Below are 56271 nucleotides of genomic sequence, written 5' to 3'. Positions count from 1 at the left end.
CCGTTTGCTTAGCAGGTGCAACCAATCTAATGGTTTCAATTCGACTCAGTGGCGACGCAAAATAGGCACTGATTAGACTTCCCAGCAATAACGCAATCCAAGCCGGTAGGACAAATAAGCGGTTTTTACGGTGCCGTTCTTTTTGTAGCTGTCTGATTTGACGCCCTGGACGCCGTCGACTGTATCGGTGCTTTTTTTGTTTCTCATATTTTTCCCAATGATTGCCCCCATCAGTAGCAGGAGGTAACCCCCGTTTTTCCTTCATGTCGCTCACCTAGTTATTATGAACCTGATGATTTGCGATTGCTGCATCGCAAACCGCTAGCAATCGGTCAGCTGCGTCAACTACTCCTAGTCCCCTAGCATTTTGGGCCATCGCAGCTCGTCGAGGTTCATCATCCATCAATAAATCAATCTTAGTCACCAACGACTTCCCCGATAAATCTGTTTCCGTTTCCAGAATAGCAGCCCGATTTTTCACTAAACTCATGGCATTTTTCGTTTGGTGATCAGCCGTAACGTAGGGGCTCGGAACCAAAATTGACGGAATCCCGAGCGCTGTAATTTCAGCTAAACTAGTTGCTCCTGCTCGGCCTACGATCAAAGCAACTTTTGGCAACACTTCTGGCATGTTATTAATGTAAGGTAAGATTTTAACATTTTTACCAATTGCACTAGCATCAACCTGCTGCATCACATCATCATATCTTCCCTTCCCCGTTACAAAAACCACTTGGTAGGCTTTTGTTTTAAAGGCTGGAAGTGCTGCAACACTTGCCTGATTCAACTTTAAAGCTCCCTGACTCCCTCCAAAAATTAATACCGTAGGTTGCTGATCATGCAACCCAAGCTGGGACCATTTAAAATCACTACGTACATTTGCCACCTGCTGAGCGCGCGGGTTACCAGTAAAAACCACCTTGTTAGCAGGAAATTGTGACCGCGCCTCGTCAAAGGCAATCGCAATTTTATCAACATAGCGACTCAAAAATTTATTGGTCCAACCCACTACACTGTTTTGTTCATGAATAACCGTTGGAATTCCTAGTTTAGCAGCTGCATACAGAACGGCTCCAGAGACATAACCACCGGTGCCAACGACAACATCCGGTTGAAAACTGCGTAAGATTTGTTTAGACTGTCGAACACTCTTTAAAAAAAGATGTACAGTTTCAAAGTTATATAAAGAAAAAAGTTTACGTCGGAAGCCTTGGATCTTTAATGCTTCAAATTTTAAGCCCTTTTTTGTAACAATCCCCTTTTCAAGCCCCCGTTGCGAACCAACATATAAGATTTCAGCTTGTGGGTCGCGTGATTGCAATGCTTCAACCAATGCTAAGGCGGGGTAAATATGCCCACCGGTCCCGCCGCCGGAAACAACCATTTTCATCTGTCTACTCCTCCTTTTTCCCTGTTAACTTGGAAACATCCGCAACAAATCGATTCCCACGCTCTTCAAAATTAGTAAACTGATCCCAACTGGCACTCGCCGGTGATAATAAAATAATCTCTCCCGGCTTGCTTAGTTCATAGGCCTTTACAACTGCTTCATCAAGATTAGCAACGTGCTTAATATGACCTACTTGGGCATGTTGCCCTGCCGTGGCCAACAGTTCCGCGGTTTCGCCAAAAACAACCATGGCTACCACGTGCTGGCGCAAAGCTGGTTCTAACTTTTCAAACGTATAGCCTCGATCCAAGCCACCAGCGATCAACACCACGGGCTTTTTAAAGCTCGACAGTGCCATCTCCGTTGCTTCAATATCGGTTGCCTTAGAATCGTTGTAAAACATCCGCTGCTGAGCCGTTAAAACATATTGATTTCGATGACGAACCCCGCCAAAAGTACGGAGCACCTTTACAATCGCAGCATTTTCTACTCCGGCTAATTTTGCTGCTGCAATCGCAGCTAGAGCGTTTTCTAAATTGTATTGACCAGGAAGGCGAACCTCATCGGCATCTAACAGATACTCATCTCGAAAATACAAGCCACCCTGTTTTTGATAAGCACCGTCCTCATACCGACCTGAAACGGAAACCGGAACAACCTGTGCTTGACTTTGTTGACTCAACTGGCTCCATTCTTTTTTCTCAAAGTTAATCACTAAATAGTCGGATTGCGTTTGATTCTTAGTAATTTGCAACTTAGCATTGACGTAATTTTCGCGGGTTTTATGATAATCAAGATGATTAGAAAAGATGTTTGTAATTACCGCAATGTGCGGATGTAGTTTAGTAATGCCTAACAGCATAAAGCTCGACAATTCCATCACAAGCTGATCCTCTGCGGTAACTTTTTCGGCAATTTTAGTCGCCGGCACACCAATATTACCGGCCACATAAGCATGTCCGTGGTGCTTATCAGCATTTAACATCTCAGCAATTAAAGTGGTCGTAGTCGTTTTCCCATTACTCCCAGTGACCCCAATCACAGGAGCAGCAGAAATTTCATAGGCTAACTCCACTTCACAAATAATGGGAATTTGTTGTTCTTGTGCAGCTTGAACCAAGGGTACGTCGTAAGGAATTCCAGGGTTTTTCACCATTAAGTCAAGGTTGGCAACCAGGCTCACTGGGGATGAACCAGCAACAATTTTAACCCCTAGTTGTTGGAGTGCTACTACTTCAGGGATTTCATTTGCAGGCTTTTGATCAGTTAAAGTTACCTGGGCGCCTAGTTTCACTAGTAACTTAGCCGCATTTACCCCGCTCATTCCGGCCCCAAACACCAAAACCCTTTTATTTTGATAAGCATTAATCTGTTTCATCACACTGAACTCCACTCTTTTAAATTATGATTAACACACCTGTTAGCGCCGTAAACAAGCCAACCAGCCAGAAAACAAAATCAATTTTCCATTCACCCCAGCCCATCATTTCAAACGTATGGTGAATGGGGGTCATTTTAAAAATTCGTTTGCCAGTTAGGCGAAACGATGCTACTTGCAAGATCACGCTAAGTGTTTCTACCACAAAGATTAGTCCAATCCACAACAAAGACAATTCTTGGTGCAATAAGATTGATACTGCTGCAAGGGAGCCTCCCAGCGCCAAAGAACCCATATCACCCATAAAAATTTTAGCCGGCTTGTGGTTATACAGGAGAAAGGCTAGTAAAGCGCCTACCACTGAAACACAAAATAACATGACCGCATACTGCTGTTGTGCGTTAGCAATCACTGCGTAAGCTCCAAAGGCAATCGCAGCCAAACCGCTAACCAAGCCGTCCAACCCATCCGTCAGATTAACTGCATTGGAAAAACCGGTCAGCCAAATGACAATGAAGATGATGTATAAGGGACCAAGTGGTAGTTCACCCAATCCGAAAAACCGAAGTGACATCGGAAAGCCATTGAAGTAATAAACCGCCGCAAAGACCAATGAACCTAGTACTTGTAGTGCAAATTTTTGCCATGCCTTAAAGCCTTCATTTTGACGTTTAAACAGTTTAATACTGTCATCCCACATGCCAATCAGACCATAAAACACCATTACGAACAGAAGAATTAGGAGCGTGGAGTCAAATAGTTGCATCGCAAAGCCAGTAATCAGGTCAACAATCAGAATGGCAATGATGAACATCAGCCCTCCCATAGTCGGCGTTCCACTCTTACTTTCATGCCAACTAGGACCTTCCTCTCGGATCATTTGTCCCTCATGTTTTGCGCGGAAATAGGTAATTAACAGCGGGGTACATCCAGCTGTGATCAAAAATGTTGCTAAAAAAGGGATCATCCAACTCATCATTTCGCTTCCTTTCACTATTAGGAGTCCAGCTGCTATTTCAAACTAACATCTAGAGTACTTTTCTCATCAAATTGCTGACCTGGCTTAATACTTTGGTCACTCACGTGCCCATCACCAGTAAAATTGATTTTGATATTTACTAATCGAGCAAGATCATTGAGATCATCACGACTCCAGCCGTTTAAATCAGGCATGGTCATAGGGCCGTCTGTCATTAAAATAATTCGGCTCGCAAGATCCTTTGGCGCTGCTGCTGCCGGACTCTGTTTCGTGATTGCATGACCGGTTCCAATCACAACGCTTGCCATTTGTTTTTGATTCAATAGTTGCTGGGCATCCATCGGACTTTTTCCGACTAAATTGGGAATCCGAACCTGTTCGGGGCGTCCTTTAGAAACTGAAAGTGCTTGTTGCATTACCGGGTTGAAAATCTCTGCCAACACCTTCGTGGCCGGCTGAGTTGCCAGCTGAGGCTGCTTCATTGTGACATACATGACATAACGCGGATGCTTTGCTGGAGCCATTCCTGCAACAGAGTACAGATAACTGTCAGCACCATTTTCATATTGACCGCTGCCATCAGAAATTTGAGCGGTTCCAGTTTTTGCAGCCACTCGATACCCAGGGATCTGGAAATCCTGCCCAATCCCATATGGCTTATAAACGACGTCTTCCATGTGCTTTCGCACGGCAGCAGCCGTTTTTGCACTAATCGGATGACCGACAACTGTTTTTCCATAATTTTTAACCGTATGTTGATTATCTGCCGTGGTTACCCGATTAATCATCTGGGGCTTCAACATCTCTCCATCGTTGGCAATCGCACTAAAGCCTTGCAACATTTGGAGGGCAGTAACGGAAATTCCTTGTCCAAAGGCTGTATTAGCCTGCTCAATCGGTTGTTGAAATTGCATGCTTCCAGTCGGTTGTTGATCAAAATTTGAGGCATTGTTCTTCAGGAGTTGAAACCGTTGGATGTAATTATTCCAGGTTTTTGGTCCCATATTTTCTTCTAAATGAGCCATCGCCACGTTACTTGAAAGTGCAAAACCCTTGTCATAAGAAATATCACCCCAGCCATTGCGATTCCAATCTGGCACAATTTGATTACCAATCTTATAAATTCCCGACTGGTATAAATCAGATCCCCGGTAGTTTCCACTATCGATCGAGGCCGCCATTGTAAAGATTTTCATGGTCGAACCTGGTTCATAAAGATCTTGTGTCAAAGTGTCCCGCCACACATTGTCCAATCCCGTTCCAGTAGTTGGATTAAATGATGGCCGTTGCGCTGCTGCCACAATTTTGCCAGTCTTGGCATCCATCAACATGGCGTTCAAAACTTTCGGATGTACCTCCGCATCAACCTTGTTCATCTGATTCTCCAACAGCAACTCTAAGCTGGAGTTAATATTAGTATGAACATTGTCACCATTTCGGGCTTGTAACTCTGTTCCTTTTTCGGAAGGAATTTGATAACCATAGTTATCATGTTGGCTTTTTTTCAGCCCATTTCTACCGGTCAATTCCGCATTGAAGGTTTTTTCAATCCCCATTTGACCAACCAACATCGGTTGCTTCGTTTTTGGATCGGTTGTTGAGGAAGCCAGCCCAACAACGTGGGAAGCAAAAACTCCATTTGGATAGAGACGCGCTTGCTGTGGAATAAACATTAACCCCGGTAGCCGATGACTCTCGATCTTTTGTTTAACCGCCAACGGAATGTTATTACCTGCGTTTCCAAATTCAACTTGAAAGGCGCGCGGATGTTCCGTTAGAACCTGATAGGCTCGCTGTTCTGAAATTGGGAGATTTTGAGACAGTACTTGGGCTGTTTTGCGTTTATCTTGAACATACGCTGGACGTTTACGATCCGTAACCTGACTTCGGTCAAGAACAGCGTACATCGAATAGGTGTTAGTGTCCTCCGCCAATGGTTGCTGCTTGTCGTCGTAAATGCTACCACGACGAGCCTTAATGATACTAGTTTTGTTATATAAATGCTGAGTTTGGCGAGAAAGGTTAACATGATTCGCTGTTTTAAAAATTGCCTTTTGTGCAAATGATACAATTATCAACCCAAACACAATAACGACAAAAAGCAACAGAATCCGTCCAAAATTTCGACGTGATTTTGCTGCTTTATCTGATTGCTGAATCTTTTGACGTTCATTCATCGCGTAACATCCCTTACTTGCCCATTGTTAATGGAAAGTTGGTCTTGCTTAACCATATTCGCAATGGCATCGTTTTCGTTACTGTCCAGCTCCTGTTTCAAATTTTGATTATGCGTTTTCAATTCAGTGGTTTGTGAAGTAGTGTCTTGCAACTTTCGTTGGGAGCGACCAATTTCAAATTTAGTATTCACGATTGAAACCATGAGCGCAACAATGAGAACAACCCCAGTAACCATCAGTGTTTTCTCAAAACCTGATAAACGTAATCGTGAGTTAACCACCGGCTGCCGTGTTGGCGTTGGTGTCAACTGTGGTGTCGGCGTCGTTACTTCATAATTTCTTTTTCGTACTAATTCATCTTGCATCATGATCGCATCCCCCTACCATCATTTGATTCTTTCAATGACCCGCAACCGTGCACTATGAGCGCGGTGATTATTATCCAGTTCAACTTGACTCGGCAAAATTGGTTTTTTCTGCGGCAACTTAAAATTTGGCATCAATTCCGGCGGAATCACCGGTAGATTAGCTGGTAAATCTGGTATGGTGGTCTTTTCTCGAAAGATCCCCTTTACCAATCGGTCTTCTAGTGACTGAAACGTGATTACACTCAAGCGTCCATGCAACTTTAATAATTGCAACGCCTGTTCTAAGGAACTTTCTAAAGCCCCTAACTCATCATTAACTGCAATCCGAACCGCTTGAAACACCCGCTTCGCTGGATTACCGCCATGACGGCGAGCTGCGGCTGGAATCCCGCTTTTAACAATGTCTGCAAGCTCCGTCGTCGTATCAATCGGATGCTCAGTTCGAATTTGTTCGATTCTGCGGGCAATCGGCTTTGCAAACTTTTCTTCCCCATAACGATAAAAGATTCGCACTAGTTGCTGGTATGAATAATGATTAATGACTTCCCAAGCATCCAAATGTTGACGGCGGTCCATTCGCATATCTAAGCGCGCAGCCTGCTGATAGCTAAACCCGCGCGCCCCCTCGTCTAATTGTGGAGAAGAAACCCCCAAATCATAGACAATCCCATCAACCTCACTAATTCCCTGCTCCTGCAGTGCTTTCGTTAGATTTCGAAAATTTTCATGTAAAAAGGTAATCTTTTGCTTTTGATCAGCTAACTCGCTTTGGTTGTAAGTGATTGCCGCTTCATCCTGATCAAACGCAAATAAGTGACCTGTTTCTAAGCGCTCAGCAATGCGGCGACTATGACCGCCACCTCCGAGAGTACAATCTACATAAATACCGGCCGGATTGATTGACAACTCATCAACCGCCTCGGTTAATAGAACCGTTTGGTGTTTAAACTCCGTCATCAATCTCACCTACCTTTCCGTTAAAAATCCAGCAAATCTTCCGCAATATCATTAAATTCTGTTTGAGCTTGTTCGTTATATTTCTGCCAGCGAGCGGCGTCCCAAATTTCAAAACGGCTGGAAACACCAGTAAGCACACATTGCTTAGTGAGGGATGCATATGCTCGTAGCGGCTCAGGCAAGTTAACCCGTCCTTGTTTATCGAGTTCACACTCAGTCGCAGCTGAGAAAAACAGCCGGGAAAACTTGCGCGCTGCGCTTTTATTAAAGGGCAACTGATCAACCTCGGTTTGGACTTGCTCCCACTGACTTGCTGTATATCCAAACAAGCATCCATCTAGTCCCCGAGTAATCATAAAATGTTGTTTGAGCTGATTTCTAAATTTAGCAGGGATAATAAGCCGGCCTTTTGTATCAATATTGTGACGATATTCACCAAAAAACACTGCAAATCACCCCGCTTTCTGATCGGTTAATTTTAGTCTACCACAAAGCACCACTTTCAACCACTTAATTCCATTTTTACTCCACAAAAATAAAGCTTCCTTAAAAAAAACTTTAAGAAAGCTTTATTTAATGCGGATTAGCAACGCTCCACCTAAACAAATAAAATACCAAAATAACCAGTATAAATCTCCAAATCTCCAAAACAAAAACCAAAATCGCGTCATCACGACTTCTCCATCAACGAACCAAAGCCAACTTAACCAAGCTAAACCTATCACAAACCATCCACAAAACAGGATCGGCAGCAACGAGGCTCCGGTTGCTTGTAACGTCGTGACGTGCACCAACCAACTAGCTGGAAAAATCCAGAAATCAAGGACGCGGAGTCGTTTTAGCTGTGGTGAAAATGGTAGCCGTCGCCAAATGCTCAGCAGTACTCCACCTCCAGCAAACAATACTAACGGCCACAATTGCTGCTGCAATAAGGCGATGATCGTCGTTGGAATTTTAACGGTTCCCATTGAAAGTACCCCTCCATCATTTAAACAAAATTTGCAAAGTCAGAATGTCACGGTTACACTGAAATAAATACCATGTAAAGCAGAAAGCGGTGTAGTTTAGAATGAAATGGAAAGATCGATCTACCTTCCAAAAAATCCTGTTCATCTTTGTATGGGTCATGATTATCGTTACTCTAGCAGGGGTCGTCTTTGGTGCGGTAGTTCCATTATTAGGCGGTATGTAATCAAAAGAAAGGTTGCCTCGCAAACCTTTCTTTTTTTGTAGCTATGATTGATCATCAGGCTGTTTATAAACCGTTCGCGGAGTACTACCGTGTTGCGCTCCGATATAGCCCCGCTGCTCCAACTCATCAATAATTCGAGCTGCCCGATTATACCCAATCCGAAAACGACGTTGCAACATCGAGGTACTTGCTTTGCGCTCTGAAACCACGAATGCAAGCGCTTCTGCAAATAATGGATCTTGGTCGGCAGCTTCATCCTCAGCTTCTAGTTCAGCATCACTAACAACCATCTCTTCATCATAATCTGGGTCAGCCTGCTCACGAACAAACTTAACTACGGCTTCAACATCCTGATCACTGATGAAGGATCCTTGAATTCGAACTGGTTTATTCTGATCAATTGGTTGATAAAGCATATCTCCACGTCCCAACAGTTTCTCAGCACCATTGGCATCCAAAATGGTCCGCGAGTCCGTTCCGCTAGAAACCGCAAATGCAATTCTGGAAGGAACGTTGGCTTTAATGAGACCAGTAATGACATCAACCGACGGACGTTGGGTGGCCAAAATCATATGCACGCCTGCCGCTCGTCCCATCTGTGCCAATCTAATAATCGCTGTTTCAACCTCATTGGAAACGGTCATCATTAAATCAGCTAATTCATCAACTACCACTACAATGTAAGGAAGTTGAGGAACTGTAGTTTGCTCTTTTTCATTTTTTTCTCTAATAAATTGATTGTAAGTACTGATTTTTCGCTGACCGGTTTTCGCAAACAGTTCGTATCGTTTTTCCATTTCCGCAACAACCTTGTTCAAAGCACGTGCTGCCTTTTTTGGATCCGAAACCACTGGACTTAAAAGATGAGGAATTCCATTATAAACTCCTAGTTCCACCTTTTTAGGATCAATCAGCATTAGTTTTACCTGCGAAGGAGCGGCTTTCAGTAAAATACTAGTCAAAAAGCCGTTGATTGCGACCGATTTCCCACTCCCAGTTGAACCTGCGATTAATAGATGTGGCATTTTAGTTAAATCACAGGTTTGCACATTTCCATTAACATCCTTACCAAGTGGAACACTCAAAAGTTGCTCCCAGGCTGCTTGTCCCTGATGTTCAAACACATCACGGAATGATACCGTCGCAATCTCTTTATTGGGAACTTCAATTCCAATCAATGATTTACCTGGAATTGGTGCTTCAATTCGAATATCCTTTGCGGCCAGCGCAAGTGCCAAATCATCACTGAGGTTTACAATTTTACTAACCTTAACCCCAATTGCTGGATGGATTTCGTACTCTGTCACCGATGGACCTAAGCTCACATTTTTAACCTGAGCATCAACACCGAAGCTTTGGAGCGTCTGTTTTAAAATCTCAGTATTTTTATCAATATCATGGTCTTCTTGACTTTGGTCAGTTGGAGCCAACTTAGTTAGTAAATCCGTTGTCGGCAGCTGATAATCACCCTGCACTTGCGGATGCTGGACAAAGTCTGGTTCATCAACATCATCAGTTGGCGAAGCTCGGTGGATGACTGGCTGCGGCTCTGCGGACTGCGCTTGCTCAGTAGGCTTTGGAGTGTATGACTGTTTAGTACGTGGGGGTTGCTCAACAACCTCTGCTTTTCGCATGCGAATATTACGCTGGTGCTGGTGCCAATCATTATTTAAACGATGCCACGTTTGACTCACTAATTGAACCAAAAAACGGCTACAAGCAAGTAAGGGGACATCGAAGAAAATAAGAATCCCACTCCCAACCAAAAAAATTCCCAAAAATAAGCAACCAATGCTGGAAATGAGCGGTACTAAGCCGGCTGCCAGTGTGGCTCCAAGTATCCCACCACCCATATCAGCGGTGATCTGTCCACTTTGAAATTGCTGTTGCCAAGTTTCCCACACAATTCGCAAAAATTGGGGGCGTTGCTCCACCTCGTTAAACATCAAAACTGCAGCAAAGAGCAACCAGCCCAAGACACTTAGCGATAACCCAATCCAGTAATGAATTGCAATTTTAATCGCAGGATGTCCTACAATTAGCCAGCCACCTATCAATAACAATCCCAATAGACCAGCTAGATAGATATTTCCAAGCAGAAGCCGCATCAAATTTGCCGTACCAACCCCTACAATTCCAAGTTTAAAAATTCCCAGTAGCGAACTTCCACCCAATAAAAATCCTATGCAAACCTGCCAATGTTTTCGCCACCAATGATCCCAATGTACCCGAGACGGCTTGCTGGCTGGCTTTTTTCGTGGACGCCGAGTAGCTGCTGGTTTTCGCTTCGTTCCTTGTTTTCGAGCCACAAAATCACCCCATTTTTGCTTTGTAAGCTGCTAATTTGTCATGCTCATAGTGGTGAACCTGGTCCAATGATCCAAACTGCTGTTGGCGGAGAACCTCATAAATTACAATTGCACAGGTATTCGAAACATTCAACGCCCGAATATGATCATCATTTTGCGGAATGCGAATTGTCTGATCGGCATGTTGTTGCTCAAACCCAGCAGGCAACCCCGTGGTTTCCTTACCAAATAAAAAGTAATATTCATGATCTGAATTCGTATAATCACGATTACTATAAACCGTTGTTCCAAATTTGGAAACAAGAAATAGTTCATGTTCGGGATCAGCAATCGTCTGATAAAAGGACGGTAAGTTTTCATGAACATGTACCTGAACTTGATCCCAATAATCCAACCCAGCTCGTTTTAAATGTTTATCGTCAATTTTAAATCCCAACGGTTTAATGAGATCTAAGACCGTGTCTGTCCCAGCACAAGTTCGAGCAATATTACCTGTATTGGCTGGCATTAGTGGTTCAAAAAGTACAATGTGATTCGTCATAAGCTTCTCCATTTCTAATCATAGCACTTAAATTTTAATCTGGAATTAGGGTCTGAAAATAAGCTGGCAGTGGTACCGTAACCGTTAATTGGCGCCGATCCAACGGGCTCCAAAAGGACATCTGATAACAATGCAATGCCTGATGTGAAAAATCCGTGGGATGGTCGTTGTATAACCAGTCCCCCAATAGCGGATAACCCAGTGCTGCAAAATGAACCCGAATTTGATGCGTCCGCCCCGTGTGTAACTGGACTTTAACTAAGGAACGTGTCGTAGTAAATCGTTCCCGCCAAAATTCCGTCCGCGATGGTTTGCCATCTCCGCGAACCGTTCTTTTTAAGAACGACCCTTCCATTCTGCCCAGCGGTAAGTTGATCTCAGCATGACGCCATGGAATCCGCCCTTGTAGCCCAGCCACGTAAAATTTATGAATCTCGTGCGTTTGAAATTTTTGGTCCAAAATTGCATGTGCTAAGGCATTTTTGGCAAAAATAACGGGACCACTCGTTTCTCGATCTAACCGATTGACTACATGAATAACTTGACTGGCAGCTTTTGAGCGCACAAAATAACCCAAAACTCGGTTAGCTAAGGTATCTCGTGGATGAAGTCGTGATGGCACCGTTGCCAGTGGGACTGGTTTATTCACCACTAAATAATTTTCGGTTTCAAGTAGAATTTCAATTGGTAAATCGGAGACCTGTAACACTGGATTTTGCGGCTCGGGTGGCAAAATAATTTGCACTAAAGCGCCCGGTTGCACTGAGAAATCACTATGAACCGCAATTTGATTAACCAACAGGGAGCCACCGTGATATTTAATCCGTTTTAATAATGTCCGCGTTACTCCCTGCTGGAACAAAAAGGTTCGCAGTAACAGCGGCTGCGAACCTTGATGGTACCATTGATAGCTAATCATCTAGATCATCTCCAATGAAGGAGTTTCCAACGCGCTCCCAAAAATGAGTATGCCGATATTTTGCAAAATAGATGCGGCGCTGCGAGATTCGGTAAGTAATTGCTTTGATCGGGCGATCAACAATCAGCAACTGATCACACGTTAGAACATTATGCAAGGAAACCATAGGAACAATTGTCACCGATTCCGTTGGTGGTACGATAATTGGGGAACCAATCGTGCGAAATACCCGATTGTTAATCGATGCCATCTCAGCCACCTGCACGGCATTAAAGTTCGGAGAAATAATAGCACCACCGACGGACTTGTTATAAGCAGTTGAGCCTGTCGGTGTTGAAATGCAAAGCCCATCTCCTCGAAAATTCTCAAATAACTGATCCTTAATATATACTTTAGCGACCATTGTCCCAAATAATTTTTTGACCGTTGATTCATTCAGAGCCACCATGTAATCACTGCTACCTCGATCAGAATACGACACTTCAATATCTAAGAGCGGATAACTAACACTTTGCCCGTTATCATGTTCTAAACTACTAACCAATTGTTCAACTTCATTATCACGCCAATCCGTATAAAATCCTAAGTGACCAGTGTGAATTCCCACAAAACGAACTTTTTCTGTCAAATCATTGTAGTGGTGAAAAGCAGACAGTAACGTCCCGTCCCCACCAACCGAAATTACCACTTCCGGATTTAATTCGTCTAAAACGAGTTCGTCTGAGCTTTGGATTAATTGTGATAATTTAGTAGCAACTTCACTAGAAGTTTTTCGATCATTTCCATAGATTGCAATCCGCATTATTAATGTTCCTCTTGTTCTGCCGGCGTGGCAGGATTACTCTTTTCTAGTTCATGTCTGATTTGAGACATCTCTTCATCAAGCTGAAAAGCTTTTTCTGAGGCTTTTTGCAGCCGCGTATGAATTTCTGTTGGGAAAGTATCACCGTGTTTATAATTAAGTGAGTGCTCCAATGTTGCCCAAAAATTCATTGCCAGGGTACGAATTTGAATTTCAACTAAAATCTGACGTGTCCCATCGACTAATTGTAGCGAATATGAAAATACAATGTGGTAAGATCGATAGCCACTTTCTTTTTCATTATTCACGTAGTCTCTTTCTGAGATAATACTGATATCATTTCGTTTGCGCAAAATTTCAACTACGGTATAAATATCGTCTAAAAATGGGCACATAATTCGCAAGCCACAAATATCTTCCATGTCTTCTGATAAACGATCGGAAGTAATCTGACGCCGTTTCATTTTTTCTTGGATGCTATCAATTGCCTTAATTCTGCTAGTCACAAATTCAATTGGTGACTGCTGATTACGACTTTGATATTCGTTACGAATGCCACGTAATTTATCTTTCCATTCTTTAGCAGCTTGTTCGTAGGGAAAAAGGAATAAATCCCAGTCTTCAATCACGGAACCACCCCAATTCTACTAATGTCTTTGCTAATCATATCACATTTATTTTTATGCTTCACAAACAAATTAATTGAAAATCAGGAAAAATTTGTTATTCTTGAAAGTACATTAATCTATAAGAAAAGCTTAAGTTCACGAAAGGGTTTAATTATGCTTGAAATGTATCTCTTCGTTAATCCCACTTGTACGAAGTGTATTTCCGCTGAAAAAGACGTTACAAAAGTAGCCACTGCCCTCCAACAAAAAGTCCGGATTAAATTTATTCCCGTGTTTGAGCTTAGTACCGTTAGTGAGGGATTAACTGGTAACCTAGATGCTTACCATCTTACGTTAGATTATAAAGCTGCGCTTTTTCAAGGCTGTAAGAAGGGGCGTTCGTTTTTAACTGAACTACAAGAAGCTCTGCTTATCAAAAAACAAACTTATTCCGAAGAGCTAGTTTGGCAGATTGCGCAGAATAACCAGCTTGATTTACAAATGTTCAAAACTGATCGAAATTCAGAACTCTGTGAAAAAGCTTTACAGTCTGATCAACAGCTGTCCCGCGAAATGGGCGTGAGCAATCATGATTGTTTGGTGCTGTTTGACTGCGCTACTGCTGACAAGGGGATCCGCATCCAAGATATCGAGTATTCCAAGCTATTTGAATTGTGTAGCCGGCTGGAGACAAATAAAAAACCACAAGCACCGGCGAACTCTCATCTTCATATTCTTTAAAAACCGCCTAAGCGGTTTTTAAATTAATTTTTCTAATGCAGCTAGTCGCTTTTCAAACTGGGTAAAGGCCTTAGTTAGGTAAGCTGATTGATCCATTGCGACCCCTGCCATTTTCATAATATCTAGTGGCGCTTTTGAATTGCCGGCCTGCAAGTAGCTAAAGTACTGGCGCCGAGCAGTTTGTCCCCCTGTTTCCAAGTTTCCTGCCAAATTAATGGCCGCAGCATAACCAGTAGCATACTGATATACATAAAAATCATAGTAAAAATGAGGAATACGAGCCCACTCCAGTTGAATTTCAGGATCGGCTTGTAAATCGGGACCGTAGTATTGCGAATTAAGTTGCAGATACCACTGGTTTAATTGACTAGCAGTTAGTGGAGTCCCCCGCTGAGCCTCGTGATGAATTAATTTTTCAAATTCTGCGAACTGCGTCTGGCGGAAAATTGTGCCTTTAAACCCTTCGAGATAGAGACTCAGAATGTATTTTTTGAGATTGTCATCCGTAGTATGCTCTAAAAGATAGTCAGTCAATAAATTTTCGTTAGTTGTGGACGCAATTTCAGCCACAAAAATAGAATAATCACCGGTTTGATAAGGTTGATGCTTTCTAGTCATGGCACTATGGATGCTGTGTCCCATTTCATGTACTAGAGTATATACATTATTTAGATTATCTTGCCAGTTTAACAAAATAAACGGATTTGTATCGTATGATCCGCTAGAGTATGCTCCCGTTCGCTTATTTTCATTTTCAACCACATCGATCCAACGTTGCTTAAAAGCGGTCTCCATCAGTTGCTGGTAAGTTGGTCCAAGGACCTGCAAGGCTTGTCGTGCCAGCTGTTTTGCTTCAGCAAACGTATATTTGGTTTGAGGCGAAGTCGCTAAGGGAACATACATATCATACATGTGCAGTTGTTCCGTGTGCAAAAAACGCTTACGTAAAGCCACGTAGCGCTGTAAAAGTGGCAGGTGACGGTGAACTTCTGTTATTAAAGTGTCAAGCACCGATTGGGGTACTTCATTTTCGAATAGCGCCTGTGCCTGTGCACTTTCAAAATGATGAACTCGGGCACTAAAGTTATTAGCATTTACTTGACTACCTAAAGTTGTGGCAAACGTATTTTGAAATTGCTGGTAAACTTCATAAGTCTTGTGAAAAGTCTCAGCCCGCACTGCTTGCTGAGTTGATTCTAATAGTAATCCGTAGCGACCATTTGAAAGCTGTACTCGGTTTCCCTGTTCATCAGTTACCGTTGGAAACGGTAAGTCACTACTATCCAGCTGATTAAAAATTTTTTCTGGCGCATTAAAAATTTGAGTTGCCTGCGCTAATAACTGTTCCTGATTTACTGGAAGCAAGTGTCCAGCAGCTCGCAAATTTAGTTCTAGGAAACGATGGTAAGTCTGTAATGACGGATAGCTCTTTAACCAAGTAGTAATCAAAGTAGCTCCAGTGGCTACCACCGCATTAGGATACCATGCCTGAGCTTCACTGACTAAATTATCAAGCTGTTCAGTTTGAACAAGGGCTGCTTGGGTACTTGGTACAGTAGTTTCCACATCATTTTGTAACTCTGCAAAGACGCGCACCTTTTCAAATCTTCGATTTAACTGCAAAACCTGTTCGGTCGCTGCTTGAAGCGTGTTTGCACTAATAAATTTAGGCACTGCTGTCTTTTTTAACTGTTGTGCCAACGTTTTTACAGCCGCTAACTCTGCTTGAAAATCTGCTTGGTTAGCAAAAATAGTGGTTAAATCCCACGTTAATTGAGGATCAACCTCACTTCTTTTAGGCAATGCTTTGGCAGTCATTATTTCCCCTCCTGTTTTGTAATTTCCTTTAGTTTAACAGAAGTGTCCGAAAACCACGGGATTTTTTTTAGCAGGATCACTCCTGTTGGAGTTCTTTGCACCAAACGCTGTCGAATTAGTGCCGTTAAGAAAACCTCAAACTGAGCAAAAATCAGATTGTTCACATCGTGCAAACACGGATACGTTGCTCGTCTCCGAATCAAGTTGCAAGATCTTTGATAATGGGTTGTTACTGCTATTTCACGCCTAGTTTGCAACAATAAGAGGCAACGAACTCGCCATCCCAGCCAATCTGGTTTCATTAGTGGGGACTGGAACCGTGGCCAATGTACAATCAACGGGCATCCCAATAGGTTATACCCGGCCTGATAACAACTTAACTGAAGTTCGAGATAGGGAGCCTGTCCGTGCTGCAATCGCCGTGCCACAGTTTTTGTTACATGGCTAAGTGACTCGGGTTTCTTGGTTTGCAAATGCTCCTTGCTCCAAAAATGCTGCACAGCTTGAAAACTAGTAAAACTCCGTTCTTGAAACTGCAGGCGGTGATCGTGTAATTGGATCTGATACCGCAAGCGATACTGATTTTGTGGTTCTAGTAAAAAAACCAGATAATATCCAATTGTCTTTCGAAAACGTAAAAAACGTTGCACTGAAGAAGCAGTACAACGTTGCTGATAATATCGATTCCCAAGAATCCAGAAAGAAACTAACTGAATTTGGGCGTATCCATAAATTCTTTCAGAAAGTCGCTGGGTTGATAACGGACTACACTGGTACTCAAAGACCACCTGATCGCACCTGATGTCGGCTCGTTGGCGGATCGCGTGCAGATAACTTTCCAAAGTAACTCGAGGAAAAATCGTCCTTAGATCAGTGGCTAAAAACCATTTCCCCTGCAGATGTTCCGGGCTTTCGCTCTCACTGGATCCACACAATTGGTGCTGTTGATGCGCAAAGTGTGCTAACTTTTGTTGACCACGTTTTAAAATCACTGGCTGGTGACATCCCGGGCAGACATAAGGTTGACCTGCTTTGGCTCCCTTAGCTGTAATTAACTGATGGTACTGATTCCATGCTGTTAACATTTGTAGACCCCAGTTAAATACGTAAATGATTATTTTCTAACCAAAATACTGATTTAATGTCGGCAACGCCTGCTTTCCCAGCAACTGACGGTCATTTTTCTCAATATAAACTGGTTCTTGGGGACTTAACTTTCCGTATTCGTAGCCCAGCGCAAGTTGGTTATCAATCTGAACTAATTTCTGATTAACCGCGGAAAAATCAGTAGTAGCGCCACTAGGTAGCAGTCGGTAAGTTAAAATTAATTCATACCCTTGTTGATTACGATAAAGTGCACTCTGCAGTTCAACTCCAGTAGGACGCGATGCCTTACTCAAGGCTTGACTGGCAGCAACTAGATCATCAAAATTAGTGAACTGGAGTGCAACCGTTCGCTGTAAGTGCTCTTCATCAAACTCATCGCCACCTGGCTTTTCTCCTGGTTCAGCGACACTAGAAGTCATCTTAGCGACCAATTTTTCATCCTTGCTAATGATTAATTCAAACCCACTTGCAACTGGCATAACTTGGAATGAAACTAACTCATTATTGGAAAATTCATGATTGACATCAACTTCTTCTAGAATTTGATAAAAAAAGTCCTCAATCTTATCCTGATCCTCAACCAGTTCCATTAAATTAATATGCCTCTTTTTTAAATCAGCCTTATCGACCCAGACTTTAATTGTATCTTCATTCGTTTTTTTAAATTTCACTGTGATCCCTCTTTAGTTCATTAAATTTCTAATGATTGCCCCTGAGATGGTAATAAAACGGTGACGTTTGTACCGGCCTCTGCCTGAGCCTCTTGACGTAATTGCTCAGGTGGAATGGTTTGGGGCAAATGACTAAGTAACAGTCGTGAAACGTGTGCTTGACGAGCCAAGCGTCCTGCTTCGACAGATGTCAAATGCCAGTGCTTTCGGTGATCGTTAGCAGCAAAGTTAGTGTCTGCAATAACCAGATCTGCCCGCTGCGCCAATTTTGTAAGTCCTGGAAAAAATGCTGAATCAGCAGTGTACATCAGGGCATGCCCGGTAGCACGCTCAACAATCCGTATGGCAAAGGCTGGTACTGGATGAACCGTCCGCAAAAATGAAAGCTCAAAGGGCCCGAGCTCATTAACTTGTGTAGGCAGGTAAGCTTGGCGCTGGGTTGCATGTGGCCAGGTTAATTCCTGAAAATGAGCTTGATCAAGCTGGTGTCCGTAAATTGGCAAAATGGAACGGCGCGGTCGTCGGTCATGAAGTTGCCAATAATACTGTAAAACGCCTAAATCAGCAATATGATCAGCATGGTAATGAGATAATAAAACTGCATCTAATTGTAAAGGGTCACAGTGCTTTTCTAATTCCAACAACGCTCCACTTCCACAATCTAACAAGAGTCTGTAGGTTCCTGTTTCAATCAAGTAACTACTAGTCCCAATGCCTGCAAATGGATACCCACCGTAAAATCCTAAAATAGTTACACGCATTTTACTAACCTCATCATTTTTAAATAATTTTACTTTTAACTTAAGGTACTTTATTCTACACTAAATGTAAACCAAATTGAATGGAGATAATACAATGATTGATAAAATTTCAGTAACTTTTGGCTCGCAAGCCGTTCTCAATCAAATTATAAAGCGCTACCCCAAGCGCCGGTTAGCTTTGTTTGCCGGGATTAGTGGAACTAGCGGTGTTCAACTAATCGATTATTCAGGTAAAAGCCCGATTTTCGTTACCCCGATTACTTATCGTGTCGTTGATCACAGCGGTACTGATGACTGGCATGATTATCTCAACATCATTCAAGTAACTCCTGACGAACAACATCGAAAAGTTTTAAATTCACGAGCCAGTGATTTCATTAGTAATCCACACCAACCTAACGGATTGCAAAGTGCTTACTATTTAAAGGCTGAAAATAATCAAGATCAAAAAATTTTGTTAACGACTTGGAAAAGTGAATTTGATTGTTTGGCTTGGAAAAAAACCGCAGCCGCCGCTTTTATTACCTACCAGAATTTCAAAAACGATTTTACTGTTGATTACCATGATTCTAGCTATCAAGCTCTCGAGCAAAAACAAAATATTTAATTAAAGGCAAAAAAAGAACCCTATCAATGATAGGGTTCTTTTTTACGGTCCGTACGAGACTCGAACTCGTGATCTCCTGCGTGACAGGCAGGCGTCTTAAACCGACTGGACCAACGGACCAATTGCGGGGGCTGGATTTGAACCAACGACCTCCGGGTTATGAGCCCGACGAGCTACCAGACTGCTCTACCCCGCGATAATAAAAATGAAAATGACCCGTACGGGATTCGAACCCATGTTACTGCCGTGAAAGGGCAGTGTCTTAAACCACTTGACCAACGGGTCAAAAAACGGAGAAGGAGAGATTCGAACTCTCGCGCCGTATAAACGACCTACACCCTTAGCAGGGGCGCCTCTTCAGCCACTTGAGTACTTCTCCATANCTCTCCATATACTCCGACAGGCGGGCTCGAACCGTCGACAACCTGATTAACAGTCAGGTGCTCTACCAACTGAGCTATGTCGGAATAATAAATGCTATCAATCACGACAACTACATAAATATAACACGGTAGAAAAGCTTTGTCAACAACTTTATTGGCTAGCAACTAGCTGTATGCCTGTTGCGGACTTATTTATATTAACAAAAAGCATTAGGTGGCGTCAATCTTTTTTTTATCTTAAAAAATAGAAAATTTTCACCATCAACCACCTTAATTTGCTAGAATTAAGAAGTAACTATTTTAAAAACGGAGAATAATATGAATACCTTGATTGATTTTGTTTTACATATTGATCAGCATTTGGTCAATATCGTTAATACTTTTGGAAACTGGACCTACCTAATTCTATTTTTAATCATCTTTGTTGAAACGGGAGCGGTGATCCTCCCCTTTCTTCCCGGTGATTCCCTCTTGTTTGCAGCGGCTGCGCTCTCTGCCAGTGCAAGTTATAACCTGAACATCTGGATTTTCCTAGTGCTCTTCTTTATCGCTTCACTCGGTGGTGACTCTTTGAATTTCTTCCTTGGTCGTAAAATGGGCATGGCCATTACCGAAAATCAATTTTTAAGTCGCTTTGTTAAGGAAAAAGATTTTGAACATGCTCGTCACTTTTTCGATAAGTACGGAGCAATTGCAACCTTTCTAGCACGTTTTATGCCCATCGTGAGAACTTTTGCCCCCTTCGTCGCTGCCAGCAGCGATTATAGCTACAGTAAATTCTTTAAATATAATCTTACTGCTTGTATTGCTTGGGTGGGGCTCTGTTGCGGAGGCGGATATTTCTTTGGAAACATTCCGTTTGTACAAGAGCATTTTTCCGTGGTGGTTCTTTCGATCATTGTCATTTCCTTAATTCCAGCCATCATCGGTATTCTTAAGGGACGAACAGCTAACAAAAAATCGATTGACTAAGGGATTGGCAAACATTTTAATTACGGTTCTTCAGGACTTACTCCCGTTTACTATTGGGGTAAGTCCTTTTTCGTTGAAACGTGATTATCGCTACCATGCTAATAACCAACAGAAATGATCCCATATTTCTTTTGTAGTTATCAAAAAATTTAGTCAAAAAAACCATAAAAATAACTTTTATGGAATACTTCAACCTCATTTAAATTTTTTTAATTGGCGTTCGCCAAGATACCATCCGGTAACTAGTCCTAAAATGACTATACCTAACCAGACTAGAAAACAACTAAAAAAGTATTGATCAGGGAGCACATTAATCACCGGATCCTGTCGGGGATCAAAAATCCAGTCACGATTTTGAAAGAGCAGTTCATGAAAAATAATAAAAACATCGTTAAAATCAAGCATTACTACTAATAACAACATTCCTAATCCTACCAAAAAATTTCTTAGTCCCCTCGTCATCTGCCACAGCTGGTGATAAACCTGTTTGAAATAGCCCCTTAATCCCACAATCCAGAGCAGCATCAGAAGCGTATTATTAATCAAGATTAACCGTCTTACATCAGCAAAATGCTGGACAGCCCTTTCCGAAAGCCGATAACCATCCAAATGTAAAGTCGTTTCCCATGGTAATTGCAAATATTTAATCATTTGATAAAAATTATTCATTAACACTGTATTGGAAGTTTCAAACCGGGTCGCTAAATGCGCCCAACTGAGATTAAGCCAATACAACCAACTGGCATTGACTACCACAAACGTCGCCATCGTAATGGTGAAGCTTACATAAAATAGCAATTTTACCATGCTGGAGTAACTAAATTGTCCAGTCATCGAAGCTTTTAATCTCATGGGTCGGTTGCTGCTCCTTCTGTTTGATATCAGCCGGTTTAGACACTCCCGAATACACTAGTAATGTATCAACTCCAGCGGCCATCCCTGCCCGAATGTCAGTTTCATAATTATCACCAACCATCAAGGCCTCTTTGGCGCTAATCCCTAACTTTGCAAGTGCATTTCTTACAATCAAACCATTGGGTTTACCCACAATGACCGGTTGTACCTGGGTCGCATACCGGATTAAATCGATTAATGAACCAGCACTTGGTAACAATCCTTGCTCACTGGGAATTAACGTATCTGCATTGGTACCCACAAAGTGGGCTCCCGCTTGAATTGCTAGCACGGCTCGGGTAGCTTTTTGATAGCTAAAGTCATAATCAAGCGCTACCACCACGTACGTTGGCTTCTCGGCATAAATGTCAAAGCCTCCTTGCACTAGCAGACTCTTTAAAGCTGGTTCTCCAATCACATATGCCGTCCTAGCCCGTTGATGCTGATCGGCATCAGCCTGAAGATAACTAACCGTTGCTTGCGCAGCGGTATAAATGTTTGCCGTAGTCACATGAATATCATGGTTTTGTGCCAAATTAGCCACGACCGCAGCTGGCTGGCGGGTTGTATTGTTAGTTAGAAATAAAAAGGGTTGCTGCGCTGCTTGTAGCCGCTCAACAAACCGTTTAGCAGCTGGAATCCGTCGCGTCCCCTGATAAATTGTTCCGTCAAGATCAATCATGTATCCGTGGTAATGTTTCATCACGCTTAATCCTCTTTCTTTTGGCGAATGGTAAATTGTCGCTTAGTTAACTGAGCCTTGGTTTTGTCATGACGTTGCTTTATATGCCGATTAGCACTGTTATGGTGTTTCCGACTCCGCTTAATCGTCGTTGGGTTTACACTCGTCTCGATTTTTTGTGCTGCATCGACATTATGCAACACAAAATAATTGTCACCTAAGTTCACTTCTTCTAAAAGGTAGTCATTAATTGCGCTCTTCCTTTCAAAAGAATCATTAGTCCGCCGGTCGTTAAAAAAACCTTTCAAGCGTAGTTGCCCATAGCCCCAGTCCCCAATGATGTAATCATACCGAGTCAAAATCGGGTTGAAACTATTGGTAAAAGCACCCAAGTCAAAAGCATTTCTGACATTGGCAACTAGTTCATACCGATGTCCATTTACAGTTAGGGTTGTTGCATCAATTTGTTTAATTTCAGCGTATGGAATTCGTTTTTCCCGTCGTTGTTCAATCAAAATCTCAATCTGACTGTGTTCCATGTGAGCCTCCTCCTAAAGGAAATTCCTGAGATAAATATTTTGCCAAAACGGTGCGGATATTTCCGTTAAAATCAATTTGGTTCTTCCCAACAATTCCAATTGTCGGGAAAAAGGGAATAAATTCATAGTGGTCTAAAAGCGCAATTGTGTACCGCTTCTCAGGTACAACTAACTCATGGTGCCAATACAATTGCTGCTTTTCTGTGTCATAACTAATCCCCGCATAGACCAATCTTCCGAAATACTTCCCCCGAAACCCCATTCCCTTTTGAGGAAAGCGGATTAGGAAATTTTTATTCTTTTCCATTTCTTGAAATAAACGCCATAAATCATACCCCCACAGTTCGGTTTTCATGACGTGAATATTATGCGGCAAGATTTGTTGGAGCTGGTCCATATTGACAATCCCCGCTGGCAAATCATGCAAGAAGAGTCCCGTATTTAGTACAGCTGCCTGCGCATTTGTACTAGCCATCATGGCTTGCAATCCCAATTGAACCAGTGGATTATCATCAGTTAAAGACGTCTGATAGCGTTGCGGAACCCTCGCAATTTTTTGCGCAGCAAGCAGGCGATGCCCGGTGGCCTCTGCAGCAGCTACTTCAGCTTGATCTCCTGCTTCTCGGGGCAGATCGGTGCTACGAAAAACTTGTGCTTGTTGCTGATATAAACCAGCTTGATCGACTTCAAAAGTAATTTGACCAACATAGTGTCCCCACTTCTCTGCGGCCGTCAGCAAGGTCTGCTGCACTACTTCACCATGAGCCAACAAATGATGCGTATGCCCGCCAATAATTACTTTTAATTCAGGATAGCGTTTAGCTAGCTCTCGATCATAGTTAATTCCCAAATGAGAGAGTAGGATTAGCTGATCGTACTGACCCGCCCATTCTTGTAGACACCGATCTAACGTTCCAAAGACCGATTCTGCGGTCCAACCCATAGCCTGAAACGTTGGATACGGAAATGTTAAGCCCAGCAAGCGCAACCTGGTTCCATTGTCTAAAACAAAATCACGATGAGTAGTCGCCCAATGGGGCAATTGACCGGTTTTGCTATCCAAAACATTATCTAAAATGACAGGAAAATTAGCATGATCATAAAGATGGTCAAGCTGCTTGTGAGAATTAGTTAATGCTTCGTTATTACCAATGGTAACCGCATCATAATGCATTTCATTTAACCACTGTACAATTCCTTGACCATTGGTCGCTTCAGTCAGGGGATCAAAGCGATCCATCGCATCGCCATCGTCAAATCGCAACACTCGATAACCTTGTTGGCTGAGTGCCGCTGTTTGCGTTTGAAAAAATCTTTTGATTGCTGGGAAGTTTTCTAAATGAGAGTGCAAATCATTAGTGTGTAAAATGGCAACCTTGCTTTTCATCGAATCACCTTTCATCATGTTACTTAACTATTTTAATTCTACCATCAGTAGGTCCATAAATCAGAAAAGCCGGTGCATTAGCACCGACTTTTCTATATCTGCTTCAGATTCCGATAATAATCAAATCCATAAAGACCTAACAGCCAAACAATCGAACCAACTAACGCTACCAAAGTCTGCACCTGGAAAAGAAGAATTATTGCCACAAAAATCATAAAGGCAATCGTAAAGACATTTGAAAATGGATACCAAGGCATTTTAAATGAAAGTGCTTGGGTTTGTTCCGTGGTTAACTGCCGGCGGTAACGCCAATGTGCTAATACAATCAAGGACCAAATGAAAAGAAAACAGGTTGTAGCGACACTGGAAACAAATTCAAAGACCCCATTAGGCACCAAAATATCAATAATGACAGAAATTCCAATTAATAAAGTCGATACCAAGATTGCTGTGGCAGGCAGTCCTCGCCGAGAAATTTGACTCAACCGCTTTCCCAGTGGATTTTTACTTCCCTTGGTTAGTGAATATAACATTCTTCCGGTCGTGAAAATTGCACTATTACACGATGAAGCAGCGGCGGTTAGCACCACAAAGTTAATAATTGCTGCTGCCGGTTTGATGCCAATTCCCTGGAAAACCTGGACAAAGGGACTAGATGTTGGCGAAACATCATACCAAGGATAGATACACATCAAAGCTACCAGGGAACCCACGTAAAATAAAATGATTCGAATTGGAACATCGTTAATCGATTTTGGAATAATGGTTTGTGGATCGGCGGTCTCAGAAGCTGTCATCCCAATCATTTCGATCCCCACAAAACTAAAGATTACCATTTGAAACGATAGCAGGAAGCCTTTGGCTCCATTTGGAAACAAATTTCCACCAAATAAATTTCCTAACGAGGCATAGCCCACCGGTGTTTTATAGTGGATCGCCACCAAAACAACTCCTGCAAGGATCAATAGTAGGATCGCGACCACTTTGATAATGGCGAACCAAAATTCAGTTTCTCCAAAGGCGGAAACGGTAATTGAATTCATAAAAAACAAGATAACTAGCAAAAACAACCCCGTGACCCAGGTTGGCAAACCAGGGAACCAAAATTGCATGTACAAACCAGCTGCCGTTACCTCCGCCATCGCAATGGTGATCCAACAGATTAAGTAGGTCCAACCAGCAACAAAGCCAGTTTTTGGTCCCAAATATTTATCAATGAAATCAATGAAAGAAACTGCTTCCGTATTGGATAGTAGGAGCTCACCGAGTGCTCTCATTAAAAAAAAGCACGCTAACCCAGCAATTAAATACGCAAAGATTAGAGATGGTCCAGCAAAGTGAATCGAACGACCGGCTCCCAAAAAGAGCCCCGTCCCGATGGTTCCCCCCAGGGCAATCAACTGAACATGTCGATTTTTTAAACTTCGTGACATCCCTGAACTTGATTTTTTTTCTTGAGCCATAAGCAAGCTCCCCTCAAATCATTAATTTTTTTATAACTGTAATTATACCCGTTTCTCAAAAAACTGTCTAAACAAAAAACGACCCCTCACCAAGGTCATCCTCGGCAAGCGGTCGATTAGTTATTCTATTTGGTTTGGCTTAATGCCTGAGCATCCCTAACAATCATTAACTCCTCATTTGTAGGAACTAACAAAGTTTTGATTTTTGCATCTGGAGTACTCAAATCACGAACTTCGCCACGGACATTATTTTTTTCCTGATCAATCTTAATCCCAAAGTACCCCAATTGGTCAGTAACTTCTTTCCGCACGGTAACACTATTCTCGCCGACCCCGGCGGTAAAGACGATGGCATCCGCTCCTTGAAGTTCGGCTAAGTAAGCTCCAATGTAACGCACAATCCGATTAATATAAATCTCACGAGCAAGCTGTGCTCGGTGATTTTCTGCTTGGGCTGCTTCAACTTCGCGCATATCAGCGGAAACTCCAGAGATTCCAAGTAACCCAGATTTTTTATTTAAGATCTCGATCATCTCGTTAATATCCGTGATGCCTTCCTTCTGCATCACAAGTGCTAACAAAGAAGGATCAACATCACCAGATCTAGTTGCCATCGTAATCCCAGTTAAAGGGGTAAATCCCATTGAAGTATCCAATGATTTCCCATGATTAACGGCACAAATCGAAGCTCCAGCCCCAATATGAAGAATAATTAATTTTAAATCTTCAACTGGCTTTTGCAAAACCTCTGCAGCCCGTTGCGAAACGAACCGATAGCTAATTCCATGAGCTCCATATTTTCTAGCTTGATATTTTTCATAATATTCATATGGAATGCTGTACAAGAAATTTTTCTCAGGCATCGACGCATGAAAGCCTGTATCGAAAACAGCTACACTGATAACATCTGGCAGGATTTTTTGAAAAGCTTTAATCCCTAAAACATTGGCTGGTTCATGCAACGGAGCCAGTTCAGCTAAACTCTCAATTTTTTGTAGTACTTCCGGAGTAATTACTACCGATTTATCGAAAAATTCGCCACCAGCAACCACGCGATGTCCGACACCATCAATTTCATTATAGTTATGAATAATTTTTAGTGCTAATAATTGATCCAAGAGAATCTGAATCGCTGCCTCGTGATCGGCGACGTCAGTGGTAATTTCATATTTTTGCCCGCTGCCATACTTAATCGCAACGTGCCCATTTGGCATGGCAATTCTCTCAATAACCCCTTCAGCTAAGACTTGTTCCGCCGGCATTTCAAATAATTTAAATTTTAAAGTCGAGCTACCAGCATTAACCGCAATCATCTTGCTCATAATCTACTCCTCACTATTTTGAATTCAATAAAGCTTGTTTTTCCCACACTACCAAGTCATCAATAAATTTTTGTAACGCCACCTTGTCATCAAATGACGGAAATTCTCCTAACATCACTCGATCAGCTTGTCGCGCATCTGCCCCTCGCTTTTGTACAATCAAGATCGCCTTTTGCGCCTGTTCATTTAGGAATAAATCCTGTGGCAGGTTTAAAATTCCCTGTAGGAAAACTTGATCCTGCATCCAACCTAAGAGTCCCTTGGCTTTGGGGCTCTGGAATAGCTGGCTTGGAACTAAGAAAAATGCAAAGCCCCCAGCCTGAAGTTGGTTAACGGCCTGTTCCATCAAAAGATGGTGCACGTACGAATGTCCCGTGTGGGAGTGGGTTTCATAATTTTGCACATTTTCATCAATCGGATAGTAGCCAACTGGCAAATCAGAAACCACAAGGTCAACTTGTGGAACGGCTAAGTCAGTTAAGCTATCCTGCTGAACAAGTTCTAAAGATAATCGTTGCATTTGAGCACTAATACTAGCAACTGAAATCATCGAAGCATCATTATCGCTACCGAATCCGCTAACAGTTTTCGTCACTCGATCCTGGAGTTGATTCATAACAGCTGTCAATAAATTAGCAGATCCAACTGCGGGATCAAGAATCCGAAGCTGCTCTCGACCTGCTACTAGCCCTGCTGCTAAATAGCCTAACAGATCAGCAATTGTATCCGGAGTTATTTGATGAACAGCTTGAATATGATCTACTTTAGTCGCCTTAATCATGACCATTTGAATCGCTCTGCGAATATCCTGAGCATCCATTTTTTGATAATCAACCTTCTGGTACAAAACTGTGAGTTCCTGAACCGTTTGCTTTGCAGGTAAACCGTTCTCGACTCGAACTGTCCGCTTGTCCAACAAGTTGTCAGCAGTTTCAATAAATGCATCTAGATAAGAAGTTTCTAGGCTCTGCATTAACACCGTGGCTGATTGATCAAAAACTTGAAATAAAGCGGTCGTGCTGTTCTCAGTCAAAAAATCAACTCCTTTTCGGTGAGTTCACCTATGCCTATCTTACTCAATCAGTTCTAGTATTTCAAGGTGTGCCCAAGTGCTTTTCTGCAAAATGAGTCCTTGCCAATTGATAATGTCTAATCCGAGAATTATTTTGCTGAACAATTAGATTAGCTTGCTGTAGCTGGACTAATACTACGCAAGCAACCGTCGCCCAAAAAACTGCTCCAATCATTGTCAAACTAGCATTTCTCCGCCAGCATAGTCGTTGCAACAAATCGTTCTCCTCCAATCGTGATCTTGGTCAGCAAACGTCCTGAGTTAACCTGCCACTGAACCTGATCAACATCCGTTATGAGCGGCATGTATCCGCCTGCTAATGTCCTCATTTTTAGTTCATGTTTGGCTAGTTGCAAGCAATATACCTGTTGTTCCTTTGCACTAAATAACTCTAGTTTACTAGCCGTGACCTGACGAACTCTAAATTGAAACTGTGGATCCTCTATCACATCCAAATAGCGGTAAAATTGCGTTGTCCGTTGTGTATGCTGACTAACAGCCCCGTTTAGCTTAAAAGCCAGTTGCATTAAATTAAACCCCATTGCAATTACAACAATTGTCACCAGTGTCTCAACTAATGAATATCCATTTCGTTGCTTATTCATGATTTATCTCGATTTCATAGCACTTACGAACATGTTCCAGCCGTTGTTCGGTCTGGTTAATCCGCTCTCGGCTCCAGCTCTGATTGATAGCATAAAAAATCGTTGCACTACTAATTAAAGCGATACCCAAAAGTGCATCAGCTAACAACATTCCAGAACGCTCAAAAAGACTTGATTTCATTATGATAACAGCCCCATCCTAGTTGAATCTTTTGCAGAATCCAACGACGACTCGCTTCAGACCGCCAGGTAATTGTCTGGGGACTGACCGTCCCGTTTTTTGAAATTTTAATTTCATGCCAACTTGTCACTGAAAGCCCCGTTGGAACCCTGACCTCATGTTTAATCAAGCGCTGGTGTAAATAGGTTTCAAAACAAACTGCCTGATGGGGAGCTAGGGTTACCCAGGCTGGTGTTTGTTGGATTTTAGCCGTCACTAACGTTTGATTCCAAGCAACCGCAAAACTTTGCCAAAAACGTGGTTCTGAATTAATTTGGCGATTAAAAACGCGGGTTCCCCAAAGTAACGTTAACAAAATCAAACTGGTAATCGAAATTACTACTAAACTTTCTAGGAGGGTAAAACCTTTTCGCTTATTCTTGAGAAGCGTGATTATTTTTAATGACAATCTGTTCCTCCCGAGCTTGCTTCACTTGTTTATCCGTGAGGTAATCATGTGAAACTAGTGTAGCTTTGAAATTTTATAGATTATTATTAATTGTCAAATCAGCGAAAAAAACAAATTATATTTTTGTATTTCCCATGTGTTTCTATGTATTTTAAAAATTAGTGGTAAGTTTTGCGGTAACAAAAAAGAACAGCATTAGCTGTTCTAGAGATTCTGTTTAAAATCTTTAAGTTGCACGATTAGATTTTGCATAGCAGTTTCTGCTCGTTCGTCGGTATCTTCTCCCTCACTGTAATATCGATTGAATGAGATGTTATTAAAGTGAGCGCCTTTTTCTCCTAATTCGATAATCAAATCTTCAACTTCCTTGACCGTGTCACGATCTAAATTAGAGTGTTTTTGAATGAATTCAACTATTGGATTACCGCAATGGCGATTAGTTCAGTTAGACACTTTGCTGGACTAATATACCAGTAGCTAAAGCTAAGGCTTTAATGTGACGAACGGCTAGCCTATCTAGGCTACTATCGCCAGCGTGCTGTAGCGACATTGGGCTAACTCCACTGATTTTTGATATCCTGTTCTGATTTGTATGATGCTGTTTTGCGAATAATTGCACGAAATTCATCTATTCTCACGTCCTCATAATTTATTGTTGAGTTGCTTAGTAGAAAATCTAACAATTCTGTTGCTTCTTCTTTGCTTAAAAACGATTTTTTATAGCAATTTAATTTCCAAGCAGATCTCGGATTGTCTGCTTTTGGCTTTGTTCCATCGATATACCAAATGATGTATTCAGGTGCTAGAAAATTAACAACTCCTCCTTGACCTTGAGCACCAGTTGCTTCTCTAGTAATGATAAAGTGTAAAATTAAATGCTCAACTAAATCACAGTAAACCAACCGATTAGCTTTTTGTAGGTCAAATTCATAATTAAGTAGTTGGATAAAAGTTTTGTTAGAAATATCAGGTGCGCTAATTTCATCGATATGATGCACATAGAGACCTTCGTCAGTCCTTTGAATTGGATTTTTAGCAGGGCTCTTAATTTCTCCTTTTAAAAATCTTTCATAAGACTTTTCTTTGAAGTAGTCATCTTTAGCTGACCCATACTTTTTAAGCAAAAAAGCTATGGCATCGTCATAGCTTAATTTTGAAAGCTTTTTATACTCTTCTAATTTTTGCGTCATGTGGTTTCTCCTAAATTTCTTTGAATTCATCATCAGCACTGTCATAATTGTAACCATAATCGCTGAATTTGACCACATCTTCAACGTTTGGCAAGTTGGCTGGATCACTAGCGTCGATTCCAAATCCAGCTAGCAAATCGAACTGAGCTTCCAAGGCGTTATTGCTCATCGTAGTACCTGAAACTTCTCTGTTGTAAACTGCTACATAGCTGTCAACTAATTCTTGTTTTGTCATGATATATCTCCTATTTTTAGCCATTTCAATCAATTCATTTAAGTCATCATCAGTTGTAAATTCATTTCTAATATATGCTCTGGCATTTGATTTTAAAACATAATATTTTCTTCTGGCTTTATTTTTAGCATCATTATTCCATTTATCACGCGATCGTTTTTGAGATTCAGTAGCCATTGTTCTCCTTACTTTCTTAGTAGATAAATTGCAATTATTATAGTTGGTATAATTAATAAATTTGAAATCTTTAAACTATAATTTCTGCAATTTTTATCAGCCGTTTTTGAGAATTTAATTAATTTCATTTTTATTTACGCAGTTTGCAAAATTTGATATGCTTAAACCAACGGCATTTCTGCCGTCAATCTAAGCATTGAGCTTATCGCTCAATTTCTAATGAGAAGCTTATCGAAGTTAAGGATATTTGGAAGGTTATCTTAACTTTTGAAAACTTCTTTTTATTTTGCTTTTCCAACTGCTTTCCTCCTTTCTTTAGTATATATTTATTATACGTTTAAACGTTTATAAAGTCAATGCTTTTTTTCAAAGTTTTTTAACTTTTTTATTAATTTGCAAAATTTTAAAATTGAGATTAAAATAAAAACCGTTATCAAGACTATTAGGAAAGGGATTTAAACTAATGGGAATACTAGAAAATAAAGACACTGTTTCAGATGATTATGTAAAAGAATTTATGAAACACAATACTCAACCACCAAAACATATGAAAGTTATTGCATTTCCAAATGTTAATTACGATTTATATGGGTATAAGAATGATAAAAGCGATATATTATACGAAGTAATAACAAGTGATAAAAAAACTGGTAAGATTATTGGAACTCCAAAGTATACAAAAGGAAAGCTATCAAAATTATTTGGATAAAAAATAGCAAATAAAAAAGCCCACACAATTATGTGTGAGCTTTTTCTTTATACTTATTTACCGCAACCGCCTTTGCCTTTCTTACCTTTAACCATGTTAACACCTCCTTTCTTTGCTATTGGTTATCTGTAGTACAAGATAGCCTGACCAGGATATATAGTTGCTTCAGAATTACCATGGAACACGTCAGGATTATTAGCGACAATGGTTGCTAGTCTATCTCCAATCTTATAAGAAATTCCGCTAGCAGTATCGCCAGGCTGTACGGTATAGACGTGCTGAGTGAGCCCGTTTGCGCCGTGGTCGTTGACAAGCAGTTTCTGCCCTGGATAGATCGTGGCATTTTTATTCCCGTGGAAAACATCAGAATTATTAGCAACAATGGTATCCATGCTATCTTTAGTCTTTGCACTGATAGCGCTGAGAGTGTCGCCTGATTGAATTACATATGTGATCGGTTTCCACTGTGACGTAGGCTGTGATGGTTGCTGTGGCTGTTCTTTTGGTGGTTGCCACGTGCCAGTGTTAGAGCCATCGACAAGCTTGCTAAAGAAATCGTAAGAACAGTCAACTCCGTAGTAGTTGTCAGTAAATTGCCATACTGAGCAGTTATCAACTCCAGGAGAACTAACACCGTAGTTAGCAACCCACAAACAGTTAGTATGCAAGGAGTTCTGATTAATTCTCCCTGAACTGAACCACGACTTCATGGAATAAACACCTAAGTTCTTAATTCCAGCGTTAGCACAAGCGTCAAGCCAAGTATTACAGTCGTCAGTCGCAGGATTAGGATTATTAGATCCATCTTCTTCATCTAAGAACGCAAAGTCAGTGTCAGGGTTAAGCCCTAAAGCATGATACTGCGTGATGAAGTTGTCGGCTTCTGTCAGCATATCATCGTGTCCATAGGCATAAGAGTAGTGATAAGCGTGAACTCGTAATCCAGCTGAACGGGCATTAGCTACCTGCGCTCCAGCTTTTGGGTTTTGAGAGTACGGATGACCTTTGCTACCAGCCGTAAGCTGGACGATTACAGCTTTAACTCCAGCACTTTTCATCTGCTGAAAAAAAGCCAGTGAACTATCTTGGAACTTCGCAACGTCAATTACTAAAGGAAAATCAGCCATTATTTAGCACCCCCATCTAATTCTTTGTTCTGTTCTGCTAGTTCTTGAGCTTTATCAGTACCAGCGGGCTCACTATCTTTAATAGCTTTGATGGTACTGTCGTCCATCTTTGGTAAGCTAGCGTCGCCCGTAAGCTTATCTTTAGGCTCATAGCTTGAGATGTTGATAGAATCGCTATTCTTGAGAATTTGATAAGCATACTCAGTAACATTTTCGATTGTCGTTTCTGAAACGCGGATTCCGTGATCGGTTGCAAAGTGAGCTAAGTCTTGCTCAGCTAAGCGACGGCGCTGGTCATCATCAAGTCCAGTCTGTTGTGCTGCGAAAGTAACCGCTGCTTTAGCTTGATTGTAAAGTGCTTGCTGACGATTAGTAAGATGGATAGACTTTAAAGTTGGTGCGATTAATTTGATGATAGCTGTGATAATTACTAAAGCGGTAGCTGGGTCGATAAGTTTAATTATTTCGTTCATTGTTAATCCTTTCTGTAGTCTGCTTATTGAGCAGGCGATTCAACTTGTTATTAAGTGATTGGTTAGTATCTTTTAAAGTTTTGATGATTGCTGACTGTTCTTCTACTCGGTCAGATAGCTTGCTGACTTGGTCACGTAAGTCATCACGTTGCTTTGTGATGATATCGATTTTGTCCAAGAGTTCGGGCATGTGATTAGCATAGGCAAGTTCTAAGTCAACCTTATTTTTCTGCTTGTCGCTAAGCTCCTTTTTCTTGTCTGAGTACCACGTGCCAGCAAAGGCTAGCGCACCTGTGATTACAGCAACAATGATTGCGTCACTCATAGTGATTGCCTCCAATCATCTCAACAAAAAGATTGATGATAAGAAAAATCATCAAGACTGATGATAGATGGAAAGGTATTCCAGGTGCGTTGGCATCGTGCCACATAAAAATGACAAGATAGGTCGTCCATACCCCTACCATTAGTGAGATAGCTAGTCTATGCATATGGTGCTTAGTGATACCCGATGAGCCGACAATAAAGCTGAAAACTCCGATTGCAATCAGGAAGTACACGATGATCGGGTCTTGGGCATGGACAAGAAAGTGAGCAAGAAAATCTGATTCGGACGCAAAAACATTTTTAATTACAAGCAAATAGAGTCCAAGTGCTGTGGTCTCAAGACCTGCAATCGCAATAAATCTATTTTGATTAGTATTTTTACGCATATGATCATCTCCTAATCAAGAGCTATACTAAAGTTTCCGATGAAATAGTCCGCAGAAACAGATTGCCAAGAACGCAAATATAAGTATCCATCCTGAGATAAGACTGCCTGTACACTGCTGTTACTACCGCCTAATCTAACTGACTGGAAGTTAAGCGCTTGAACAATCGTCTGATTAATTCTAGAGAACTCTTTAATTTTGTTGTCTGAAATTTGAATTTGATCGGCTTGGATATTTAAAGGCTCATTTAGCGTTATCCATCCTGATACAAATAAAATGTTTCCAACAATTTTTACTGAAATAGCGCTATTACTTTCAGATGGGTAGCTGATTAAATGTAACTGTTGCCATTGTCCTGATGTTAGAGAAACTATTTTTTGGTCAGTAAGTTTATTTGACTGGGTGACCGTTTGCTTCAAATTATTTAAATCATTCTGAATATCACTAGATGATTTTTTAACGTCATCTAACGTTGCATAGACGTCTTTATCAGCAGTAAAGGTAACATTATCAGTGTCATTAACAGCAATTTTGAACGTATACATTAATCCTGACGGATGCTTTCCATCAGGATTAGGAATCAAGTAGTCGGGGTTATCTGCGCATTCAATTGCAAAGAGAATCTCTTTGCCCGCTTTATTGGTTGCATAGACACCATAAGTCTTTACATACAGCCCTTTTTGGCGACCAGTGTTATTTACATATCCACGAACATTAGACTCCCCTGTCGTACTATTTTGGTACGTATCTGGCTTAGATACTAGGTCAGCAGGAACTACATCAGTTACAGCCTTGAGCTGGTCATCTGATAACTTGGAATTGTCCATTGATGAAAAAACCATCCTAGTATAAGTGATGGTATCAGTACCGCCGTTAGCTGAGCCTAGTAGCTTGAGCCCTGCGTTTGTAATGGTTGCTTGATTGTATGTTGGCATTAAATCACTCCTTAAATTTGTTCTTATTAGAAATAAACTTCGTCGTGGCGTTTATAGCTTGTTTGTGAGAATATTCGTAGCTTGGAAGACCGTTGTTAAGCTTGTTGCGTGATGAAGATAGTGCGTAGATAACGTTAAGATATGTTGATTTACTGTAACGAACGTCAGCCAACAAATACTCAGGCGGTAGCATATCTTGAATTGCTTCGACTACAAGCTTTCGCTTTACTTCAGTCTTTGCGCCTGATATGAAATCGAATGGAATATTAGTAATTACAAGTTCTTCAGGATTAGCAGTTGCTTCAAAATCGAATTGATCGATTGGCAATTCCATGACAATCGATATCATCTTTTTAAGTTCGTTAGTAGTTGAGCCGTAGGTATTTTGCATAATTTTTGTACGAACCATAAACCGCAAAAACTCATCATCATCATCAATTCGCTTGATGTTGTACTCTTCGGCAATCAAATCTAAGCAAGCATTACTTGAATACTTCAACTGTTTACATTTGTAGACGCTCAACAGATTGTCTTTGCCAAGGCAAGCTAGGTCAGAGATGATGTGTAATAACTTTTGGTTATTACTATCTGGTAGTTGGCTCAGAACTGATGGTAGCGACGTCTGTATCTGTCTCTCAATCGCTTCGTTAGAAAGGTCAGTGTCAGTTTCAAACATCGTTATCAACTCCTAACTTCTATCGAAATTAGGTCACGACTGCTAACTGGTAACTCGAACTGGTCGACTGAAATATCGTTCTCACTCATTGAGTCTTGGCTAGTACCTAGCTTAATCTGGACGTTTTTAACGCCTGAAACTGAGTATGCTGGTGCAAAAAGCTGTGAAAAAAGAACATCAGATCCCATCGTTAGCAAACTAAGATAGGATAAAATGTTCTTTTTGATTGTTTCAGGAGCTGAGTCAGCGTTGAACTGGGTATCGTCAACCGTTAATACAACATCAATATAGATAGGTACAGTTTTGGCACGGTCGAATTTAATCTCAACAGGCTTTTTCGCAATATCAAGCACTTCAACGCTAATTTTTCCAACGGTAGTTGATACTGGCGTTAAATGGTTAAAGTAAGTTGTTGCTATCTCGATGTCATCGCCACCAATTACATAAAGATGACACGATTTAGGCGGATTGCCATATGAGTCGTCTTGCATTGTATTGTTCGCAATTAATCTAGAATCAGTAACACCTGCGATGTTTTTAATCGCCGTTTCAATCCCACTCTTAGTCTCGCTAGGAACGTGCCGGTTATTGACTAAGATACGATTACGCAACTGCTCGTCCGTCTCAGCGTCTGAGCCACCTGTTGCACTGTCAAGATTAGTAACGGCATAGAAACCTCCTACAACGTTCTCAGCGACGATAATCGTGTTTGGCATTACGTTCTCAGCATAGCCTGCTTCCATAGACTTAGCTTGCACCGTTCCCCGTGCCAAGGCATTGCCATACTTGTCAGTAAGCGGATGTTCTTTTCCACCACTATCAGTATAGCTGGCTGGCTCAGTTAGCTTAAGTTCTGCTAGTGTTGCGAAAAGGTGTCCATCAGCAGTTCCAAACTGTGTTCCAGCTGGGACAATCGTTGGATTGCTTGGGTCTACGTAGCTGTCAATCTGTAAATCAACATCAGATTCAGTTGCCAGCTTTCGATAAATACCGATATCTGTACCATGATCTTCTAGATTCTTACCGCTTGAAGATTGGATAAACATAGCTTTGTAGATAGCTTGACCTAACTGCTCGTTTTGGCTTGATACAGTTGCCAAGATACCAGATAATAACCCCTCGATTTGTCCATCGGTCAAGTCGATATCTTCGCCAAAATATTTGATGAAAAGATTATCGACGTCTTTTCTAATTTCCGATAGTGACGGCAATTGATAACCGTTATTGGTCATTCCCATTGGCTTCGCCTCCAATCACTTGTATTTTTTGTACTTGCTGATGTTTTAAATTAATATCGATAGCCATATCGGTAACACGGTTATCGTGATGAGTGATACTCGTTACTTTGACTTCCACAAAAGTATTGAGCTGTTTCTTAAGATATTCAGTAATTGCAGTTTCTATGACGTGAATCTGCTTCCCATTGCGGATGATATTATTTTGGTCGAATCCTTTTGTACGATCCCACGGTATTTCGCCTAGATTCGTTCCAAGTAGTATCTTGATTCTTTGAGCTAATTCATCGTTATCATTAACAAAATTAAAAACGCCATTACTTCTATTAAAAGCAACGTCGTTTGTCACTGGATCTATTTGGATTGATTTCAATTCTCCACCACGCTTTCTATAATAGCGTCTTGAATACTGTGCAATCGATAACTCGCTAACTTAAAGGGTTGTGAGCCGTGCCAGTTGTCTGCGTCTCTATCTAGGAATCCGACTAAGACTACTGAGCCAACGTGTAGCAGATTCAGGCTATCTTTTTCATCAACTAAATAAAGTGACGCTGGAACAATGCAATTGATTAAGATGGCTCTCACTTGACCAGTTGACTTTAGTGGCAGTGGTTGCACGTTAGCACGATGACGTGAGCTGTCGTAAAATGTTATCCGTCCTAGCGTATGGCAATTGATTGAGCTACCAACGATAACTGGCAGGTCGTTATTAAGAAAGCTGATCATTTTCCCATTTGGATCGGGTTCTTGGCGGTTAGGCATAGACTTCCACCTCCATCGTGTAGGTAGTTTGCGTATGAGAGTGCGTCACTTGCTTCACTCTATGCAATCCCCACAATGAGTTAGTTTTGACGAATACGGGACAACCAGCATAAAGTCGTGGGTCATCGAATCCATTCATGGTATAGGTATTACCGCCATTATCGCCAGAGTTAGCGTTTAGTTGTGCATCTTTCTCAATTGGACCGTAATCAACCGTACCAATGACAATCGCTGCGGTGTAAGGATCAGGTGCATTAATGCTATCTACATAAAGTCCTGTCGGACGGTAATACATACGGGAATTGCAGTCAGTTGCAACGGCATTGATAACATCGATTGGCTTCTCATCAGCTGAGTATCCGTTTGTATAGCATTTGTTGTTACCAAGATTAACTCCAGCTAGGCTAATTCCTGCTTGGCTGGCAATCGTGCTAATAATAGTTGAGGCATATGTGCCAGCGTTAAAGCTGACGTTAGATGTGACGTCTTTTTCTTTGTCGTCATTTTTGCCATAAGTAACGGTATTAGTTACTTTGAGCTTATCGATATCCGCGTAGCTTTGTCCCTCAATGAATGTGATGACCACTGCGTCATCTTGATTAGACGCCTGCGGGACAATTGAACTGATATAACCGATAACAATCATTCCATAGATGTTTGCGGGCCCTGTATTAATTTGCACTTTATCGCCAATCGAAATGGTGTTAAAAGCCGTTTTAGTCATGTTGTAGATAGTTACGGTGTTTTGACTCGGCGTGTTCTCGTCATTGCTAACAACTGAGTAGTCAAAGTTAATCTCTTTTGCATGAAAATCTATTGCAGTAGTCGTATCTCCGCTGACGTGCGTGATAATACAATGAGAATCGTAGTTAAAGTATTCGCCTTGATTAGTATCAATTTGAGTCACTGCCATCACTCCCATCATCTACACACAAAAATACTGTCACATTCAAATTAGCTGGATTAATCTCGGTTTCTTTTCCACTGTCGTCAATAGGAATCAAAGTCTCCATTGGAAACTTCTCATTCCAAATCCCACGCCATAAACGCTGATTGAGCTGTAAGCGCTCTCCTGCGTAGATTAAGTTATTCTTGGCATCGAATAGGTCAACAGTATAGAATCGCCCGATTTCATTCCAGTTAAATCGCAGATTATAGTTACCATCATCAAGTTTAATCGTTTGATAATACGGCATATGCTTTGTGTCGATATTTACATATTTCTTTTGTGGCATTAGGCAACCCTCACTCTCACGCCGATAGGTATAAATCGGTCGGGGTAGTGATTCCAATCACGCAGTTGCTGGATTGAAGTACCCCACTTCGTCCACATCCACCAATAAGTCATACCACGTGTAACCGTAATCCAAACGCCTGGATTTGGTGCTGGTGGTGGCGTTGGTGGCTGCGGTGGCTTGACTGTTACAGTCGTTCGCTCGATAGCATGAAGTGCGCTGGTAAAGCTAATCGCCAAGTCCATGGAATTAACTCGTGGCTCACTCATAGATCGTGCTACTGACGTAAAGTAGACGTTTGGCAAATAACTAAAGCCATCAATGGTCAGCTGGACGCCGTTCATCTGCCATGTTAGTAACTTTTGATATTTGCTGACGATATCGTTGTACCCATTACCATACAAGATATAACTTGCGGATAGTGTCTTGTCGGTATTAACTGAGTAGTTAATTCTCGGCTCGGCTGATGGTGTTGGATAAGTAGCGTTTGATGAATTAACAGTTTCAGTTGGCGCTGATTCAACCAGCATTATAACCGTCGTCTCGCTCATATCAGCCCGATAGATTGCAGTTAGTCCTTTATTAGCGTGATTTTTTCTAGCATCTTCAATGAAAGCATGAATATTATCTGAGTTACTACGTCCTGATTGAACTTCGTACTCACGGGTATGCACAACATTCTCATACAGTTGTTGCTTTTCCTTTGCTAAGTCTTTACGATGAGCTAAGCTTTCGTGCAGTTTCTGCGATTCTTGTAGCGCTGCTTCAACTTTGGCATGCTCTAACTCAGTTAGAGTTGCGGTTGATGAGTCGTGATAATCTAGCTTTTTCTCAAGAGACTTTATCTGTTCGGAATTAGTTGTTTCTTTAGTCGCAAGCAATTGCACTTTTTTCTTATAAGCAACTGCACGGGCTTTTATTTCCTTATCGCTGTAAGCATCAGTAATAGCCATTAGATAGCACCCCCTAAAATAGTTTTAGCTTTCTTCACAAAATCATCGTTACGTTGTGACAAGATACTGTCGATTTTCGATAGCCCATCGTTGTCGGCATTCTGGACGTTAATTGTTGTCCGATTGTCGATTGATACCTTGCCACTGTTTTGGCTGGCAAAGTGCTTGCTAGCTTCGTGGCTAATAACTGTTCCAGCGCTATCAGGCTTGAAGAGTTCAGGACCCCGCTCGCCAACCAAGCTAAGCTCGTCTTTATCAACGTGCCCACCATTTGCATACCCGTGTCCATTACCCAAGAAACTTAGACTTGGTCCGTATGTTTTCTTAGCGTAATTCAAACCAGCTAGAATGTTATCGAAACCATTCATGATATCTCCGTGTCCTGGTAGCTTGTTAGCATTAAAAGTAGGTGGAATAACTTGCATTAATCCACGGGCAAGGTTTCCAGTACGGTTATTGATATCTCCAATAGCACCCTGAACGGCTTTTTCGTTACCACTGGATTCAGTCGCAATCTGACGCAGGACTCGCTGTACCATGCTGTCGTCTGTTGATAGTCCAAGCATTTTAAGGGCTTCTTTAACTTGCCCTGCCCATCGTTGAACTCCAGCCCCAGCAGGTGCTCCTTTGCCACCACCACCAAAATCTTCGAATAGTTTTTTAACCCAGTTGATTCCACCTTTGGCAACAGTACCAGGGAAGTGGGTAATGATATCGCTAGCTAAACTAATCTTTGAGCTGACGCCACCGATAAATTTATCGAATACCGTCGATAAGAACTCGGCTGGTTTTTTAAGGATATCGTCGGCTTTATCCATCAAGTCCACACCTTCGTCCCATAGACCTTTAAAAGTACCACTGACGGCTTTAGTGACGTTGCCTACAATCTTACCAATACCGCTAGCATAAGCAGGAACTCCCATGCGCTTAGATAGCTGTGCTGACCGTTCGCCATCTAGTACGCTAGTTCCCTTTGGCAACATGACGTGCAAATTACGTTGCTTAGGAAACATTCCGATTGTTCCATCGGGGAGCTGATACATTTCCCTGTAATTCTGTCCAGCACCGTCATTGACAAGTGCCAGCCCGCCTGGGTGTCCCTGTGTGTTTGGAGTCCCGTTAGCATAACCTGGTTCGGGAATTTCCCACTTGCCTTTAATCTTGTCAGCACCAACCTTGTCAAGTACCCAGTTGATACCTTTTTCCAGTCCACCAAGCATCGCATTGAAAGGACTAATGATTCCACGGACGATTGATACAAAGTCGTGATGGATTCCGTTATAAGCACTCTTGACTTTATCGCCAATGGAACTCCACATACCGTTCCATTTGTCGACAACCCAGCCGATCGAATGATTCCAGATATCTTTTATCCAGTCCCATAACTGTTTGATACCATCAGACACACTCTTCCAAGCGCTTTTGAACAGGTCGACAATCTTGCCAAGTCGACCGCCCGTCAAGTCATTCAGCCAGTCATAACTGGATTTAAAAATATCCTTAACACCTTTCCACATATCATTGACGGCATTATGAACATCACTTCCAAGCCTGTTCCAGTGACCGTGGATTAAATCTGAGCCAATCTTGGTTAGGTCGGAGTTAGTTTTCGTCCCATCTTTAGTTAAATTGTTAGCGTCTGTCCACATGTTTCTGAACTGTTTAGGAGTATTATCACGCAGATTTTGAACAGTCTTGTTAACACCGTTATGCATTTGGTCAACAAAAGTCTGAGCCGTCTTAGGTGCGTCCCTAAAGCCGTTGCCGATATCTTTGCCAAGATGACTGGAATCTTTCTTCATTCCGTCCCATAGTTTGCTAGTGGTTTTCCTAGTTGAATCCCACATCTTACCGATACCAGAGCCAAGGTCGTCCCAGCCTTTCTTGAGACCTTTCATGAATTTGTCGTTTTCTTTTTTCTGCTGTTCGTTGGCTTTTTGGTTGGCTTTTTGATTCTTATTCCACCACTTGCCAATACCATTGAAGAAATCTCCAACTTTCTTAACTGCTTGACCAATCCACTTGAATAGCCCACCAAATAGTTTTGAAACATCTTTCCATAAAGCGTTGACAAAATCTCTGAATGGCTTGCATTTGTTATAAAGCAAAACTAGAACAGCAATAACAGCAATGATCGCAGCAGGTATAAAGAACCATGGAGACATAACAATATCAAGCGCTGCTTGAATTCCGGTCGTGATTTTAAGAACAGCGTTAATTTCTTTAATCCCTTTTACAAATTCAGTTAATCCTTTAGCAAAATCGTAGACTTTTTTAACTGCAAATAGACCTACAAGAACTACTCCAACCTCTTTAAGCGCTTGTTTATGGTCGGCAACTTCTTTGAGCAAATCAGATGTTTGTTTAAGCGGGTCATGTGTTTTTTTGGAATTGCCAGTTAAGTCTCCAAATGCGTCTGAAATAGCGCTAATTGCTGATTTAAAGACTGACCAAATGCCTTGAGCCAATAGTCCAATGATTGTAGATATACTGCCAATGATTGAGCCGATATCTTTAGAGTGTTGCGCTAGATACGTCATCAATCCAGCAAGTTTCGTTGCAATGTTCCCAATACCTTTTCCTAGTGCTTCTAAAGCTTTTTGCATTTGTGGAGAATCCATTGCTTGCGATAGCTCATTCAGTCCGCTACTTTGCACGCTGACAAGTGGCTTAAAAAGCGACTTTCTAGCGTCAGCATAGGCTGTTTGCAAATGGTGCATTGAGCCGTCAGCTGTCTTATCGAACTCCTTGGAGTTCTTGCCGTAGCTTTGGCTAGCGCTTTCCAAGATATCGTTGAACTGCGAACTGGTCATCTTACCAGATTGAACCAACTTATCGAAAGCATCTTTACTCATCCCTGATGATTTCTGCAATGCGTTACCAAATCCGGGGGCTGTTCGCTCAAGTCGTGCTAGAGATTGACCAGTGACTTTACCAGAGCCTTCAATCCTGTTTAATCCACCGGCAAAGGCATCCGCTTGTGATCCTGTCAGTCTCATTTGGTCGGCAAGACTCCCAACACCTTTGGAAAGCTTGTCCGTCTTATCAACGTTACCAGTTAGTCCGTAGAACTTCTGTTCCAAGCTAGTAACAGCACCACCAGAAATATTAGAGTTTTCCTTGATATCTTTGATTGACGCACCAAGCTTATCGATCCCCTCTTTGTTTAATCCCATGTTCTTAAACTTGGAATTGAAAGAGTCGGCTGCTTTGGCATCTTCATAACCAGCTTTAGCTTGCTCAGTCAGACTGCCAGTCAGCTGGTTAACACCATTACTGATAGCACCGCCAAGAAATGAGCCCATCATCACATCGTGGAGACCACCAAAGTGCTTTTTGGTGGTTTCTCCTGATTCGCTAAGCTTATCAACCTTGCCACGTACTTCGCTAATCTTAGGACTAGCTTCATCTTCAGCAGTTAGCTTCATCGTCTTAGGTTGCTTGAGCTTCTCGGTTTCCTGAGAAACTTTGCTAACCTTGTCTCTCAGCTCATTTAGTGGCTCGTTGTTCTTACGAAACTCACTAGATGCGTCAGCTGACTTAGAAAAGCTTTCAGACTTCCCTTTTAAAGCACTATAGTCGCTACCCATTGACTTAATTGACGATGAAACTTCGGTATTAGCCGTTCTTATGCTGTCGGTTGACGCTTTGATAGAATCAAGCCCCGACTTACCTTTACTTCCTAGATTGCCAAACTCTCCGCCTAAACTACCAAGCTTTGCAGTGATTGAGCCAATCTTGTCTTGTAAATCGTTTATCATCGAACTAATGTGGTTAAGCTGATCTAAGCCAGCAACCTTGACGTCAAAATTAAAGCCAGCATTTTTTTCTGCCATGAGTTACCTCCTTTCTATTTATTTATCGCTGAAAAGCTGATTAAGCGCTTTAGCAAATCCGTTATAAGTTGCGTTGCTTTGCATTTCGAAAGCGTCTTTCTGTAGCCTTTGCGCTTTAAAGATACTGTCGACTAGGTTGTCAGGCGTTTGTTCCATCAGCTCAGACTCACTCAAGTTGAGCCAGTAGCCAGCATTGATAACATTGGCTGTTCTGTCGGTCATCTCGTCAACTTTGTCGTGGTCAATATTGCCATCTTTATCAAGATATTTAGTCAGCGCTGACCGATACTGTGTTCGCAAGAAACGTCGCAGACTCATTGAGCTTTGCCATCACACCGTTTTTGTTTAGGACTCTGGATAAGAATTCAGTAGCTTGCTGATAGACGTCAAAGGCTAAGCCGTCGTATTTTTCTCCATTGTCAAAGTCGCCAATTTTAATGTATCCGTTACCAGTGTCATTACGCACCATTTTATCTAAGACGGCAGGTAAGCTATTAGCTAGGTTTAAGCCACCACGGTTATTTGACGCCATCGAAATTAAATTAAAGCCAGTTTCATAACCAGGGAATTTCAAGACGAATTTACATTCTTTACCCTTGGCGTTCTTTAAAGTGATTGTCTTAGACTTATCGGACGCTTCCAATTCGCTGTCTAGTTGTTCATACGACATTTTCGGAGAAACAATCACATTATTCATTAGTAAATAGAAAGCCTTGGCTAAGTTTGAGAAATTGTCATTGGATTGTAATGCGTCCATAACTTCAAGCGTAACTGCGGTTGACGGATGTTCTAAAGTGACTGTGGCTTTCTGTTCCTTACCGTCTGCATCAGTCCACTTAACTTCGTGTTTAACTTGAGAATCGAACAGAGTTTCTACTTTTTTCTTGGCATTATTTTGAGTGGTCATAATTTCTCCTTTTATAAAAAAAGACCCTGACGAAATTGCCAGGGTCGATGATTAATTGAAAAGTGAATCGCCGTCGGGCAATTCGGATTCGTCAACCATGTTACCGCTGTGAATTGATACTGCGGTTGTAGAATCCGTATTTTGGATAGGAATTGTTGGTCGGGTATCGATGTTAGACCCCTCTAGCGTCACTTTGACATGGTTTGAAGTATCTTCGTAGATAACATCAAAGGTTGTGTCGTCATCAGGACCTGAATTTAACTGTAACTCGTACAAGGCATTGAAGAACTTAGCGTCATCACTACCAGTGATCAAGTTAAGCGTAGTCTTATATGAGTTATCCGCAGATTCCATCATGTGCATATCGCCGTGGAATCCAGCAGCATAAGTATATTTAGCTGCGTTCGGTGCAATTGATCCAGCAGTCCCATTTTTTAAATCGGTAATTTCACGAATTTTACCGTGTTGACGCACATAAACATGTTGAAAACGGGAAGATAAAATGTTAATTTCCCCACCGTTACTCATTTTTGCTTTAGCCATCTGTTACTCCTTTCTAGACAATTACGTTGACGTTGGCATTGATATCCTGAACGTCGTTTGCGATTTTGAAATTAAATCCAAACTTACTGAATTCACGATCTTCAACCAGTCGATCGGGTACTTGATTAATAGGCGTTGATGTAACCACGATAGGATCAACTAAGATACCATTTGCTGTGTATTCTTTAGAAACACCATCAATCAATTTTTCAATCATCGATACCGTTGATTCATCGTAAGCAGGGAACTTCTGAGAGTTCAAGTAATTTTGAATTACTCGTTTAATCTCATCAGTTACCATCTGAACGTGAACAAATTGGTCGATGTAGTTGCCTTTCAAGGCTTTGCCTGAATTAGACATTGCCCAATCAGCTTTGTTGACAACGACTGAGCCGTTAGCAGAGTCAATTGCTTCATAATCTGACTGAGTTAGATCGTCATCAGGTACCATCTGACTCAAGTTACCAACATGACCTAAATCAGTTGGAGCGTTGATTGAGGCATAAGCAACAATCTGAACAGCTGGCTTGCGGTCAGACGTTTCAACGATAGCGCCTGTATTGCCTTGCTTCTCTTTGTCGTCTTTCTGATATGACTGAACATGAGTGCTGAGCTTCTGTAAATCAGCAACTGAGTTGAGCTGTGCGTAAAGTACAACCCGCTGATTATCGTATAAGAAATCTGACAAGTCTTCTAAGTCAGTCTCAGGAACTGTCTTGTCAGGAACAAGGTAGTTGAAACCATCGAACAAATGGTCAGCTACAATCTGTGATACTGGAGTCAACGCAGTAGTGTTGCTATCGCTAGTCGAAACGTTGCCGTTATCTGACGATTGCGTAGGTGCTTGTAGCGCTGCGGTTGAGCCGTACTGAAGAACTTCCACTGACTCATTAAATCCTGGCACTTCGAACGCTGCTTTCGCAGTCTCAAAGACATCAGTTGATTCGTTATAGTCTTGTGATAAGTCATCAATCGTGGAGTAAATCTTAGCTTTGGTGCTAGTACCTTTAGTTAAGATTGCGATTGCTGGCTTGCCAACGCCCTTTACTACTTGCTGGATTGAAACAGTCAAGTGAACGTTGGTTGGACGCTTAATAATTACGCTCATAATTTATCCTTTCTTTTGCTCGTTTTTATAATCAGGTTTTATATAAAAAGTCATAGTCAATCCGTTTTGGAATTGCCAATCAATGTTAAAGTACGAATCGGTATTCGGCATATCTTCCACTGTTTCTAGCACAACACCGTTCTCACGTAGTTTATTAGCTGGATCGGTCAAAAAAAATAACCGACGCAACCAGTCAGCCATTCCTAGTGATTCAGTTTTGATATCAGATACACATTTGAATTGATACTCCATCTCGAACGGCTTGCCGTCATAGTCGTTGAAGTACGTCTGTTTGTGAGCAACAACTGGGCTATACGTAATATACGGGTAGCTTGGTTGCTTACCTATGCGTTCTTCAGAAACAACGGGAACTTTAGGCTCGTACTGATGGATAATATCGGTAACCATTTGCTCAAATTGACCATATAGATTAAGTTCAGAAATCGGAATCGCCCTCTCTCCTACGGTTGCTATTCTCTTTGAGTGAGTAGATCATTATCCCACCAGCCACGTCTTGAGCAATGCTAGCTACTTGATAGGTTGTGCCTGATGCGTCAGTAACACGTGTACCTTTATCAACGTGTAGCTTTGATAGCCAAAACATAGTACCGACTTCAAGTTCCCCACCGACAATCGACTGAAAGTTGATGTTCGGGTTGGACTGATTGACCAGTGGTTCGTTGACTGTCTGCGTACCGTCATCAGTAGTAATTGTTAAGGGCTGAGCCAACATTTTCATGTTGAACTTAAAATTAGAAAAGTTTTGGAATCTCATTTCTCAGCTCCTTTTTCTGCGACTACATAAGTGATAGTTCGGTATAGCTTACCAGTCTGAATCAATGGATTGTCAGCACCCTTGTTATCCACCGTTAGCGGTGCGTTATGCGGGTCTTTCAGCTCAAGAATAGTTTTCTTAAGGTCTTTGACTACCTTATCGCCTAATCTATTCATAGCTTCGTGTGCATCAATATCCCCGTTAAGCATTTGATACATTCTGTCACGGGCAAATTCCATCCACTTGTCTTGGTTGTTAGCAAGGCAAGTCCGCAGGAATGGTCGTGGTGGAATGGTTACGGACTTTCGCAGGATATACATCACACGAATACCGTTAGACTGACTCTTGTCAGAAACGGCAAGCACATTCTTACCTTTCGGACGGAATAGTCCAGATATCTCGCTAGGCTTCTTACCAACGGTTTCTTTGACGGGAATACATAGCCACTGACCATTCTGCGGAGTGATGGTTTTACCGTTCTCATTAACAAGCGCAATCATCGTAAGGAACTCATCGTCCTTTGGAACTCCAACGTAAAGTTGTAGTCCGCTGATAATATCGCACTGCTCACGGAATCTAGTAATTTGGTCGGCTACGTCCGTTAGCTCACTCATACCAATCACTCGTAACTGAGCCGTAATTACTGCTGATACCGTACTTCTCAACGATTGACTGATATCTTTGTAAATATGGGTCATCGTTGTGCATATCAGCAATGGTCTGAGTATTGCCAAGCGTTCCAGCTGACGTCACACCGCCATTGCCAGTGAAGTAGTCAAGATAGAGTAAATGACGGGCAAACGTGACAATAGCCACGTTGACCATCTTCTCGTCAATCTTATCGACGTCAACTTCAGTCTTGGCTTCGTCAATACGGGCTTGCACATCTTCATCGGTAAAGTCAGCAAAAATTGGCATTGAACTCTTGACGTATTTAGGAGTTACTTCGTCCATCTAACCACCTACTTACCACTCGTGGATTTTGGTGCGTCAGTAGTGTTAACACCAGGCACTAACAAATCAGTACCAATCTTGAATCCGTATTGCACGATCTGAATATCACGGGGGTCACTAGCAACTTTGTAAAGCGCTTTGCCGTTTTCAAAGTCTGAACGGAAATTAGCTGGATTACCGCTGGTAAGTTGTGTCAAATCTAATGACGTTCCCTCGATGTGCATAGTTGACATTCGCTTGTTGATAACGGCTTGCTGTCCACCATTTGACGTCTCGTCACGGTCAACTACAACGCCATTTGATGGAATAGCAGTAGAGTAGTGGATTGAGCCATTGCCAAAGATGAAAGCAGACGTTACACCCTTTGAATCAACAGGAATGCTGTCATCTTGTACAATCGTCATTCCTTGGTACGTTGGCGTTGGCATAGCCACGTTACTTGGCTGAACGTACTCAATCAAGTTTTGACGGCTCATCTCAGCGTATGCTGCGGAATTAACAGCAACTTTAGATAATGTGTTATTCATCACATCGCCCATTCGTGATAGCGCAGCAATGAAGTCTTTGGCGCTTAAATCGGTTTCTGATCCAATGTGGAAACCTTTGGCTGCCAACACATCAGCATTGAGAAAAGTATTCTTAACTAATCGCAAAGCTCGCCGTTCGTCTAAGCGTGTCCACCAAGCAGAGAAACGGCTAGCAATCTGTTGAGCCACTGGAGCACCTGAGATAAGTTGTCCAAAATCGGTAGCAGCAAAGGCTTTAGCATCGCTGAATTTGACTTCTTGTTCTTCTGCTGAATCAAGCGAATCAGTCTTAATATCAGTCTTGTCGTCCCATTCTTGTGGGTCGCCAGTCAAATCGTTCAATTGTGGAACGTTGATAAGCCAACCTGGTTGTAACAATCGACTTCCTAATACTGGGTCGGTTGAAATGATACCCGATTGAATCAATCGGTTAGTTTGAGTTGATTGTCGCTGGACATAATCTGAAAAGACTTCAGGAACAATCAATTTGGATAAATCTGTTTTATCTGTAAAAGCCATGTTATAGCTCTCCTTTCAATTTGTGATACAAATCAGCATCTTGTTGATACAGCGTCATCTGCTGGTCGTAGTTCATCTTGCCAAACTCTTCAGCAGTGATGTGCGTTGTATCGATAGGAGCTCCGCCAGCCTGAGGAGTGCCAGCTCCTTTAGTTTTCTCAGCGACGGCTTTATCAATACCCGATTGATAGGACTTGGCAAACTCTTCGACGTTTTTCTTACGGGTTTCTTCGTCCGTACTAGATAGCATGTTTGCAAAACTATCGGGAAGTTTCTTGTCTTGCAAAAGCTTGCGGGTAGCAATTAAAGCATTCTGCTTCTCGAATTCTTCTTGCTGACTCTTAAACTCTTCCTGCTTTTGATTGAACTCGTCCAATTTATCTTGGTATTCAGCTTTAGCTTTCTCAGTGGCAGTCATCTTTGCCCGTTCTTCGCCAGCTTTCATACCGTCAGCTTTCGCTTCTTTCTTGGCTTGTTCAATCGCAGTTTCGTTTTCAGCTTTCAGCTTTTCGATTTCGGCAGCGTACTTTGTATCGTACTCTTTAGCCTTGCTAGCCATAGCCTTATCCATATCAGCTTGGGTGTATTTTAATTCTTCAGTCATTTAGAACTCCTCCATTTTTTTAAGTCAGTAGACTAAGTAAGGTTTTAAGTTTCTCAACTAGCATCGTTCTTTAACGCCTGCGAATAAAAGGCAAACTAAAAGCACTCAACGCTTTGTTAAGTGCTTCATACATCTATATTCGGATCATTTAGTAGCTCGAAATACTCTTTAAACTCATCTTTAGCCCATTGCGGGGCATCATCTCTTATGTGGTCGACTAAATTGTCATCTTTGTACCACCACTTTAACCCTTTAGGTGCATACATAGTTACATCTCCCTTAACATATTGTCTATAATCTTTCCAAACCTAACTGCGACTGGTCTTGGATTGTCACAACCATAATACTCAGTAAATAGTTCGGCAAATCCCTCAGCTGTCGATTTTGAGCCATAAGTACCGATGTTATCGAAAGCCCAATGCTTGAAGTCTTCGTTGTGCTGAAAATCACTACTATCGTAATGGTCTCCCCGATCTTCTCGATACATTTGTGTAAGAATCTGCTCAGATACTCTAACATCTGAGCCACTAGCGGCGGTCAGATTATTATCAACGGCATGACCAAATTCATGAGTTGGAATATGAGTCGAAGTGTCATTACCCCTAAACCAGTTTGTCTGAAAGGAGTAGTCTGTCATCTTCTGCTGAGCTTCTAGGTCTCCGTGCTTGGAATTCAAATGGAGCGACTGCTCTTTTCTTCCATCACGCCATCTTAGCGACTGAACATAAGCTTCAGCTCTAGCAGAACTACCAGTAAAGACATGCGATTCAAGCGACGTAAATTTATACTGCCCGTTATCTAAGAAATTAGGATAGTACGAAAAGAAACGATCTAGCACACGTACAGTATTAGCCATTGTTTCAGGACTGATTTTGTAGTGTGCACGCTTCTTCTCTTTCCATTCTATACCATAATTACTCTCAATGTAATCGCCCATTGCGTCTTTATCAGTTTCATCAAACGGCGCTTGATAGTCACGCTGATAGTCTTGATAAGTATCGTACTTGTCTTGCAACGTATCATCTGAACCATCATCGCCTGAACCATCAGGATTATCATTGTCAGGATCGTCGTTATCAGTGCTACTACCATCATCTCCGCTATCGTCATTATTACCGATTGTTCCAAGCAATGTATCATCTGCGTCGCAAGGTATCAGCTGGCAACGGCAGTTAGGATGCGTATCGTCGGGAATATTTGGTGCATCGTCAATCTCAAACGGGTTGCTGTCCCAATAACTATCGCAGATATCGCAGACTTTCTCGTCTCCCTCGGTCAGTAGATGAACATATTCAACGTCGTTTTCTTTCATTGCGTCCGTAGCACCATCATTGTTAGCACTACTGGCTTCAGTTCGCAATAGCGTCTGAGTCTGTGATACTTCAGTATTAATTGCCGATGAGATATTTCCCGACTGTCTGTCATCGCTAGCGCTAGTAACGTCAGTCAGTTGCTTTAAATCATCTTCACTCATTCCACTTTGAAGTGATGAATAAAGTTCTTGCTGACCCTTGCCAATCGCCGATTGTGCATGATTATCTAGCGCTTCGTCAAAATCGTCAGTGTCCACTAGCTACCACCCCCAAAGTGATTGTATCCCTCTTGGTAGTCGGATTTAATGACTTTATGACCCAGTTCTTTCACATTAGCTGTTGCAATGACGACTGCTGAGCCAAGCAGTGAGCCAAGCAGTGACCGTCGTGTTAGCAAAGCTTGTTGATAAAGAACGTTGAGCTGTTTGCGTAAATCACTGGTCACGCTAGCAGTAGCCATCATCTGATTGATAGCTTTCTGATACTGCTCAATATCCCACTGAGTCGGCGACTGTGATACGTCAGACAAGCTTAGCTGACCATCTTGCTGGTACTTGTCGAAGAAAACTTTAGTCGTAGCAGACGCAACTGTCATCGCTTGCTGATAGATACTGTCTATCTTGTCAGCGTTGAGCTGGTCTTTAGCAACTAACTGCTTAACCCTTTCTTTCTCAGCATTAAGTATCTCTTCATTAGTCATCTGCTCCGCCAACACCATCGCCACCTTTCAAGTTGTTACCAAAGACGTTTGCATTAGCTTTATTGATTCTATCGCTGTTAGCTTGTTGCTGGTCGTCCATTCGTTGCTGTTCTTGCGACTGTGGAACTCCTGTAATTTGACTAGCCATATCTTGGATTGTTTCGTGACTAATAGCTCCAGTTGCGTTCAACGATTGGATATTAGCGACAATCTCTTGCCCATTCTTTGGATTGTTAGGAGTAAATGTGATGGTTACGTTAGCAGGATTATCAGTATCACTGTCAGCACTGACTGCTGAATCAGGCTGTAAGCCTAGATAGTTAGCCAGCAATTGCAAGCGACGATGGATACCGTTTGTGTACAGTGCCGTTGTTAATGCTGTCTCCTGATCCATTCCAAACAGCTTGTAAGCCATTGCTACCCCGCTAGCGTTGTTAGCGAAGTTTTGGTCTAAAACGTTAGGCGTGTTTGTGAATAGCATAATTTCGTTGGCAATATCCTGTCGATGCTTGTCCCAATCAGCAACGTTGAGTTCCTTGGTTAGATAACTCGCCGTGGTCGGTATAACTTGGTCTTGACCGCTCGGATTGCTAATCCTAGTTGGTTTCAGGTAAAGAACGTTTGCGTGAGTGTTAAGCACTTTGCTTTGCATTAACGGTGCATTCTTATTACCATCATCGTCAACTGATTTGATTGTCTGCAAACCATTTTTATCAAGATAGATTTGGTTGCCATGCTTATCAGTGAGCGCTTCAGGCTTGCCATGTGAGTTAGTAACTTCTCCACTAATCATCAATTGAGCGTTGCTGAAGTCCTGCTGGTTGTTAGCCATCTGACTTTCAGACTCATCAAACTCATCAATCTTATCAAGGACTCGCTCGTAGCAACCCATGCGCTCAGGATTGTTGTTGAACTCTGTGATTGGCACTGAGCCGATATAATGTGGCTCGACTTTTGTTAACGTCCAGTCTCCACCGATATCATTGCCAGCATCATAATAGTAGATACTGTCATCAGTGTAGACTTCGACATTGTAGCTACTGTTGCCCGCAACTGATATCTCGTAATAGCGAACGGCAAATAGCTCGACTGGGTCAATATCTGTCGACCATACGACAAAACATGTGTTTGGATTAATCGCTGTTAGCTTAGGCTGATTAGTCCCATCAGCGATGTACAACAACTCGTACGCAACACCAGTTGTAAACATATTGATTGCCATAATGCGATTATGGTAGCTCTCGTTATTGCCATTGTTGAAAGCATCAACTTCTTCAAGTAAGCTTTCGCCGTTATCTTTCTCATCGCTCGTATTCTCATAACCATACTGGATTGGATTGCCAAACTGGTGACCGACTCGCAAGTTAGTAATGTAGGTAGCCCACGGATTGGATATCTTGTTATCGCTTTGCTTATCAGTTTTGATTGTCGACTTCCAGTAATGGATATTGTTGTCGCCAAAATAGTAACGTTGCAGTTCTATGATACGTTCTAGTTCGTTTTGATAATGTTGAGTCGTGTAGTACTGAACCAGTGTCGTAAAAGCTTTGCTACCGCCTTTTAGATTAACAAAAGCCGACTGTGGAATTGCGTAGCGGATGTTAGATTCAGTCCCAAAACGATTAGAACCCTGTTTGTCTTTCCTTGGAACATTCGTTGGATACTTTAGTAAATCGTTCAAGTCAACCATTATACTCCCCACCTTTCGTCATCAGTAAAGTCATCATCTGCCAAGCCATGTTCGATAAGCACGTTGCGCTGTTCATCGATCGAACTGTTGCGTTGCTGTTGCAACTGTTTGTCACGCTCGAACCAGCGTTTCGTTGCAACCCCGTAACGTAGTGCGTCCATACAGTCGTCCATACCATCTTTCTTGATAGGCTCGCCAGTCTTATCATCCCAAATGTATTGATATATCTCAGTCTCAAAGTCTACAAGATTATCTTTGATTGCTTTGAAACGCTTGTTATATATCAGTCGTGATACATCTTCAACACCTGTTAAGCGTGCTTTGTAGGCATTGATAGCATTGATGTTAGCTTCCTGAAAGCGTGCAACATACTCAGGTCTAGCGCTGTCACAATAGAATGGAATGTTAATTCCATATCGTCCCTGAATCTCTTTAGCAATATCTTGCCAGTACTCAATCTGTTTGTGTTGATACGTCCACTCTTTGACCAGATACGTATTACCATCTTCATCATCAGCAAGCAGAACGATTGAGCCCTTATGTTCAAATCCCCAGTCCAGTCCGCAATAGTAAGTCAACGCTTTATTGCGCTCGATCTTATCGAAGTCTGCTTGCGTGATTAAGTTATCATTCTCATTGAAAGAACTGTAGACTAATCCCTCGCCTGCTACCCACAAACCTTTAATCGTTCGGTCGTAGAACATTCCTGCGGGTGTCGTTTGCTTCAGTGACTCGATATAGTGGTCGCTTAAGTTAGCTCGGTTATCTTCCAGCGTGAAGTGGTTAGCTATGATGTACTTGTCGTCTTTAGCTTTATCGATATACTTCGTTTTCAGCCAGTGCGTTGGAACGTCAGGGTTAGTATCGCAGACTACTCTTGCACCATCAGCAGAACAACGCTCTCTAATTTCTTTGAACACTTGTTCGTTAGCTAGCGACGCTTCGTTGATATAAGCACCGTAAGCCGTGATACCACGAATACCAGCAATCCCACGGATGTTCTCAGTGTAGGCTTGCACGACTCGAACAGGAGGTAAGTCGGGGAAGTTGACGTCAAAGGTATTGTGTCTGTCAAACTTGAACTTAATCCCAAGCGTGTTAAACAGCTCAACCAAGATGTTACTATCAATTGTTTTTGAGCTAGCTCCAGCTAAAATATATTGCGGATGTGCAACGCCATTAGATTGAGCAATTCGTGCTGCGTGTTGCAACTCATACAAGAATACGAAGTTATCAACATAAGTCTTGCCAGCTCGAACAGCGCCATAGTTAATCATCAGTGTCCAGTCAGGATTGTTACACTCCTGATCTAGCACTTGTTGCTGTTTAGCTGTAAACACATCGCTAACTGTCATTCTTAGCCACACCCTTTGCTATCTTGCCCAGTAACCTATCGATAACGTTCATCTGTTCTTTGCCACTATTGCTACCAGCCGTAAAGAATCTGTATAGACGTTCCTTAGCCTTGTCGCTATCCTTTAACTCAATCTTGCGTCCATCCTTACCAATCGTGATTGATTTGATGATTGATGTATCGATTGACTCTTTATCTTTAAAATAAACGTCTATTTGACGACTGGTAACAACATCTCCGTTTGCATCCCTAACTGGTTTTCCCTTTGTATCTGTTTCATTAAACACATTAACCGTATAATCCACATAATCGCCGATATCGCCAAAAGCTTGTTTAGCGTCAGACTTTACCAAGTCTAGGATATCTAGCCCCAGTTGCTTACCAGTCTGCTCTTTGAGCTGAGCTATATAAGCCTGTATGTTAGTATTGGCTAGCGTTTTGGTACTATTTACCTTAGCTGTATCGTACGATGAGCCATACGCTTTTAAATATGACTGCGTAGCGTTAAAAGATTGTAGATAATACACACAAAATAACTTCTGCTTTTCTGTCAGTGCTTTATCTGTCACAAAAACATCTGTTGCAATATGTTGCCTTTCTGTTGCGTCACTTTGTTGCGTTGCACTGTCGCTGTTGCGTTTTGCTTTACGTGGCTTGCTTGGCCATCCGTAACGTGACTTCCACGCACGAACTGTAGCAGGACTAACGCCGTATTTCTTCGCTATCTCTTTATATGACTTACCAATTAAGTAATCGGCTTTAGCGTCATCTCTCTTACTCACTTCATCCACCACACCTCCGTTATTTTTTTATGTATTAAAAAATCAGCTCGTGAGAACTGACTTATGTTTTTAGCTCTTGTTTGTAGTGTTATTCATTCCATCAGAAAAATAATGCAACAAAAAAATCAGCTCGTGAGAACTGACTTTCTTGGAATTAGGATTTTAAAGAAAACAGGAAGAAACAACACATGATGAAAAGGAATCTCGCAATAGGTTATTGCCAAACCATTAACAGAGAAAGAATTACATTGCTGTAGATAATGGCTCTTTGCCATTTCTCTACAATACCAATTGTAGCATGTACCAGTCCCGATAGAGTCCCAAATTAGTCCCAAATTAGTCCCAAAAGTGTCCCAAATTAGTCCCATTTTTGTCCCATATCGCCAATGTTGAAATTACCAAACATCTTCTTGAAGATTAGTAGTGCGTCATTCTTCTGCCTATAATAGTGGCTTTTGGATAATCTCAGCGTTTCCATGACTTCATCGTTAGTCTTGCCATACATATAGATAAGCTTAAGAATGCTAGCACTATCAGCGTTAATCTCATCATGGATTAAAGATATCGTCATCCTTACCCGTTTACAAAAGCACGTCTCGGCTTGGCTTCTTTCCATGCTATTAACCAGCTTGTCTTCTTGGCTATTCTCAAAGCCGCCTGATTTCGGCTGATCATCAAATGACGGACTGCTAATCCCAACTTTATTGGCTAGCTCGACTAAATGAGCTTCTTGGTATCGCTCTAGGATTTTCTTAGCATCTTCGATTTCTTTTCTGCCTTTAACCAACTGATAACCCCCAATCATAGCACGCTCGCTACCGCCAGCATTATAGCTAGCATCACATAGACGCAGACAACCAGCGCAATTATTTCAGACGCACGTTTCCCGCTATTCCAATCATTTCTCATCTTCAACCACCACTCGTTCTGGATGTTTCCAAGCTTTGTAAAGTAATTTAATACGTT

Annotated in this window: 66 protein-coding genes and 5 tRNA genes (1 of these 71 only partly in view); 5 read left to right on the top strand and 66 right to left on the bottom strand. The window is 41.8% G+C overall.

The window, feature by feature from the left end:
- The 9 genes from FC87_RS03130 to FC87_RS03090 all read right to left on the bottom strand — a co-directional run.
- A protein-coding gene (locus tag FC87_RS03130; RefSeq protein ID WP_056961609.1) for a cell division protein FtsQ/DivIB crosses the window boundary here: on the bottom strand, positions 1-265 show its start. The gene continues 548 nt to the left of window position 1, outside the view; the window shows 265 of its 813 coding nt (coding positions 1-265); its start codon is at positions 263-265; the stop codon falls past the left edge of the window.
- A 9-nt stretch (positions 266-274) separates the two neighbouring features.
- Complete coding sequence (murG, locus tag FC87_RS03125) at positions 275-1390, bottom strand: undecaprenyldiphospho-muramoylpentapeptide beta-N-acetylglucosaminyltransferase (protein ID WP_056961607.1); 1116 nt, start codon at positions 1388-1390, stop codon at positions 275-277.
- Between the two features lie 4 nt (positions 1391-1394).
- Positions 1395-2768 (bottom strand): UDP-N-acetylmuramoyl-L-alanine--D-glutamate ligase, encoded by a 1374-nt coding sequence (gene murD, locus FC87_RS03120; RefSeq protein WP_056961605.1) that lies wholly within the window; start codon positions 2766-2768, stop codon positions 1395-1397.
- A 19-nt stretch (positions 2769-2787) separates the two neighbouring features.
- A complete protein-coding gene (mraY, locus tag FC87_RS03115; RefSeq protein WP_056961603.1) occupies positions 2788-3747 on the bottom strand; it encodes a phospho-N-acetylmuramoyl-pentapeptide-transferase in 960 nt (319 codons plus the stop codon).
- Between the two features lie 32 nt (positions 3748-3779).
- Positions 3780-5924 (bottom strand): penicillin-binding transpeptidase domain-containing protein, encoded by a 2145-nt coding sequence (locus FC87_RS03110; protein WP_054690618.1) that lies wholly within the window; start codon positions 5922-5924, stop codon positions 3780-3782.
- Positions 5921-6292 carry a hypothetical protein gene (locus tag FC87_RS03105; RefSeq protein ID WP_054690617.1) on the bottom strand — a complete coding sequence of 124 codons (372 nt, stop codon included), beginning with the start codon at positions 6290-6292 and terminating at the stop codon, positions 5921-5923. The genes FC87_RS03110 and FC87_RS03105 overlap by 4 nt, the downstream gene beginning before the upstream one ends.
- A gap of 18 nt (positions 6293-6310) precedes the next feature.
- The gene (rsmH, locus tag FC87_RS03100) at positions 6311-7249 is read right to left on the bottom strand and encodes a 16S rRNA (cytosine(1402)-N(4))-methyltransferase RsmH (RefSeq protein ID WP_054690614.1); all 939 of its coding nucleotides are present in this window, start codon (positions 7247-7249) and stop codon (positions 6311-6313) included.
- Between the two features lie 20 nt (positions 7250-7269).
- Positions 7270-7695: a division/cell wall cluster transcriptional repressor MraZ gene (mraZ, locus tag FC87_RS03095; RefSeq protein WP_009167180.1), complete on the bottom strand. Its 426-nt coding sequence runs from the start codon at positions 7693-7695 to the stop codon at positions 7270-7272.
- Positions 7696-7818: 123 nt separating this feature from the next.
- Complete coding sequence (locus FC87_RS03090) at positions 7819-8217, bottom strand: DUF3397 family protein (protein WP_054690613.1); 399 nt, start codon at positions 8215-8217, stop codon at positions 7819-7821.
- 101 nt (positions 8218-8318) lie between these two features.
- Here FC87_RS03090 and FC87_RS06830 point away from each other — a divergent pair, with 101 nt between their 5' ends.
- Complete coding sequence (locus FC87_RS06830; protein ID WP_009167182.1) at positions 8319-8441, top strand: DUF4044 domain-containing protein; 123 nt, start codon at positions 8319-8321, stop codon at positions 8439-8441.
- A 41-nt stretch (positions 8442-8482) separates the two neighbouring features.
- Here the strand turns inward: FC87_RS06830 and FC87_RS03085 are convergent, their stop codons facing one another.
- Genes FC87_RS03085 through FC87_RS03065 form a run of 5 tightly spaced genes read right to left on the bottom strand, consistent with a single transcriptional unit; the run spans position 8483 to position 13641 of the window.
- The gene (locus FC87_RS03085) at positions 8483-10750 is read right to left on the bottom strand and encodes an FtsK/SpoIIIE family DNA translocase (RefSeq protein WP_056961601.1); all 2268 of its coding nucleotides are present in this window, start codon (positions 10748-10750) and stop codon (positions 8483-8485) included.
- Positions 10751-10754: 4 nt separating this feature from the next.
- A complete protein-coding gene (locus FC87_RS03080; RefSeq protein ID WP_009167184.1) occupies positions 10755-11291 on the bottom strand; it encodes a tRNA (cytidine(34)-2'-O)-methyltransferase in 537 nt (178 codons plus the stop codon).
- Positions 11292-11325: 34 nt separating this feature from the next.
- Positions 11326-12210: an RluA family pseudouridine synthase gene (locus FC87_RS03075; protein WP_054690611.1), complete on the bottom strand. Its 885-nt coding sequence runs from the start codon at positions 12208-12210 to the stop codon at positions 11326-11328.
- On the bottom strand, positions 12203-13012 hold the full coding sequence (locus tag FC87_RS03070; protein WP_056961599.1) for an NAD kinase: 810 nt from the start codon (positions 13010-13012) through the stop codon (positions 12203-12205). The genes FC87_RS03075 and FC87_RS03070 overlap by 8 nt, the downstream gene beginning before the upstream one ends.
- Positions 13013-13014: 2 nt before the next feature.
- Positions 13015-13641, bottom strand: coding sequence for a GTP pyrophosphokinase (locus FC87_RS03065; protein WP_056961597.1), 627 nt, complete (start codon positions 13639-13641; stop codon positions 13015-13017).
- 153 nt (positions 13642-13794) lie between these two features.
- Here FC87_RS03065 and FC87_RS03060 point away from each other — a divergent pair, with 153 nt between their 5' ends.
- On the top strand, positions 13795-14361 hold the full coding sequence (locus tag FC87_RS03060; protein WP_051393823.1) for a DsbA family protein: 567 nt from the start codon (positions 13795-13797) through the stop codon (positions 14359-14361).
- 18 nt (positions 14362-14379) lie between these two features.
- Here FC87_RS03060 and pepF read toward each other — a convergent pair whose 3' ends face one another.
- The 4 genes from pepF to FC87_RS03040 are packed head-to-tail and all read right to left on the bottom strand — an operon-like array spanning position 14380 to position 18718.
- On the bottom strand, positions 14380-16179 hold the full coding sequence (gene pepF / locus FC87_RS03055) for an oligoendopeptidase F (RefSeq protein ID WP_056961595.1): 1800 nt from the start codon (positions 16177-16179) through the stop codon (positions 14380-14382).
- Positions 16179-17264: a competence protein CoiA gene (locus tag FC87_RS03050; protein ID WP_056961594.1), complete on the bottom strand. Its 1086-nt coding sequence runs from the start codon at positions 17262-17264 to the stop codon at positions 16179-16181. Before FC87_RS03050 ends, pepF begins: the two co-directional genes overlap by 1 nt.
- Positions 17265-17300: 36 nt before the next feature.
- A complete protein-coding gene (locus FC87_RS03045; RefSeq protein ID WP_054690604.1) occupies positions 17301-17957 on the bottom strand; it encodes an adaptor protein MecA in 657 nt (218 codons plus the stop codon).
- A 20-nt stretch (positions 17958-17977) separates the two neighbouring features.
- Positions 17978-18718, bottom strand: a complete 741-nt coding sequence (locus FC87_RS03040) for an MBL fold metallo-hydrolase (protein ID WP_056961591.1) — start codon at positions 18716-18718, stop codon at positions 17978-17980.
- A 94-nt stretch (positions 18719-18812) separates the two neighbouring features.
- On the opposite strand from FC87_RS03040, the gene FC87_RS03035 reads away from it, so the two are divergent.
- Positions 18813-19325, top strand: a complete 513-nt coding sequence (locus tag FC87_RS03035) for a hypothetical protein (RefSeq protein ID WP_054690601.1) — start codon at positions 18813-18815, stop codon at positions 19323-19325.
- Between the two features lie 45 nt (positions 19326-19370).
- Here the strand turns inward: FC87_RS03035 and FC87_RS03030 are convergent.
- The 5 genes from FC87_RS03030 to FC87_RS03010 form a co-directional block, all read right to left on the bottom strand.
- A tRNA-Asp gene (locus FC87_RS03030) sits at positions 19371-19445 on the bottom strand.
- 2 nt (positions 19446-19447) lie between these two features.
- Positions 19448-19521: transfer RNA gene (locus FC87_RS03025), tRNA-Met, on the bottom strand.
- 16 nt (positions 19522-19537) lie between these two features.
- Positions 19538-19610: transfer RNA gene (locus tag FC87_RS03020), tRNA-Glu, on the bottom strand.
- Between the two features lie 6 nt (positions 19611-19616).
- Positions 19617-19704, bottom strand: a tRNA-Ser gene (locus FC87_RS03015).
- Between the two features lie 15 nt (positions 19705-19719).
- Positions 19720-19792: transfer RNA gene (locus FC87_RS03010), tRNA-Asn, on the bottom strand.
- Between the two features lie 234 nt (positions 19793-20026).
- Here FC87_RS03010 and FC87_RS03005 point away from each other — a divergent pair.
- Positions 20027-20680 carry a VTT domain-containing protein gene (locus FC87_RS03005; protein ID WP_009166591.1) on the top strand — a complete coding sequence of 218 codons (654 nt, stop codon included), beginning with the start codon at positions 20027-20029 and terminating at the stop codon, positions 20678-20680.
- 195 nt (positions 20681-20875) lie between these two features.
- Here the strand turns inward: FC87_RS03005 and FC87_RS03000 are convergent, their stop codons facing one another.
- From FC87_RS03000 to FC87_RS02945, 14 genes are all read right to left on the bottom strand, one after another.
- On the bottom strand, positions 20876-21532 hold the full coding sequence (locus FC87_RS03000; RefSeq protein WP_082619206.1) for a TIGR01906 family membrane protein: 657 nt from the start codon (positions 21530-21532) through the stop codon (positions 20876-20878).
- Positions 21498-22277, bottom strand: a complete 780-nt coding sequence (locus FC87_RS02995; RefSeq protein WP_009166588.1) for a TIGR01457 family HAD-type hydrolase — start codon at positions 22275-22277, stop codon at positions 21498-21500. Before FC87_RS02995 ends, FC87_RS03000 begins: the two co-directional genes overlap by 35 nt.
- Positions 22278-22282: 5 nt before the next feature.
- Positions 22283-22795, bottom strand: coding sequence for a YutD family protein (locus FC87_RS02990; protein WP_009166587.1), 513 nt, complete (start codon positions 22793-22795; stop codon positions 22283-22285).
- Positions 22776-24182, bottom strand: coding sequence for a bifunctional metallophosphatase/5'-nucleotidase (locus FC87_RS02985; protein ID WP_081716753.1), 1407 nt, complete (start codon positions 24180-24182; stop codon positions 22776-22778). The genes FC87_RS02990 and FC87_RS02985 overlap by 20 nt, the downstream gene beginning before the upstream one ends.
- Before the next feature lie 92 nt (positions 24183-24274).
- Positions 24275-25645 (bottom strand): amino acid permease, encoded by a 1371-nt coding sequence (locus FC87_RS02980; RefSeq protein ID WP_009166585.1) that lies wholly within the window; start codon positions 25643-25645, stop codon positions 24275-24277.
- Positions 25646-25770: 125 nt separating this feature from the next.
- Positions 25771-26967 carry an acetate/propionate family kinase gene (locus FC87_RS02975; RefSeq protein WP_009166584.1) on the bottom strand — a complete coding sequence of 399 codons (1197 nt, stop codon included), beginning with the start codon at positions 26965-26967 and terminating at the stop codon, positions 25771-25773.
- Positions 26968-26980: 13 nt separating this feature from the next.
- A complete protein-coding gene (locus FC87_RS02970; protein WP_056961587.1) occupies positions 26981-28000 on the bottom strand; it encodes a class I SAM-dependent methyltransferase in 1020 nt (339 codons plus the stop codon).
- 61 nt (positions 28001-28061) lie between these two features.
- Positions 28062-28220, bottom strand: a complete 159-nt coding sequence (locus FC87_RS06925; protein ID WP_156656527.1) for a hypothetical protein — start codon at positions 28218-28220, stop codon at positions 28062-28064.
- A gap of 1 nt (position 28221) precedes the next feature.
- A complete protein-coding gene (locus FC87_RS02965; RefSeq protein ID WP_009166581.1) occupies positions 28222-28644 on the bottom strand; it encodes a competence type IV pilus minor pilin ComGF in 423 nt (140 codons plus the stop codon).
- Complete coding sequence (locus FC87_RS02960) at positions 28637-28825, bottom strand: hypothetical protein (RefSeq protein ID WP_009166580.1); 189 nt, start codon at positions 28823-28825, stop codon at positions 28637-28639. The genes FC87_RS02965 and FC87_RS02960 overlap by 8 nt, the downstream gene beginning before the upstream one ends.
- Positions 28806-29273 carry a prepilin-type N-terminal cleavage/methylation domain-containing protein gene (locus tag FC87_RS02955; RefSeq protein ID WP_009166579.1) on the bottom strand — a complete coding sequence of 156 codons (468 nt, stop codon included), beginning with the start codon at positions 29271-29273 and terminating at the stop codon, positions 28806-28808. Before FC87_RS02955 ends, FC87_RS02960 begins: the two co-directional genes overlap by 20 nt.
- Positions 29274-29477: 204 nt before the next feature.
- Entirely contained in the window at positions 29478-29627 is a 150-nt protein-coding gene (locus tag FC87_RS06920) for a hypothetical protein (RefSeq protein WP_156656526.1), read from the bottom strand.
- 200 nt (positions 29628-29827) lie between these two features.
- The gene (locus FC87_RS02950) at positions 29828-30463 is read right to left on the bottom strand and encodes an SAV1803-related protein (protein WP_056961585.1); all 636 of its coding nucleotides are present in this window, start codon (positions 30461-30463) and stop codon (positions 29828-29830) included.
- Positions 30464-30473: 10 nt separating this feature from the next.
- Positions 30474-30875: a hypothetical protein gene (locus tag FC87_RS02945; RefSeq protein ID WP_035422440.1), complete on the bottom strand. Its 402-nt coding sequence runs from the start codon at positions 30873-30875 to the stop codon at positions 30474-30476.
- A gap of 463 nt (positions 30876-31338) precedes the next feature.
- Here FC87_RS02945 and FC87_RS02940 point away from each other — a divergent pair, with 463 nt between their 5' ends.
- The gene (locus FC87_RS02940) at positions 31339-31584 is read left to right on the top strand and encodes a hypothetical protein (protein ID WP_035422438.1); all 246 of its coding nucleotides are present in this window, start codon (positions 31339-31341) and stop codon (positions 31582-31584) included.
- A gap of 122 nt (positions 31585-31706) precedes the next feature.
- Here FC87_RS02940 and FC87_RS02935 read toward each other — a convergent pair whose 3' ends face one another.
- From FC87_RS02935 to FC87_RS02795, 29 genes are all read right to left on the bottom strand, one after another.
- Entirely contained in the window at positions 31707-32711 is a 1005-nt protein-coding gene (locus FC87_RS02935; protein ID WP_054690959.1) for a GH25 family lysozyme, read from the bottom strand.
- Positions 32711-33184 (bottom strand): phage holin, LLH family, encoded by a 474-nt coding sequence (locus FC87_RS02930; protein ID WP_054690961.1) that lies wholly within the window; start codon positions 33182-33184, stop codon positions 32711-32713. The genes FC87_RS02935 and FC87_RS02930 overlap by 1 nt, the downstream gene beginning before the upstream one ends.
- A complete protein-coding gene (locus FC87_RS02925) occupies positions 33168-33509 on the bottom strand; it encodes a hypothetical protein (protein ID WP_054690962.1) in 342 nt (113 codons plus the stop codon). Before FC87_RS02925 ends, FC87_RS02930 begins: the two co-directional genes overlap by 17 nt.
- Positions 33502-33897, bottom strand: coding sequence for a hypothetical protein (locus FC87_RS02920; protein ID WP_054690964.1), 396 nt, complete (start codon positions 33895-33897; stop codon positions 33502-33504). Before FC87_RS02920 ends, FC87_RS02925 begins: the two co-directional genes overlap by 8 nt.
- An 11-nt stretch (positions 33898-33908) precedes the next feature.
- Complete coding sequence (locus tag FC87_RS02915) at positions 33909-34832, bottom strand: hypothetical protein (RefSeq protein ID WP_056961582.1); 924 nt, start codon at positions 34830-34832, stop codon at positions 33909-33911.
- 4 nt (positions 34833-34836) lie between these two features.
- Positions 34837-35517: a hypothetical protein gene (locus FC87_RS02910; protein ID WP_156656525.1), complete on the bottom strand. Its 681-nt coding sequence runs from the start codon at positions 35515-35517 to the stop codon at positions 34837-34839.
- Positions 35514-36746 (bottom strand): baseplate J/gp47 family protein, encoded by a 1233-nt coding sequence (locus FC87_RS02905; RefSeq protein ID WP_056961580.1) that lies wholly within the window; start codon positions 36744-36746, stop codon positions 35514-35516. Before FC87_RS02905 ends, FC87_RS02910 begins: the two co-directional genes overlap by 4 nt.
- Positions 36730-37116, bottom strand: coding sequence for a contractile injection system sheath initiator (locus FC87_RS02900; RefSeq protein ID WP_056961578.1), 387 nt, complete (start codon positions 37114-37116; stop codon positions 36730-36732). The genes FC87_RS02905 and FC87_RS02900 overlap by 17 nt, the downstream gene beginning before the upstream one ends.
- Positions 37113-37505 carry a hypothetical protein gene (locus FC87_RS02895; RefSeq protein WP_054690977.1) on the bottom strand — a complete coding sequence of 131 codons (393 nt, stop codon included), beginning with the start codon at positions 37503-37505 and terminating at the stop codon, positions 37113-37115. Before FC87_RS02895 ends, FC87_RS02900 begins: the two co-directional genes overlap by 4 nt.
- The gene (locus FC87_RS02890; protein WP_156656524.1) at positions 37498-38418 is read right to left on the bottom strand and encodes a hypothetical protein; all 921 of its coding nucleotides are present in this window, start codon (positions 38416-38418) and stop codon (positions 37498-37500) included. Before FC87_RS02890 ends, FC87_RS02895 begins: the two co-directional genes overlap by 8 nt.
- On the bottom strand, positions 38399-38740 hold the full coding sequence (locus tag FC87_RS02885; protein WP_054690981.1) for a phage baseplate plug family protein: 342 nt from the start codon (positions 38738-38740) through the stop codon (positions 38399-38401). The genes FC87_RS02890 and FC87_RS02885 overlap by 20 nt, the downstream gene beginning before the upstream one ends.
- Entirely contained in the window at positions 38740-39693 is a 954-nt protein-coding gene (locus tag FC87_RS02880; protein WP_056961576.1) for a LysM peptidoglycan-binding domain-containing protein, read from the bottom strand. The genes FC87_RS02885 and FC87_RS02880 overlap by 1 nt, the downstream gene beginning before the upstream one ends.
- Positions 39693-43529, bottom strand: a complete 3837-nt coding sequence (locus FC87_RS02875) for a tape measure protein (RefSeq protein WP_056961574.1) — start codon at positions 43527-43529, stop codon at positions 39693-39695. Before FC87_RS02875 ends, FC87_RS02880 begins: the two co-directional genes overlap by 1 nt.
- An 18-nt stretch (positions 43530-43547) precedes the next feature.
- A complete protein-coding gene (locus tag FC87_RS02870; protein WP_156656523.1) occupies positions 43548-43847 on the bottom strand; it encodes a hypothetical protein in 300 nt (99 codons plus the stop codon).
- A complete protein-coding gene (locus tag FC87_RS02865) occupies positions 43798-44436 on the bottom strand; it encodes a hypothetical protein (protein ID WP_056961572.1) in 639 nt (212 codons plus the stop codon). The genes FC87_RS02870 and FC87_RS02865 overlap by 50 nt, the downstream gene beginning before the upstream one ends.
- Positions 44437-44487: 51 nt before the next feature.
- Positions 44488-44979, bottom strand: a complete 492-nt coding sequence (locus tag FC87_RS02860; protein ID WP_054691001.1) for a hypothetical protein — start codon at positions 44977-44979, stop codon at positions 44488-44490.
- 13 nt (positions 44980-44992) lie between these two features.
- The gene (locus FC87_RS02855; RefSeq protein ID WP_054691003.1) at positions 44993-46087 is read right to left on the bottom strand and encodes a hypothetical protein; all 1095 of its coding nucleotides are present in this window, start codon (positions 46085-46087) and stop codon (positions 44993-44995) included.
- A gap of 3 nt (positions 46088-46090) precedes the next feature.
- Positions 46091-46531, bottom strand: coding sequence for a phage neck terminator protein (locus FC87_RS02850; RefSeq protein WP_477190166.1), 441 nt, complete (start codon positions 46529-46531; stop codon positions 46091-46093).
- The gene (locus tag FC87_RS02845; protein WP_054691007.1) at positions 46524-46862 is read right to left on the bottom strand and encodes a hypothetical protein; all 339 of its coding nucleotides are present in this window, start codon (positions 46860-46862) and stop codon (positions 46524-46526) included. The genes FC87_RS02850 and FC87_RS02845 overlap by 8 nt, the downstream gene beginning before the upstream one ends.
- Positions 46859-47476, bottom strand: a complete 618-nt coding sequence (locus tag FC87_RS02840) for a hypothetical protein (protein ID WP_054691008.1) — start codon at positions 47474-47476, stop codon at positions 46859-46861. The genes FC87_RS02845 and FC87_RS02840 overlap by 4 nt, the downstream gene beginning before the upstream one ends.
- Positions 47469-47816: a hypothetical protein gene (locus FC87_RS02835; protein WP_054691010.1), complete on the bottom strand. Its 348-nt coding sequence runs from the start codon at positions 47814-47816 to the stop codon at positions 47469-47471. The genes FC87_RS02840 and FC87_RS02835 overlap by 8 nt, the downstream gene beginning before the upstream one ends.
- Before the next feature lie 8 nt (positions 47817-47824).
- On the bottom strand, positions 47825-48862 hold the full coding sequence (locus tag FC87_RS02830) for a hypothetical protein (protein ID WP_054691012.1): 1038 nt from the start codon (positions 48860-48862) through the stop codon (positions 47825-47827).
- A gap of 1 nt (position 48863) precedes the next feature.
- Entirely contained in the window at positions 48864-49466 is a 603-nt protein-coding gene (locus FC87_RS02825; protein ID WP_054691014.1) for a capsid assembly scaffolding protein Gp46 family protein, read from the bottom strand.
- A gap of 268 nt (positions 49467-49734) precedes the next feature.
- Positions 49735-51036 carry a minor capsid protein gene (locus tag FC87_RS02820; protein ID WP_054691016.1) on the bottom strand — a complete coding sequence of 434 codons (1302 nt, stop codon included), beginning with the start codon at positions 51034-51036 and terminating at the stop codon, positions 49735-49737.
- Complete coding sequence (locus FC87_RS02815) at positions 51036-51491, bottom strand: hypothetical protein (protein ID WP_054691018.1); 456 nt, start codon at positions 51489-51491, stop codon at positions 51036-51038. Before FC87_RS02815 ends, FC87_RS02820 begins: the two co-directional genes overlap by 1 nt.
- Positions 51472-53169: a phage portal protein gene (locus FC87_RS02810; RefSeq protein WP_054691020.1), complete on the bottom strand. Its 1698-nt coding sequence runs from the start codon at positions 53167-53169 to the stop codon at positions 51472-51474. The genes FC87_RS02815 and FC87_RS02810 overlap by 20 nt, the downstream gene beginning before the upstream one ends.
- Positions 53169-54524 carry a PBSX family phage terminase large subunit gene (locus tag FC87_RS02805; protein WP_056961567.1) on the bottom strand — a complete coding sequence of 452 codons (1356 nt, stop codon included), beginning with the start codon at positions 54522-54524 and terminating at the stop codon, positions 53169-53171. The genes FC87_RS02810 and FC87_RS02805 overlap by 1 nt, the downstream gene beginning before the upstream one ends.
- Positions 54514-55314: a terminase small subunit gene (locus tag FC87_RS02800; RefSeq protein ID WP_054691022.1), complete on the bottom strand. Its 801-nt coding sequence runs from the start codon at positions 55312-55314 to the stop codon at positions 54514-54516. Before FC87_RS02800 ends, FC87_RS02805 begins: the two co-directional genes overlap by 11 nt.
- Before the next feature lie 349 nt (positions 55315-55663).
- Positions 55664-56092 carry an ArpU family phage packaging/lysis transcriptional regulator gene (locus FC87_RS02795; protein ID WP_162257633.1) on the bottom strand — a complete coding sequence of 143 codons (429 nt, stop codon included), beginning with the start codon at positions 56090-56092 and terminating at the stop codon, positions 55664-55666.
- Positions 56093-56271 lie beyond the last annotated feature (179 nt).

The organism is Fructilactobacillus florum DSM 22689 = JCM 16035, from assembly GCF_001436645.1.
GTDB lineage: Bacteria > Bacillota > Bacilli > Lactobacillales > Lactobacillaceae > Fructilactobacillus > Fructilactobacillus florum.
The sequence above is the reverse complement of the archived record's forward strand: the minus strand, read 5'-3'. Positions and strand labels throughout refer to the sequence as shown.

What these genes read in the sequence shown, in the direction of transcription:
- FC87_RS02980 (WP_009166585.1), bottom strand. Translation starts at nt 25,645, where the DNA reads ATGGCTCAAGAAAAAAAATCAAGTTCAGGGATGTCACGAAGTTTAAAA.
- FC87_RS03040 (WP_056961591.1), bottom strand. Translation starts at nt 18,718, where the DNA reads ATGCGTGTAACTATTTTAGGATTTTACGGTGGGTATCCATTTGCAGGC.
- FC87_RS02885 (WP_054690981.1), bottom strand. Translation starts at nt 38,740, where the DNA reads ATGCCACAAAAGAAATATGTAAATATCGACACAAAGCATATGCCGTAT.
- murD (WP_056961605.1), bottom strand. Translation starts at nt 2,768, where the DNA reads ATGAAACAGATTAATGCTTATCAAAATAAAAGGGTTTTGGTGTTTGGG.
- FC87_RS03050 (WP_056961594.1), bottom strand. Translation starts at nt 17,264, where the DNA reads ATGTTAACAGCATGGAATCAGTACCATCAGTTAATTACAGCTAAGGGA.
- FC87_RS02870 (WP_156656523.1), bottom strand. Translation starts at nt 43,847, where the DNA reads ATGAGTCTGCGACGTTTCTTGCGAACACAGTATCGGTCAGCGCTGACT.
- FC87_RS02930 (WP_054690961.1), bottom strand. Translation starts at nt 33,184, where the DNA reads ATGAACGAAATAATTAAACTTATCGACCCAGCTACCGCTTTAGTAATT.
- FC87_RS02830 (WP_054691012.1), bottom strand. Translation starts at nt 48,862, where the DNA reads ATGGCTTTTACAGATAAAACAGATTTATCCAAATTGATTGTTCCTGAA.
- FC87_RS02945 (WP_035422440.1), bottom strand. Translation starts at nt 30,875, where the DNA reads ATGGCTACTGAATCTCAAAAACGATCGCGTGATAAATGGAATAATGAT.
- FC87_RS03080 (WP_009167184.1), bottom strand. Translation starts at nt 11,291, where the DNA reads ATGACGAATCACATTGTACTTTTTGAACCACTAATGCCAGCCAATACA.
- FC87_RS02965 (WP_009166581.1), bottom strand. Translation starts at nt 28,644, where the DNA reads ATGAATAAGCAACGAAATGGATATTCATTAGTTGAGACACTGGTGACA.
- FC87_RS02825 (WP_054691014.1), bottom strand. Translation starts at nt 49,466, where the DNA reads ATGACTGAAGAATTAAAATACACCCAAGCTGATATGGATAAGGCTATG.
- FC87_RS03035 (WP_054690601.1), top strand. Translation starts at nt 18,813, where the DNA reads ATGATTGATAAAATTTCAGTAACTTTTGGCTCGCAAGCCGTTCTCAAT.
- FC87_RS02865 (WP_056961572.1), bottom strand. Translation starts at nt 44,436, where the DNA reads ATGACCACTCAAAATAATGCCAAGAAAAAAGTAGAAACTCTGTTCGAT.
- FC87_RS02935 (WP_054690959.1), bottom strand. Translation starts at nt 32,711, where the DNA reads ATGGCTGATTTTCCTTTAGTAATTGACGTTGCGAAGTTCCAAGATAGT.
- FC87_RS02915 (WP_056961582.1), bottom strand. Translation starts at nt 34,832, where the DNA reads ATGCCAACATACAATCAAGCAACCATTACAAACGCAGGGCTCAAGCTA.
- FC87_RS03075 (WP_054690611.1), bottom strand. Translation starts at nt 12,210, where the DNA reads ATGATTAGCTATCAATGGTACCATCAAGGTTCGCAGCCGCTGTTACTG.
- FC87_RS02990 (WP_009166587.1), bottom strand. Translation starts at nt 22,795, where the DNA reads ATGGAACACAGTCAGATTGAGATTTTGATTGAACAACGACGGGAAAAA.
- FC87_RS02875 (WP_056961574.1), bottom strand. Translation starts at nt 43,529, where the DNA reads ATGGCAGAAAAAAATGCTGGCTTTAATTTTGACGTCAAGGTTGCTGGC.
- FC87_RS02960 (WP_009166580.1), bottom strand. Translation starts at nt 28,825, where the DNA reads ATGAAATCAAGTCTTTTTGAGCGTTCTGGAATGTTGTTAGCTGATGCA.
- FC87_RS02920 (WP_054690964.1), bottom strand. Translation starts at nt 33,897, where the DNA reads ATGCGTAAAAATACTAATCAAAATAGATTTATTGCGATTGCAGGTCTT.
- FC87_RS02975 (WP_009166584.1), bottom strand. Translation starts at nt 26,967, where the DNA reads ATGAGCAAGATGATTGCGGTTAATGCTGGTAGCTCGACTTTAAAATTT.
- pepF (WP_056961595.1), bottom strand. Translation starts at nt 16,179, where the DNA reads ATGACTGCCAAAGCATTGCCTAAAAGAAGTGAGGTTGATCCTCAATTA.
- FC87_RS02805 (WP_056961567.1), bottom strand. Translation starts at nt 54,524, where the DNA reads ATGACAGTTAGCGATGTGTTTACAGCTAAACAGCAACAAGTGCTAGAT.
- FC87_RS02880 (WP_056961576.1), bottom strand. Translation starts at nt 39,693, where the DNA reads ATGGCTATTACTGATGCTTACAGCGATAAGGAAATAAAAGCCCGTGCA.
- FC87_RS06830 (WP_009167182.1), top strand. Translation starts at nt 8,319, where the DNA reads ATGAAATGGAAAGATCGATCTACCTTCCAAAAAATCCTGTTCATCTTT.
- mraY (WP_056961603.1), bottom strand. Translation starts at nt 3,747, where the DNA reads ATGATGAGTTGGATGATCCCTTTTTTAGCAACATTTTTGATCACAGCT.
- FC87_RS03005 (WP_009166591.1), top strand. Translation starts at nt 20,027, where the DNA reads ATGAATACCTTGATTGATTTTGTTTTACATATTGATCAGCATTTGGTC.
- FC87_RS02890 (WP_156656524.1), bottom strand. Translation starts at nt 38,418, where the DNA reads ATGGCAGTGACTCAAATTGATACTAATCAAGGCGAATACTTTAACTAC.
- FC87_RS03000 (WP_082619206.1), bottom strand. Translation starts at nt 21,532, where the DNA reads ATGAGATTAAAAGCTTCGATGACTGGACAATTTAGTTACTCCAGCATG.
- FC87_RS02940 (WP_035422438.1), top strand. Translation starts at nt 31,339, where the DNA reads ATGGGAATACTAGAAAATAAAGACACTGTTTCAGATGATTATGTAAAA.
- FC87_RS02995 (WP_009166588.1), bottom strand. Translation starts at nt 22,277, where the DNA reads ATGAAACATTACCACGGATACATGATTGATCTTGACGGAACAATTTAT.
- FC87_RS03090 (WP_054690613.1), bottom strand. Translation starts at nt 8,217, where the DNA reads ATGGGAACCGTTAAAATTCCAACGACGATCATCGCCTTATTGCAGCAG.
- FC87_RS03070 (WP_056961599.1), bottom strand. Translation starts at nt 13,012, where the DNA reads ATGCGGATTGCAATCTATGGAAATGATCGAAAAACTTCTAGTGAAGTT.
- rsmH (WP_054690614.1), bottom strand. Translation starts at nt 7,249, where the DNA reads ATGACGGAGTTTAAACACCAAACGGTTCTATTAACCGAGGCGGTTGAT.
- FC87_RS02840 (WP_054691008.1), bottom strand. Translation starts at nt 47,476, where the DNA reads ATGAGTGAGCTAACGGACGTAGCCGACCAAATTACTAGATTCCGTGAG.
- FC87_RS03105 (WP_054690617.1), bottom strand. Translation starts at nt 6,292, where the DNA reads ATGATGCAAGATGAATTAGTACGAAAAAGAAATTATGAAGTAACGACG.
- FC87_RS02985 (WP_081716753.1), bottom strand. Translation starts at nt 24,182, where the DNA reads ATGAAAAGCAAGGTTGCCATTTTACACACTAATGATTTGCACTCTCAT.
- FC87_RS02855 (WP_054691003.1), bottom strand. Translation starts at nt 46,087, where the DNA reads ATGAGCGTAATTATTAAGCGTCCAACCAACGTTCACTTGACTGTTTCA.
- FC87_RS02835 (WP_054691010.1), bottom strand. Translation starts at nt 47,816, where the DNA reads ATGGACGAAGTAACTCCTAAATACGTCAAGAGTTCAATGCCAATTTTT.
- FC87_RS02845 (WP_054691007.1), bottom strand. Translation starts at nt 46,862, where the DNA reads ATGAGATTCCAAAACTTTTCTAATTTTAAGTTCAACATGAAAATGTTG.
- FC87_RS02905 (WP_056961580.1), bottom strand. Translation starts at nt 36,746, where the DNA reads ATGGGAATGACCAATAACGGTTATCAATTGCCGTCACTATCGGAAATT.
- FC87_RS03110 (WP_054690618.1), bottom strand. Translation starts at nt 5,924, where the DNA reads ATGAATGAACGTCAAAAGATTCAGCAATCAGATAAAGCAGCAAAATCA.
- FC87_RS02860 (WP_054691001.1), bottom strand. Translation starts at nt 44,979, where the DNA reads ATGGCTAAAGCAAAAATGAGTAACGGTGGGGAAATTAACATTTTATCT.
- FC87_RS03060 (WP_051393823.1), top strand. Translation starts at nt 13,795, where the DNA reads ATGCTTGAAATGTATCTCTTCGTTAATCCCACTTGTACGAAGTGTATT.
- FC87_RS02925 (WP_054690962.1), bottom strand. Translation starts at nt 33,509, where the DNA reads ATGAGTGACGCAATCATTGTTGCTGTAATCACAGGTGCGCTAGCCTTT.
- FC87_RS02810 (WP_054691020.1), bottom strand. Translation starts at nt 53,169, where the DNA reads ATGGTTGACTTGAACGATTTACTAAAGTATCCAACGAATGTTCCAAGG.
- FC87_RS02950 (WP_056961585.1), bottom strand. Translation starts at nt 30,463, where the DNA reads ATGACGCAAAAATTAGAAGAGTATAAAAAGCTTTCAAAATTAAGCTAT.
- murG (WP_056961607.1), bottom strand. Translation starts at nt 1,390, where the DNA reads ATGAAAATGGTTGTTTCCGGCGGCGGGACCGGTGGGCATATTTACCCC.
- FC87_RS02895 (WP_054690977.1), bottom strand. Translation starts at nt 37,505, where the DNA reads ATGCCTAACCGCCAAGAACCCGATCCAAATGGGAAAATGATCAGCTTT.